This is a genomic window from Yersinia proxima, from assembly GCF_902170785.1.
Taxonomy (GTDB): Bacteria; Pseudomonadota; Gammaproteobacteria; order Enterobacterales; family Enterobacteriaceae; genus Yersinia; species Yersinia proxima.
The window spans coordinates 230,687-288,357 of record NZ_CABHYG010000016.1 but is presented as its reverse complement, the minus strand read 5'-3'; the positions used below and the strand labels follow the sequence as shown (position 1 = coordinate 288,357).

Here is a 57,671-nt window from a genome sequence, read left to right as displayed (position 1 = left end):
AATGCGATAACAACAGTTTTCGAGTGACTATTTATATGATTTGAATCAAAAAAATCAAGTCTAATGAGATTTATCAACTAACTTGGCTGAGTTAACACTCAGTACTGTTATTAAAACTGCCATCGTCAATAACACCACATGGCAATAAAATAACAATCCCTAAATAGTCATTCTCATATTTAAGACTATTACTCACAGTTAATTCAATCTTCTTCTATTAATTTAGGATGCTATGCGCATTTTATCAAGAGGAGAGGTCACCGTATGACTTGTTTTTTATTACGTCATTTACCGTTTTGCGAGCACTAGCGAATAGTTATGCTGTTAGATTACCAAAATTCAGCGCGTTCTAACCAGTCAGCCCTCAGTAAAGATAGTTTAATTTACTGTAACTAACTATGAGGGTGTTGCATATCTCATCAACAGCGGCAAGTTTACTTCCCCCATTGTCCCTATTCTGCTGGTATCCCGTCATGGCTTGTTACTTTTGAAATCGATAGGGCAGTGATGTGAGCTTGAATTCAATACATTATTGTGATGTTATATTATATCAATAAATAACCTATTCCTTTCTGACATGATGAAATTCACAGCTCGGCTTACCCCGCCTCCACACTGGACATTGTTCTCATTATCTTCTTTGCAGCGCATTGTCGGTGTTGCCTTACTTTGTATATTGCTGTGGTGCGCTATTTATTGGGCGAATGTATTACCATGATAAATCTGAAGAATACTGAGATTGGATATGGTGATTATGCCCTGACACCGCCTATTAATGGCTGTTTTATCGCCGGCTCGCTTACCGCTATTATCGGAGCAAATGGTGCGGGTAAATCTACTTTGCTTAAAACCCTGGCAGGGCTACAACCGGCCGTCGCAGGGCAGATTACCTTTACCAGCGGGAGAGTTCCGCAAATGGCCTACTTACCTCAACAAGCCGAATTAGACCGGCAGTTTCCTATTGTCGTTCAAGATGTTGTTGCCATGGGATGTTGGCCCCAAAGTGGGTTACTCGGCGGGATTAATCATCAATCCAGACAACGAATTAACCAGGCATTGAACGCGGTCGGAATGCAGGATATGGCTCGCCGACCTGTAGGTGAACTTTCCGGTGGGCAATTGCAGCGAGTGTTATTTGCACGTCTTTTAGTGCAACAAGCACAATTGATTTTATTGGATGAGCCTTTTACCGGGATTGATAGCCAAACTGTCGGATTGCTGCTTGAGGTTATTCATCAGCTACATACTGAAGGGCGAACCATCATTGCTGTCTTACATGACATGTCGATGGTGGAAGAACATTTTCCTCATGCTTTATGGCTAACACCTCAAGGCCATTGCTGGCAGTCCGCTGAGCAGGTTTTAGTACAGTGGCATCACTCGCACGGCTCATCTTGCTCTTTTTCTTCTCGGCCCAGCACATTAAGAGCAATCAATTTATGACTTTGTTTCATTTATTTGCCGATCCTTTTATGGATTTTGGCTTTATGCGACGAGCATTGGTGGCCTGTTTAGCTTTGTCGCTCAGTTCAGCACCTCTAGGGGTTTTCTTATTATTAAGACGAATGAGTTTAGTCGGTGATGCCCTGTCACACGCGGTATTGCCGGGGGCGGCTATTGGATATCTGATTTCAGGCATGTCGTTGGTTGCGATGGGGATTGGTGGTTTTATTGCCGGGCTTGCGGTTGCCATGATGTCGGGCTGGGTAAGTCGCCGAACACTGTTAAAAGAAGATGCCAGCTTTGCCGGTTTCTATCTTGGTTCTTTGGCTCTGGGGGTCACCCTCGTCTCTTTGCGCGGCTCCAGTATGGATCTGCTGCATGTGTTGTTCGGTTCTATTTTGGCGGTTGATACCAACGCCATGACCATGGTGGGTGTTATCACTACATTCTCCATGCTGGCATTAGCCGCCATTTATCGCGCATTGGTGGTGGAGTCATTTGACCCCGTTTTTCTACGGGTGAGTATGGGGCGCTGGTTGATGGTGGTTCATGCGTTATTTCTGTCGTTGGTCGTGCTTAATTTGGTGGCTGGGTTTCAGATCTTAGGCACTCTGATGTCAGTCGGATTAATGATGCTACCGGCAGCCAGTGCGCGTTTTTGGGCCAAAAATTTGCCGCAAACACTGGGGATCGCCATGGCGATCGGCATGATTGCCAGCATCGTCGGTTTACTGTGGTCCTATTACGCCTCATTACCTGCCGGGCCCGCGATTGTCTTGAGCGCCAGTTTAATTTTCTTTTTATCTATTTTATTTGGAACGCGTGGTGGTGTGCTAGCCACCGCGCGCCGTTGAGAACTATTTATTATTATTGAAAACCCCGTGTCATTAAAGGAGAGTTAAATGAAGTATTTACCTATTAGTTTGGCGGTAGCTGCCCTACTGTCAAGCCCACTGGCGATGGCCAAAACGGTTGAAGCCGTTGCCAGTTTTTCTATTTTAGGTGATATCGTCCAGCAGGTTGGCGGCGAGCACGTCAATGTGGTGACCTTGGTCGGGCCAAATGGTGATCCACATGGTTTTGAACCCACGCCGAAAAATAGTAAACAATTGTCCAAAGCTGATGTGGTGTTTGTCAGTGGATTAGGGTTGGAGGGGTGGTTAGAAAGATTGATCACCGCCTCGGGCTATAAAGGACAGGTTGTGATTGCATCAACCGGGGTTGATACCCGTAAGATGGATGAGGAAGGCAAAATGGTGACGGATCCCCATGCATGGAACAGTATGGCGAATGGGATCAAATATGCTAACAACGTAATGAATGCATTGATTGCCGCCGATCCAGAAGATGCCGACTATTTCCGCAAGCGTGGAGGAGAATACATTCAGCAACTGGAAAAACTGGATGCTTATGCCAAAGTGCAGTTTGCTGCAATCCCTGCCGGGCAACGAAAAGTGCTGACCAGCCATGATGCATTTGGCTATTTTAGCCAGGAGTATGGGGTTAACTTCTTGTCACCAGTCGGGTTTTCCACCGAGTCTGAAGCCAGTGCCAGTGGGGTTGCTGCGCTGATTAACCAAATCAAAAAAGAGAAAATAAAAACCTATTTTATTGAAAACCAAACTGATCCACGCTTAGTAAAACAAATTGCCGAAGCCAGTGGTGCACAAGCTGGCGGAGAGCTTTATCCAGAGGCGTTATCTGCTGCTGGTGGCCCGGCAGCAACCTATGCGCAAGCGTTTAAACACAATGTGGATACCCTTGTCGGTGCCATGAAGTAATAATAGGATGAAATTTACTCAGCCTCGAAGGGAACCAAGGGGCTGAGTTCTCGAACCTTTTATGACAAATAGAAAAGCCCCGTTGGGCAGCAACGGGGCTTTTTAGTGGCAGAGAACATACTCAACATCAACGCTTCTTATGGGTTCCTCCCTGGACCGCTTTAAAACGTGGATTACTTTTGCAAATAACATACACCCGACCACGGCGACGGACGATTTTGCAATCGGGATGGCGATTTTTTGCCGAACGTAATGAACTCAATACTTGCATAATTAATTCTCAGAATTAGCTGGCTTTTTTGGTTAAGAAACTGCCGAAACGTTGATGGAAACGCGCAGTACTGCCTTCTTTTGAAAACTCTTTTTGTTTACCGGTGTAATACGGATGCGACGCTGAAGAGATATCCAATGTGACGTAAGGATAGGTCTGACCATCGCGCTCAATAGTGCGCGCTGTGGCGATAGTTGAACCGACAGTGAAATAAGTGTCTGCACTGGTATCGTGAAAAACCACAGTTCGGTAGTTAGGATGGATGCCAGGTTTCATATGAACTCCATTTGTTATGTTATACTATAACAATAATTATGCTCCTTTCATTTTTCAGTTTCAAGTCCGAGTTTCAAATACGAATAAATAAAAAGCCCGCAAAGCGAAATTTGCGGGCTTTTTAGATGGGTGGTGCTACGGCCTGCGACTAGGCGACTACATGTAATCCGAGCACAGCAAAGATATTCGCCAATATACCGACGACAATCGCCGCAATCGGGCCTGCCGCCAGTTTCATAACCGGACGGCCACAAATTTCGTTGAGGATATACAAGCTGACCACCACGAAAATGCCGGTTCCGGGCCAGATCTGATTCGCCGCATTAACCCCGCCCACTAAAAGTGCAATTTCAAGAATTTGTGTCATGGCGGTGCGAATGTTATCACCGGACATTTTCAACGACGGGAAGCGGTTCATCGCCTTACCAATTCGACTCAAACTGGTGATCTCGACCCCCATTGCCCCCGCGCCCAGTATGCCAGCCACCACTGGGTTAGGTGCCAGATAGCCTAAGCCGAGGAACCAGTCACACCAGCCATTAGTGCCATACACACCGCTTATCATTGCAGTTGTGATAATCAGTGGCATGAAAGCGAGTGCTTGGACAATTGCCACTATGGCCGCAGAGGTAATTTGCCCTTTTCCGAGTAATGCTGCTGCAATCGGTTCACCTGCAATCCAGTGGTAGTGGGCCGTGATGGTAATCAATGCGGCCATTGGTAACAGATAAATCGCGTTTTTCCGAATGCGTTTAATATTGTCATCAAACAGGCTATGTTCTATTTCTTCGCCGTGGCGTTTATCGCGGGAAGCAAAGAACAGCAAGCAAATCATACCAAACAGCATTGCAATACCTTCCGGGCTGAGCGCGACTTCATTACCAGCAATGGTTACTGGGTTAATTCGCTCAATCACCACACGAGCCAGGAAGGCGATAATAATGGTAATTAGTCCGGCTTTTTTACCAAATTGATAACCGACAGCAATGGCAGGGAAGGCCACAAAGGCATAAATTATCGGGTCGCCCACCGAGGCGAGGGCATCAAGGAAGTTAACTGGCAGATAACTGAAGCCTTTAATCAATCCATCCAGCGCGATAGTGATTAAAGCGCCATAAACTGTGCCAATTAATACGGCTAACTTAGTATTATTCAGTGATACCCCAATAATATCCGCTGTGAGCAAAACGATATGAATAACGATAATGCCGGTTGCCAATGTAATCGGCATGGCGAAGCCCGTAATAAACCCAATACTGATAGCAAAAGAGATACCCGCCAGCTCTTTCCGGCTCATATTGCCGTTCATAAACTCCGGCATGATAGGCCGTAATCCATCGTGATACACCGCGATAGATTTATTGGCAAGAAAGGTGGCATACCCCCCCATTAGCGAGAAAAGAATAATCTTGACTAAATTAAACGATTCCATATCACGACCCCATCGGGGCCATTTGGCCCCTGGCTAATTTGTTTATTATTGTTGTCAGTTGCGTCAGTCTTTTAGAACAAAATGAATAACCGTAATAGATTTACAGTATTATTTGTCGACCAATAAAACGGCACATAAGGCTTTAACTGAGTTTTCAACACGGTCATTGGTAAAGCCAAATGCTTTTTTCCCCTGATCTATCAATTGGCTAATATTCGCTTCTGAGGGTTGGGTCAAAGCATTGGCTATTGTGGCGCACTTATCGCGCCCAATCAGAGCATAAGCCATCGCCAAAGCACCACCGGCACCACTTTGGCAAGCGCCAACGTAATAGTCGAAGCTACCATTTTTGACTTTCATGGCGGCATCCATATCGGTAAATATGTCAGAGGTGATTTTCCCCGCACCATATTTAATTAAACAATCTTGTATTTCGTTTTTATTCAGTTGCCCACCAATAGCAATTTTAAACATCATGGCTTCCCCTTAAGTATATATTTCAAATAATCTGAATATATTCCATTATTCGTTAGCGTCAGTAAGTTGCCGCCAGAAAGAGTGACCGTTTTGTGGCGCAATTGCTGCGAAAAACTCACAGGCTGTCGCGCCAACATCTGACATAGTTTTCCGGATACCCAGGTGAACGGCTTTCTGCTGCGAATGTTTAATTCCCGGATGATAGACCAGTAATGGAACTTGCTCGCGAGTGTGCTTGCTGTGGCCGATGGTCGGGTCGTTGCCATGATCAGCCATTACCACCAGGCAATCACCGGGTGTCATGGCTGCGGTAATCTTCCCTAACATGTTATCGACTAATTGCAGGCGCTCTGCATAGCGTGCAACATCTTGCCCGTGCCCTGCCAAGTCAGTTTCCTGGATATTGGTACAGATAAAGGCACTACCCGCGCGTTGCACTTCTTCCAGTGTGATATCCAAAATAATTTGAGAATCAACAAGTTGTTGGTAATTTCGCCCGGTTGGGTTGGCAACAATATCTGCGACTTTACCGACCAGTACGGTAGGGATATTCACTTTATCAAGCTGATGAGGCACCTGAACATCGGCATCGACACCATAACCGAGATGAATAACCTGAAAGCCGGTGTCATAAACACCCGATTTTGGACTGTTAATACCAATATAATGTTGTTGCTTAGCTTCAGCTGCACTGATGATTGCCTGGCTATTCATCAGTTGCCCCCCGTAGGCGATAACGCGGTTTACTTCCACACAACCGCGAACTATCCGACCTATCTTTTCGACCTGCTCAAAACCAATGGCATTTAAATTAGCACAAATATTAAATACTTGACCTAAATCTGCTTCAAGATTATCGCCAATTGCGACGCAGTTATTGATCCATAGAAACTTCAAATTGCTGCTATCATCAGGCGCACTGTGTTCTTCGACCTGATAACCCTGTTGGCGTAATGCATCAGCGACACGTGACTTTACGGTGGAGAACGGCATGCTTAAAGGCGCGCGGGGCAGGGTGCCCATGATTTCCTGATGGCCCATAAAGGTATCGCCACCCTCATGTTGCAACAACGCCACACCAAAACTTGCCAGTGGGTTGTCTTGCATTACGCTGTCTTGAAAATCAGGCGAACCGATATGCAACGCGTTGAGTAATCCCAACTTTTCTAAGTTGGCTAAACGCAATTTCGGGTAAGTTTGTAAGATATGGGCACAAGTATTCGCACCGAGATCCTGTGGACGAACGTCAGAAACATCAGGCATGGCACCCACGCCAAAACTGTCGATGACCAGTACAATGAATTTACTCATAATTCCTCCTGTCCGCAGGACGCTGGTATGGTATTCCCCTGACTATCATAAATGCCGAGTAGCCGAGGCTGACCTGACTGGATGCCCGCAACCATAACCACGTCACTACGGGTAACGAAGATTTGTGTACGAAAACACATGACTACCGGACTGCCGACGGCAAATGATTCGCTAAGACTCAAGGTATAGTCGATGCTGTCATTAGCTGGGCTCAGTACCTTGGTTGCATGCCATTGCTGGTCATACACCAGAGCATTACTTAAATGGCCGCGCCGATAGTATCCGCCGCCGTAGCAATGACTTTTGCCTTGATGACAATGGGAAATCTCAGTCAGATACAGCATGGCAACATGCTCGGGCTGGTTACCTTGTTGGTTTGAGGGCATAGTTCCGGTTAAAGAGTGACCCGGTTCGGCGTGTGTCACTCCCCATTTTGCCAGTTGTGGAAGGCTTTCAACCCCGGTTGCGGAAGGGCCATTGACCTGCTCAACCTGTATACCCTGTTGCTCAAGAATACTTTTTGCTTCAATTAATGTGTTGAGATTTGGGCTGGGCAATGTCTTGCCTTTTTCATTATCAAAAAGCATACAAGGGAAATGTGTGACGCCTACCAAACGGATGCCGGGTATTGTTTTTATTTCACGGATTACAGCGGGTAATTCATCCAGAGAGAATCCCGCCTCTTGGCCGGGATAAACCAAGTCACCGTGATGAAAAACCTTTAATAACAGTGCTTGTTCTTTATTCTGACGCACGGCGGCAGCGGCAATTTCGCGTGCTTTGGCGATACTGTAAACAGTAATGACCTCAGGTTGGCGTGACACAACTTCATCCACCATTCCGCTTGGAATTTGGACTAAATGTCCGACGTGGGCGACTGGCAAGTTATGTTGATAGAGTTGATGTGCTTCTTTGAAGTCTACCGCGACGATACCTTGGTAACCACACTCCAGCAGGAGCTTGCACAGCAGTGGGTTTCGACCAAACTGCTTACTCATTAGATAAAGAGTAATGCCATAACGTGTTGCTGTTTCCAGTAGCAAATGTGCATTCTGTTTGACCTGATCAACGTCAATAACGTAGCTGTCAGGTCTAATCACCCCTTGTTGCCAGAGTAAAAGAGCTGCTTCTATCAGCGCTGGATTTTGTTTTTGTAATGCTTTCAGTAGCATGTTAGATCCTAAGTTCTGCCATTTTATTTTTCATTTTTTTGAATATTTAATGAGCGCTAAAATATTTAGCACTCTGTCTGCTGGGCAAGGTGCAGGCCATATAAATTTGCTAATAAATATCCCACTTCATGATCGGGTACTTGAAAGGTAAACAGTGACAGTAGGTCGTTATTAATTTCCCTGATATTGGCAAAAACGTCTGTAGCTTCGATCTCTTTTAATATTTCCTCGTCGATAGCTGGAATAACTTGTCCCTGATTTGCTCGCATTAGCGCATTTGCCATGTGAGTAATCAGCATTTCTCCTTGAGGATGGCGGATAGATAATTGCCAGTGTTGTTCCAGGCGCGTAAGAACATTTAGCATTCCCAGATAAACCGCAGAGTCAATAACTTGTGCGTCATATAAAATTTTTAATCTCGTTTCCATTTCTTTTTATCTTCATTTTTATGAATATTTATATAGTAATAATTAATTGCCTTGCTGCAAATGCCTAATCTGCTATTTGGTATATTGATCACAATATAATCATTCGCACGGAATTGGCTACTCCAGTGTGGCGATAGCACCCTGTTTTCTACTGGGATGAGGTAGCAGATAAAGAGAAAGGCCGCATGTGCGGCCTTTTAAACATCACTTCATGGGGTGCCAGTTAGGTTTACTTCACCTTATGGTCAACAGCATGTGCATGTTCTACATCTTCATTTTTCCGGCTAAAGCGGCGGCGAACCACCACGAAGAATACCGGAACAAAGAAGATAGCCAGAACCGTTGCTGTTATCATACCGCCCATAACACCTGTACCAACCGCATTCTGTGCACCAGAACCTGCACCACTACTAATAACCAGCGGCAGAACCCCAAGGATAAAGGCCAGTGAGGTCATCAAGATTGGGCGCAAACGCATACGCACCGCTTCCAATGTTGATTCCACCAAACCTTTACCTTCTTTATCCATCAAGTCCTTAGCGAACTCAACAATCAAGATGGCGTTCTTGGCCGATAGCCCGATAGTGGTCAACAATCCTACCTGGAAGTAAACGTCGTTATTCAGGCCACGCAGAGAGGCTGCTAATAACGCACCGACCACACCCAGTGGTACAACCAACATAACGGAGAATGGAATCGACCAGCTCTCGTACAATGCTGCCAGACACAAGAACACCACAATCAGCGAAATGGCGTACAGCGCCGGAGCCTGGTTACCAGACAGGCGTTCCTGATAGGACATACCGGTCCAGTCATAGCCGATACCACTTGGTAACTTAGACGCCAACTCTTGCATCAGATCCATCGCCTCACCGGTACTTTTACCCGGTGCAGCCTGGCCCAGAATTTCCATGGAAGGCAAGCCGTTATAACGTTCGAGTCGCGGTGAACCGTATTCCCATTTAGCACTGGAGAAAGTGGCAAATGACACCATCTGACCGGAACTGTTGCGGACATACCACTTATCAATATCGCCCGGTAACATACGGAACGGCGCATCAGCCTGTACGTAAACTTTCTTCACACGACCACGGTCGATAAAGTCATTCACATAACTACCGCCCATGGCGGAGCCAAGCGTGGTATTGATATCAGAAATTGCTACACCCAGTGCTTGTGCTTTTTCCTGATCCACTTCGACTTTGAACTGCGGCGTATCTTCCAGACCGTTAGGACGCATGCCCACCAGCATATCCGGATGTTGCGCTGCCATGCCGAGCAGTTGGTTACGTGCTTCGGTTAACTTTTGGTGTCCCAGGTTACCTTGGTCAATTAACTGGAAGTCAAAGCCGGTAGCTGTACCCAGTTCCACAATCGCAGGCAAGTTAAAGGCAAACACTAAACCGTCTTTAATTTGCGAGAAAGCAGCAGAAGCTCGGCTAACAATCGCTGGAACTTTGTTTTGCTCACCAGGGCGTTCATCCCAGTTTTTCAAACTCACGAATGCCAAACCGGTATTTTGACCCTGACCACTGAAACCGAAGCCGTTAACGGTAAATACCGAGTTAACAACGTCTTTTTCTTTGTCGAGGTAATAATCAGTAACCTGATTCAGCACTTTCTGAGTTCGTTCTTGGGTTGCGCCCGCAGGCATTTGCACCATGGTCAGGAACACACCCTGGTCTTCTTCCGGCAAGAATGATGTCGGTAAGCGCAGGAACAGCACGCCCATACCAATCACGATGGCCAGATAGATAACCAGATAACGACCGGTGCTACGCAGAATGTTGCCAACACTGTCGGTATAGTGGTGGGTGCTTTTCTCGAACATGCGGTTAAACCAGCCGAAGAAACCGGTTTTCGGGCCATGCTCGCCTTTGGCGATAGGTTTCAACATGGTGGCGCACAGCGCTGGGGTCAGTATTAATGCCACCAGAACCGAAAGCACCATGGCCGAAACGATAGTGATAGAGAACTGACGATAAATCGCCCCGGTTGCGCCGCCGAAGAAGGCCATCGGGATAAATACCGCTGATAGCACCATCGCGATCCCCACCAATGCACCCTGGATTTGCTCCATGGATTTCTTGGTGGCTTCTTTCGGTGGTAGCCCTTCCTCTTGCATCACACGTTCGACGTTCTCTACTACGACGATGGCGTCATCCACCAATAGCCCTATCGCCAACACCATCCCGAACATCGTTAGGGTGTTTATCGAATAGCCAAAGGCCGAGAGAATGGCAAAAGTCCCCAGCAATACTACCGGAACGGCAATCGTTGGAATCAGCGTCGCCCGGAAGTTTTGCAAGAACAGATACATGACCAGGAACACCAGGATAATGGCTTCTACCAGCGTTTTAACCACTTCGTTGATGGAGATTTTAACGAACGGCGTGGTGTCATACGGGTAAACCACTTTCAACCCTGCCGGGAAGAACGGCTGTAATTTTGTCAATTCAGCTTTTACTGCCGCAGAGGTGTTCAGGGCGTTAGCCCCTGTCGCCAACTTAATACCGATACCTGCCGCTGGCTTACCATTATAACGAGCAATAATGTTGTAGTTTTCAGCGCCCAGTTGAACGATAGCCACATCCTTCAAGCGAACCTGAGAACCATCGGTATTGACTTTCAGCATGATCTGGCTGAATTCTTCCGCATTGGTCAGACGGGTCTGAGCAATAATGGATGAGTTCAGTTCTTGCCCTGGAACTGGCGGTGTACCACCTAATTGGCCGGCGGCAACCTGGTTGTTCTGCACTTTAATGGCGTTAATAACATCAACCGGCGTCAAGCCGTAGTTATTCAGTTTGTGCGGATCCATCCAAATACGCATCGCGTATTGGGAACCAAATAACTGAACATCACCGACACCCGCAGTACGGCTAATTGGGTCTTTAACGTTAGAACCTACATAGTCGGCGATATCTTCCTGTTTCATGGTGCCGTCTTCAGAAATAAAACCGGCAACCATCAGGAAGCTACTACTGGACTTTTCAACGCTCACACCTTGCTGCTGCACTTCTTGCGGCAGTAAAGGCATGGCTAATTGCAGTTTGTTCTGCACCTGAACCTGAGCAATATCCGGGTCAGTGCCTGAGTTAAAGGTCAACGTCAACTGCACGTTACCGGAGGAGTCACTGCTGGAAGACATATACAGCAAGTTATCGATACCGTTCATGTTCTGTTCGATAACCTGCGTAACTGTATTCTGCACAGTGGTCGCATCGGCGCCAGGGTAGTTGGCGGAGATTGAAATTGCCGGTGGCGCAATGGTCGGATACTGCGCTACGGGTAACTTCATTATCGCCAGGCTACCGGCCAACATAATTATGATGGCGATAACCCAGGCGAAAATAGGGCGATCAATAAAGAACTTAGCCATGAATTACCGGCTCCTTTTAAGACTTCTTCGCTGTGTCAGCCGGGGCTGCTTTTTGTTCTGTCTCAGTAACTTCCTGCACTTTCACCTGCACGCCCGGTCTGATTTTCTGCAAGCCGGAAACGATCAGGCGGTCGCCTGCTTTCAAGCCTTCAGTTACCAACCATTTATTACCGATAGCCTGATTAGCGACCAGTGTGCGTAACTCAACTTTGTCATCAGCACCAACAACCATGGCCGTTGCTTCACCGCGTGGGTTGCGTGTTACACCTTGTTGCGGCACTAGCAGTGCATCAGGACGAACACCTTCATCCAGACGGGCGCGGACAAACATCCCTGGTAATAACGCTTCATTCGGGTTAGGGAAGATAGCGCGGATAGTGATAGAACCGGTGGTTTCGTCTACGGTCACGCCAGAAAACTCTAAGGTGCCGGTTTCGGCATACTCAGAGCCGTTTTCCAGTAACAAGCGAACTTTCGCTTTACCGTTTTCCTGTTTCAGCGTGCCATCAGCCAGCTCTTTTTTCAGGCGCAGGAACTCGTCACTTGACTGAGTCACATCAACATACATCGGGTCAAGTTGTTGAACTGTTGTCAAAGCCGTTGCCTGACCACTGGTCACCAATGCACCTTCAGTCACTGAAGATTTACCGGTACGGCCACTGATAGGTGAGGTTACTTGAGTATAGGCCAGGTTAATACGGGCACTTTCTACTGCTGCTTTTGCCGCAACGACTGCTGCATTGGCTTGCATAGAATCAGACACCGCCTGGTCGTACTCTTGTTTACTGATGTAGTTAGTACCGAGCAATGGCTTGTAGCGATTAACTGTCAGGCGAGCGATTTCAGCTGCAGCTTGTGCTTTAGCTAAGTCACCTTTGGCGCTGTCGTAAGCAGCCTGATAAGTGGCTGGGTCAATTTGATAAAGGGATGTTCCGGCGGTGACATCACTGCCTTCAACATAGTTACGTTTAAGGATAATACCGCTAACTTGCGGACGAACTTCTGCAACACGGAATGCGGACGTGCGGCCAGGCAATTCGGTTGTGATATTCAGTGGTGCTGCTTTCAATGTCACAATGCCGACTTCAGGTGCCTGTTGAGCATGGGCTTGCGCCGCATCTTTGTCATTACATCCTATAAGTACTAAGCTGCCTGAAAGTACCAGAATTGCAGCCAGAGGCATTACCCCTCTGTTTTTGCTCATAGATAAACCTCAAGTGTCCGATTTTTAATTTAATCCAATGGATCACAAGCCTTAAAACCCATTGCTGCGTAAATTATATGTGCGTGCTATGGTACATACATTCGTGAATGTATGTAAATCGCACCCCTTCGAAAAAACAACGCTATGGCACGAAAAACCAAACAGCAAGCCGAAGAGACCCGGCTACAAATTCTAGATGCCGCAGTGCGGGAGTTTTCTGCGCACGGCGTTTCTGGTACTTCGCTTACTGATATTGCTGCCGCCGCTGGTGTGACCCGAGGCGCAATTTACTGGCACTTCAAGAATAAGGTAGACCTGTTTAACGAAGTTTGGGAGTTGTCAGAGTCTAAAGTTGATCAGCTCGAATTAGAGTATCAGGCAAAATATCCTGATAATCCACTCCGCATTTTGCGCGAAATACTCATTTATGTACTTGTTTCTACGCGTGAGGATTACCGACGTCGCGCGTTAATGGAGATTGTATTCCATAAATGTGAATTTGTCGGAGAGATGACCTCCTTCCATGACGCACGTAAAGTTCTTGATTTAGCTAGTTATGAGCGAATTGAATCGGTTTTGCAAGGGTGTATTGATGCAAATCAACTGCCCGTCAATCTTGATACCCGTCGTGCTGCGATTATTATGAGAGCCTATATTACAGGTTTGATGGAAAACTGGCTTTTTATGCCAGAAAGTTTTGATATAAAACAAGAGGCACCGGTATTAATTGATGCTTATCTCGAGATGTTGGGTCAGAGTTTTTCATTGCGGAAAGAGATAAATAGCAAGGTATCGGATTAACTGGAGAAATTTATATGAGTAATAAAACGAATTCACTGGTTGTCATTGCCAATGGTGCTGCGTATGGTCAGGAATCACTATTTAATGCGCTGCGTCTATCTATCGCATTGAAAGAGCAGCAGACAGACCTCGATTTACGTCTATTTTTGATGTCTGATGCGGTTATTGCTGGTCTTCAAGGGCAGAAGCCAGCAGAAGGCTACAATTTACGGCAGATGTTGGAAATACTCACGGCACAGAATGTACCGGTTAAACTTTGTAAAACCTGTACAGATGCACGTGGGATAACGGGATTAACGTTGGTTGACGGCGTGGAAGTCGGCACTTTGGTTGAACTGGCCCAATGGACGCTGGCTGCCGAGAAAGTTCTGACGTTTTGAGTTGCAAAGGAAATATCGCCTTTGGCTTCTCTAATGGCAATTACCGCTCTTTGGGCTGTTACATCCTGTTCAGCAGCAAGTGCGTAACTGCTCGCATTATTATGACCATTCACGCCCTGAAAGACTTTTCTTATTATGGCCAGAGGCTGAACGTGATAGGATTTCAGTCTCTCTGTTGAAATGAAGTTCAAATATGAGCAGCAGATTTCACAACCCATATTCTTTATCGTTCTCCTTGCCATTTTCTTTGCCAGCAGGCGCGTCTTTATTACGCCTGCAAACAATGATTATCATGCTTATAATTATATCGCTAATTTCACCGGCACTTTTCGCGGCTGGAATGAATATAGATGTACCGACGCGCAATGAAGTACTGAGTCAGTTGGATGCATTATCAAAACAAAAAATACTGTCCCCCGCTGAAAAGTTATCGCAGCAAGATCTGACCAAAACGCTGGAATACCTTGATACTATTGAGCGTACTAAACAGGAAGCCGCTCAACTTAAACAACAATTAGCACAAGCTCCGGCGAAGCTGCGCCAGGCGACGGAAGGGCTGGACGCGCTTAAGAACAGTTCAGCCGATACCATGACGCGAGAGTCTCTGGCTAATTATTCATTGCGCCAATTAGAATCTCGCCTAAATGAAACTCTGGATGATTTACAATCGGCCCAAGAAGACCTTTCGGCCTATAACAGCCAGCTAATCTCCCTGCAAACTCAGCCAGAGCGCGTGCAAAGTGCTATGTATAACGCGTCGATGCGTTTAATGCAGATTCGCAATCAACTCAATGGGTTGACTCCGAATCAAGAGGTTTTGCGGCCGACTCAACAGCAAGCGCTATTGACTGAGCAAGTCATGCTAAATGCGCAGCTGGATTTACAGCGTAAAAATCTGGAAGCCAATACCACCTTACAAGATTTACTGCAAAAACAGCGAGATTACACCACTGCACATATTAATCAGTTGGAGCGTTATGTTCAGCTACTGCAAGAGGTAGTGAGCGGTAAACGGTTAATTCTTTCAGAGAAAACAGCCAAAGAAGCGCAAGTACCCGATGATGCGACTGATATCCAAAATGACCCATTGGTTAGCCGTGAATTGGCGATAAATAAAGAGTTGAGCCAGCGGCTGATTAACGCCACTAAAGAAGGCAACACACTGGTACAACAGAATATCAGGGTCAAAAACTGGCTGGATCGTGCATTACAATCTGAACGTAATTTAAAGGAACAAATTACCGTTTTACGTGGCAGCTTGCTGCTTTCCCGTATTCTGTATCAGCAGCAACTCAACTTACCTGCGTCTGGGCTGATTACCAATATGGGGCCACGCATCGCTGATTTGCGCCTGGAACAATTTGAAATTAATCAGCAGCGTGACCAGCTATTCCAGGGTGATGACTACATTCAAACCCTGATGACTGACAGTAAAGAGAAAGTCAGCCCTGATGTTGAAGATGCACTGGGGCAAATAGTTGATATTCGTCGCGAATTGTTAGATCAATTGAATAAACAGCTGGGCAATCAACTGACTCTGGCAATTAACCTGCAAATTAATCAGCAGCAGTTATTGAGTGTTAATGAGTCACTGCAACATACACTAACCCAGCAAATTTTCTGGGTGAGTAGCAATAAACCGATGGATTGGTCTTGGCTAAAAGCATTGCCGGGAGCACTGAAAGCTGAGTTGAGTAATTTTAATTTTACCCTGTCCTGGGATGATGTATTAACCGGGTTGGTTAAGTCATTGATATTTATAGTTCCGATGCTGATTGTAGTCGGTATAATCCGCTCACGCTACAAAATCATTAATCAGCATCTGGATAGTCTGGCCGCTGACGTCGGGCAATTAAAACACGACAGTCAAATGCACACCCCGAAAGCTATTATGCTTACCTTGCTGAAAGTGTTACCAGGGTCTTTGCTCATACTGGGGGTGGGATATTGGTGTTTGCGCTCAGATTTTAATCTTAGTGATTTCTTCTGGAGTTTCTTCCAACGTCTGGCTCTGTTCTGGCTGGTGTTTGATCTGACGTATCGCATGTTATCACCGGGCGGCATTACCGAGCGGCACTTTATGATAGCCGCTGACCGATGTGCTCATTATCGACGCCAAATGGTGAGATTGGGCGCAGCATTGCTGCCGGTTATCTTTTGGTCAGCCTTGGGGGAGAAGAGCCCACTTCGGTTGGTAGACGATGTTATCGGGCAAGTTGTTATTGTTATTGCGTTGGCATTGTTGGCGTTGTTCGTCTATCCATTCTGCCGTGATAGCTGGCGTGAGAAAGACTCCCATGCGGTTCGGCTCGTGATAGTCACCGCCATTGCAGCAACACCGATCATATTGATTGGATTAATGGTTGCTGGGTATTTTTACACAACTCTGCAACTGGCAGGCCGCTGGATTGATAGCCTGTATTTATTATTCCTGTGGAATATCATTTACCTGACGGCTATTCGTGGATTAGGGGTTGCGGCAAGGCGTTTAGCTTATCGCCGTGCCATCGCCCGACGACAAAATCTGGTGAAAGAGGGAGCCGAAGGTGGGGAGCCAGTAGAAGAGCCTCCACTGGCGCTGGAACAAATTAACCAGCAGTCATTGCGTTTGACCACCATGGTTCTGTTTCTGATTTTTGCGACCTGTTTCTATGCTATCTGGGCTGATTTGATAACGGTTATCTCCTATCTGGACAGTATTTCGTTGTGGCATTACACCACAACCGTGGCGGGTGCGAGTGTTGCTCAGGCAGTTACATTGGGGAATATGCTCGTGGCATTAATGGCGCTGGTGGTCGCTTATATCCTGACGCGCAACCTGCCTGGATTGCTTGAGGTGGTGGTGTTGTCACGGTTACAGCTACGTCAGGGCACCTCTTATGCCATCACCACTATTTTGACCTATCTAATTACCGCGATTGGGGGGATAACCGCACTCAGCTCTCTCGGGGTATCGTGGGATAAACTGCAATGGCTGGTTGCGGCGCTGTCAGTTGGTTTGGGCTTTGGTTTACAGGAGATTTTTGCCAACTTTGTCTCCGGTTTGATTATTTTGTTCGAACGCCCTGTTCGTATCGGCGATACCGTAACCATTGGTACTTTCTCCGGCAATGTTAACAAAATCCGTATTCGTGCCACCACGATCACCGACTTTGACCGCAAAGAGGTGATTATTCCGAATAAGGCCTTTGTTACCGAGCGCCTGATCAACTGGTCGCTATCAGATACGATTACCCGGATTATTATTAAAGTTGGCGTTGCGTATGGCTCTGATTTAGCGAAAGTTAAAGAGATATTGCTAAAAGCGGCTCATGAGAATCCGCGGGTTATGACTGATCCTGAGCCTCATGTATTCTTCCTCAACTTTGGTGCCAGTACCCTTGATCATGAATTGCGTGTGTATGTGCGCGAATTACGTGACCGTAGCTATACAGTGGATGAATTAAATAGCGCGATTGATAAGTTGTGTCGTGAGAATGACATCAACATTGCGTTTAATCAGTTGGATGTGTATTTACACAAACCTGATGGCACTGAAATTCAAGAGGTAAGCAGACCTTTTGACACGAAAGAATTGCCTTCTGTGCCCTCGGAGAAGTCGGCAATTGGGGATACCAAACCTGATTTACCGGATATTAATAAGCCACTCGCTTAAAACTATCGGGCAGTGATAACGGTGAATTCCATCGATAGGCATGTGACGAACCACAACAAGGCGATACTTGATAGTATCGCCTTGGCTGAACATCAGAAATAACCGGGATCAATCAGATGTCTGATTGCGAAGTTTACGCTGATAATCAAGTTGCACGATAGCTAACGCTGCCAGTGCTGTTTCTGGCGCTATCTCATTGCATTCCAGCAAGTAGATAAGATCTACTGCCAGTTGCAGTTCTGGTGACGCTTTTTCAACTGACATAATCTGGCCAATATTTGATTTTCAGTTAATTAAGAAAGTCAATGGAGATACCTTACTGCCGGTTTCCATTTGACTTGATTTTAATCTGTCTACTCCATAAATTCCAAGATGCGAAACGTTGGCAACTGAGAAGACCCGATGAGCGGTTTAAGCAAGGAGGCCGGGAGACTCAGTACTACCAGTACATCCGCAACTTAAAAAAGGGTAGGTCTAGAACATTATAGAAAACTATTCGCTATCGAAACCCCAATAATTCAAAAAATGTGATAAATATTCAAAAACCGTTCTCTTTCTTCTCAATACTACGTTCTATTCTTATCAATGCCTGCCGACAACGCATTAAACGCCCTTCCAAGGCAGCAAGCTCTTTTTGTATTTTTTGCTGCTCAGATAACAAACTTTGCTTACCCAGTTGGCTCTCTCTATCCTGAATCATGCCCAGTATCCGCCGTTCATAATCTTGATGTTCAGCCAGCTTATGGTAAGGATCTAATTTATTATATTTAGGTTCAGGATTGGATTTTCTCAGTTTTTGTGTCGCTAACTCTCTTTGTAAGGCCGATATTTGTGCCACCAGCTTTTCGGCTAAAAAGGCGACCTGCTGGGTTCGATTTTCTGCAACGACCTGTTTTAACTGGGCCATGTTTTTATGCACATCCAGCAGATAGTCGCGGAAACGATTGCCATGATTGCCAAATAAATTCAGGTCAAAACGAGCCTGTTGAGAAGGTGTGTTGGCTTGTGGCCCAATTTGGGCCGACAACGCCTCAATTTGGCTTTCAAGCACCTGCAATAGCTTTTCTGTACTCATGGCGCGTCTCCCTGATTATTTTTGCCAGCTTGCCTTTGAATGGTGATGGTGACAAGCAAGCGGGCGGGTAAAACTATATTTTGTGCTAATAATGGCGAGAATATCTATTGATGATGATCAACGCATGCGTTAAAGATAGGGGCAGATTAATAAATGTCATTATAAAGGGAGTATATGTCTCGTTGGTTGTTGATAGCGTTAGGCTGGCTGGCAGTGATTCTGGCAACCTTAGGTGTCGTGCTTCCCCTGTTACCCACTACGCCGTTTTTGCTACTGGCCACCTGGTGTTTTGCACGATCCTCTCCCCGCTTTCATCACTGGCTGCTTTATCGTTCATGGTTTGGCAGTTATATACGAACGTGGCAGCAACATCGAGCTTTGCCTTCAGGCGCGAAGTGGAAAGCAATATTGGTTACAATAGTGACTTTTGCTATTTCGCTCTGGTTGGTAAAAATTTGGTGGGTCAGAGGCATTTTGCTCGTGATATTGACGTTATTATTGACCTTTATGTTACGGATGCCAGTTATTGACCTATCGCAACAAAAAAGGCTCTGAGTTACTCACATCAGTTGCATTTTAATGCCAGTTTGCATAGATTTGAGCGTTTTCGTGCGCGGGATAATCCCTCGTTGTGTCCTTAGGGTTAAGGATGCAGTAATTTACTCTATCGAGACTATAGTTAACCGGTAGAGCAAGTTGCTCAGCTGATGTCATTTTAGCATCGACTGGCCGCGCTTTAGTATGTACAGCAGTTTTATCAGGCACAAATTATGACCGCTACTGCAGCTAATACAGCACAACAGCTTCAATATATTAAAGACAGTATCAAAACAATCCCCGATTATCCAAAAGCGGGAATACTGTTCCGTGATGTGACCAGCTTGCTGGAAGATCCATTAGCCTACGCCGCCAGCATTGAGCTGTTGACTGAGCGCTATGTGGATAAAGGGGTGACCAAAGTCGTGGGTACTGAAGCCCGTGGTTTTCTGTTTGGTGCTCCAGTGGCTTTGTCTCTGGGGGTGGGTTTTGTGCCGGTACGTAAGCCGGGCAAGTTACCGCGTGCCACCATCAGCGAAAGTTATGAATTAGAATACGGTACTGACAAACTTGAGATCCACACCGACAGCATTCAACCAGGCGACAAGGTTCTGGTTATTGACGACTTACTGGCGACTGGCGGAACCATTGAAGCGACAGTTAAACTTATCCGCCAGTTGGGTGGTGAAGTGACCGACGCCGCGTTTGTGATTAATTTACCCGATTTGGGTGGCGAAGTTCGTTTGAATAAACAAGGAATTACTTGCTACAGTCTGGTTGATTTCAGCGGCCATTAATTGACCTGTAACATACAGCCTTGCTATCGATAGTGGGGCTGTGTAGGAATATACCTTTTATATTATCCCATCTCCCCAGTTATTAATGAATTTCTTATATAGCAATTTACTTTCTATCTATCCCATTTAGGCTATTCAACTGTGATCAATAAAACCCCTCATTCATTAAAAAGTCAGAATTTAATGATTTAAATCACTTTTTTAATATTATTATAAGTGAAATGATGTTTCTTCCTTTCTGTGCGATTCATGGTTTTAATTAAAATATCATTTAATAAGATATTTCCCGCGATAACTTTATGTTTGTACGATATTTCCTACGGGGTTTATAAGCTATATCTTGTGTATTTTATATATTATAAAAACGCATTGAAAATAACTTTTTTGCAGGCATAATGCGCCAAATCACTTCTTTTTATTTTATCTGCCCCAGCCGGGCAAATAAGGATATGCCCTGTGCTGCGTCCCTGTTATTTAAAATTAATAGCTGGCATATTATTGTCTGCGGTAGCTATTACATTTGCCAGCTATGGTGCGGAATTAGCCCCTGTGCAGCAAAGTATTCATCAGCAGGAACGGCAACGGGCACTGGAAGAGCGTCTGGCACCTTCCACACCAGATGTGCGCTTATCTGCGCCGTCAGCATCTGTTGGGCGCATCACTTTCCCTGTAGAGAAACCCTGTTTTGTCATTCAGCGCGTCGCCGTCAGTGGAACTGAGCCATTACCCCGCTGGTTGCCATTGCAACGACTCGCCGAGCAGGCGCAAAACCAGTGTCTGGGTGCCAAGGGAATTAACCTGCTGATGGGCCAATTACAAAATCGGCTGATTGACCATGGCTATGTCACTACCCGTGTCCTGGCTCCACAGCAGGATTTGAATAGTGGTACTCTGGCACTACAAGTGGTGCCCGGCAAAATACGTCATGTGGCGCTGACACCTGACAGTGATCGGCATGTCACACTATTCAGTGCTTTCCCCGCCCGCCCCGGTAACTTGTTGGATTTGCGTGATATCGAACAAGGGCTGGAAAATCTACAGCGCGTCCCTACGGTGCAAGCCAGTATGGAGTTGATCCCCGGTTCTGCACCCGGTGAGACCGATATCGCTCTGAACTGGAAACAGAGCAAAATGTGGCGGCTGGCAGCGTCGTTGGATGACTCCGGCACCCGCAGCACCGGCCGCTATCAAGGGGGCGCGACACTGTTTCTGGACAACCCTTTATCTTTAAGTGACCTGTTTTATGTTTCGGCTGGTGGTTCAATAAAGAATCGCGGCGACAAAGGCACCAATAACCTCACCGGCCATTACTCGCTGCCGTTCGGTTACTGGACTGCAGGTATTACCGCCAGCAGCTATGACTATCATCAGACGGTAGCAGGTCTAAATGGCGACTACAGCTATCGGGGTGAAAGTGAGAATGTGACACTGCAACTCAGTCGTCTGTTGCACCGCAACGCCAACCAGAAAACCACTTTTACCTACGATGTGCTGACCCGCTCGTCGAAAAACTACATCAATGATACCGAAGTGGAAGTGCAACGCCGTCGCACCTCGGCCTGGCGTATTGGGCTGGAACATCGCCACTTTATTTCGCAAGCCACACTGGATGCCGGTATCAGCTATCAGCGCGGCACCCGCTGGTTTGGTGCGATGCCCGCGCAGGAAGAGTATGTCGGGGAAGGCACCGCCCTGAGTAAAATTCTGCGCTTGAATGCGCAACTGGATATTCCTTTTGCCGCCTTGACGCAAAAATTCCACTACAACCTGCAATACCAGCGGCAAAGCACTAACACACCGCTGACACCACAGGATCAATTCAGTATCGGTGGTCGCTGGTCAGTGCGTGGTTTTGATGGCGAGCGCACGCTGAATGCTGACCGTGGCTGGACAGTGCGCAATGATCTCGGTTGGTACACCCCGCTGCCTGGGCATGAGCTGTATGTCGGTGTGGATTACGGCGAAGTTGGCGGTCGCAGTGCCGCTTATCTGCTGGGACAGCATTTGGCGGGCGCTGCCATCGGCGCTCGTGGCAATATTCTGAATACCCGCTACGACCTGTTTGTGGGCAAACCGCTCTCTAAACCTGATGGATTCAAAACCGATTCGGTGACTCTGGGCTTTAACCTGAACTGGCAATACTGATACGCCCGATTAACGTTTTACTCTCTGGGATGAGTTATGAATAACAACCTGTACCGTATCGTTTTCAACAAAGCGCGTGGCATGTTGATGGTGGTGGCTGATATCGCCGCCTCTGGTCGGGCTGCATCATCGCCATCGTCAGGTGTAGGGCATACGCAAAGTCGCCGTATCAGTGCGCTATCGTCACTGAGCTTTAGCCTGTTACTGGCCTTAGGTTGCGTCTCATTATCCGCTCAGGCCAATATTGTTGCCGATGCCAGTGCGCCGGGGAATCAGCAACCCACCATTATCAGCAGCGCTAACGGTACGCCACAGGTTAATATCCAGGCGCCCAGCAGTGGTGGCGTTTCCCGTAACGTTTACAGCCAATTTGATGTCGATAATCGTGGCGTGATCCTCAATAACGGACAGGGTGTCAATCAGACGCAACTCGGCGGTTTTATCAGCGGTAACCCGTCGCTGGCGCGCGGTGAAGCCAGTATTATTCTCAATGAAGTCAACAGCCGTGACCCCAGCAGACTCAACGGTTATATCGAGGTGGCTGGGCACAAAGCACAGGTAGTTATCGCCAACCCGGCGGGCATTACCTGCGAAGGCTGTGGTTTTATTAATGCCAACCGCGCGACCTTAACGACCGGTCAGGCGCAGCTCAATAACGGCCAGCTCACTGGCTATGATGTCGAGCGGGGTGAGATTGTTATTCAGGGTAAAGGTCTGGACAGCAGCCGTCAGGATCATACTGATCTGATCGCTCGTTCCGTTAAAGTGAATGCCGGTATTTGGGCCAATGATCTGAAAGCCACTGCCGGGCGCAATCAGATCGATGCCGCGCATCAGAATATAAATGCCAAAGCCGCCGATGGCAGCCCGCACCCGACAGTGGCGGTGGATGTTGCCAATTTGGGCGGCATGTATGCAGGTAAAATTCGCCTGATTGGGACGGAAAGCGGTGTCGGCGTGCGTAACGCGGGCGAGATAGGTGCTTCAGCGGGCGATATTACTATCACAGCTGATGGTATGCTGATCAACAGTGGTCAGATCAACAGTGCGACGCAACTGGTGGTGAAGACTTCCGCCGATATTGATAACTCAGGTGTGCTCTACGCCAGTGGTGATACCCAACTCACGACGGCGGGTAAGCTCAGTAACAGTGGCACCATTGCCGCTGCAGGGGATACTACTCTGCGCGCGGCTGAGGTAAACAGTAACCACAATTCTCTCTTGGGTGCGGGTGTCAAATCCGACAACAGCGGTGTTACCGGCGGCACTCTTAGCATTGAAGCCAACGGGCAGCTAATCGCCCAAGGGAAAAATGTCAGTGGTACGGCGCAGAATCTCAACGCGCACAGTATCGATCTGAGTGGCAGTCAAACCCAGAGCCGTGATATCACTTTGACCTCACAAGGCGGGCCAATTGATCTCAGCGGAGCCAGATTATCCGCCAGCCAGCATCTTTCTGCCTCAACCGCCTCACAACTGCGTACCGACAATGCCAATCTGGTTGCCGGGCAAGTGACATTCGACGCGCAAGCGCTCGCCAATATTGGCGGCGTGATAGCTCAAACGGGAACCACAGATTTCAATCTGAATCTGCCGGGTAATATTGATAACCGTGATGGCAAAATCCTCTCTGGAGGCAAACTCTCGTTACAAGCCGAAACGCTGAATAGCAATACTAATAGTTTGCTCGGTGCCGGAGTGCAGAGCGATGGCAAGCTGGCTCAGAGAGGTGAACTGAATGTCGCCACGCATCAGGCATTGATTGCCCAAGGGCAAAATGTGGCTGCGGGTGCCATAACATTATCTGGCAGCCGTGTTGATCTCACCGGTAGCCAAACTCAGGCTGGCAATATCACCATAACGGCCCGCGACGGCGATGTTTCTACGCAAGACGCGACAGTGCTCACTCCCGGAACCCTTGCGATCAACGCCGCAGCAAACTCGAAACAAACCCTGAATAACCATGGCGGTAAATTGCATGCGGATAATATTCAGCTCAATGTCGCCAAACTTGATAGCAGCAAAGGGGAAATTGCTGCTGCGACCGACATGTGGATACGCCTGCAAAGTGATTTCACTCATCAGGTTGGCGCACGGCTAACAGCGGGGCGCGATCTGGCCTTTAACACCAGTGGCGCACTGACTAACCAGTACAAACTGGAAGCCGGACGAGATATGCAACTGAGGGCGCTCAGTATCAGCAACACCAATGCTGACAACAGCAGCGCCCTACTGGCCGGTCGGGATTTGTCACTAAACACTGATAGCCTGTTTAATAGCGGGGCTCTGTATGCCGCCGGTGTTGGGCAATTTACGGTTAACGGAAATGCCGAAAATCGGGGCGAGATTTACACTGAACAACAATTGACGTTAGCCTCTACGGGCAATCTGGCTAACAGCGGTGTGATACAAACTCGCGGGGATATGCAGTTATCCACTGAGGGCTATCTCAACAATAGCGGCACCCTGTATAGCGCAGGTGATCAAATGGCGCTTTCTGCCACCGGTGACCTAACCAATAAGGGCAGCCTGTATGCCGCCAGGGGCAATTTACACCTGTTGACTAAAGGTAATCTGGATAACAGTGGCAGCCTCTATGGCACTGGGAACAGCGAGTTAACCGTGCATGGCAATACGGCTAACTCCGGCTCCGTTTATAGCCAAGGCGCACTACAGTGGCAGTCTGGTGGAAATGTCGCGAACAGTGGCTCCATTGCAGCGCTTGGCAACCTCCAACTGAGTGCTAACGACTTACTCAGCAGCAGTTCATCCCTGCTAGCGGCAGGTTTGAAGGCCGATGGGAGCCGAACCAACAGCGGTGATTTGACTATCACCACAGAGCACACCTTGATTGCGCAAGGGCAAAATATCGCTGCAGGTGCATTAGCGCTGTCAGGGAGCCAACTTGATTTAACCGGCAGCCAGACTCAGGCTAATGCCATCGCTCTCGCGGCCAAATCGGGCGATATCACCTTAACTGAAGCGGTGGTTAAAGCCGCAACACAGTTATCCGCCGGGACAACTACCCTGTTACGTACTGATAAAGCCAGCCTGATTGCCGGGCAGATAAGTCTCGTCGCGCAATCACTCTCTAATATCGGCGGCGTCATCGCACAAACCGGCATCACGGATTTCAACCTCAATCTGGCCGGTTATCTGGATAACCGCGCTGGCACCTTGCTTTCTAAAGGCAACGTGGCAGTTCAGGCACAGCGCCTTGATAGCAACAGCACCAGCCTGTTGGGTGCGGGGATACAGAGTGATGGTCGCCTGATTGATGCGGGCAACCTGACGGTAATCACCCGTCAGGACTTGATCGCACAAGGGCAAACCCTCGCGGCGGGAGCTATGACGTTAACCGGTAGTCGGGTTAATCTTGCCGACAGCTACACGCAAGCCCGCGAGATGAATATTATCGCCAACAGTGGTGATATCAGCACACAACGCGCCAACATCATCTCCCTTGGCTCGCTGACCATGACTGCGGGCGCAAATGCAGGTCAAACGCTCAATAACCAAGGTGGCGCGCTGGCAGCGAATAATATCTCGTTAAATCTTGGTCAGTTTGATGGCGGTGCAGGTAAAGTCAGTGCCAGTCAGGATCTGACCATTGGTTTACTGAGTGATTTCAACAATCTGGCAGGTTCTACCCTCCAGGCTGGGCGAGATTTAACCTTTACCACTCAGGGTGCCTTAACCAATGACGGGCTGTTGTTGGCGGGCCGAAAACTCAGTACCGACTCCACCAGCTTGTTCAACAGCGGCAGCATTATTGGAGCTGAAGCCACACTTAAAGCGCGAGATCGCATCACCAACTCCGGCCCTAAAGCTCTCATCGGCGCAACGGATGAAAATGGCACATTAGCCTTACTGGCACCGGTGATTGAGAACAGTGATACTGTCACCAACACAGACACTGCGCCAACCACCACCATTTTAGGTATGGGCAAGGTCATTCTGGCGGGTGGGCAAGATAATAGTGGAAATTACCTGACGGCAGCACAGATTCTCAATATTTCTGGCCTGATTGAATCTGGCAAAGATCTGCTGGTTTACGCCAGCAAGTTGACCAATAGCCGCCATATCTTAACCGCCAATAACAATTTCGTGGTGGTAGGTACGGTGAGTGGGTCGGCCTACTGGACGGCGGAAAACCCCGATATTCCGGGCGGGCGCTATTCTGAGCCACCTCATGGGGGGGCAGATAACAGCGATTATATCGGCACAAACTATACGTCAACCACCGCCAAAAACAGCATTGATCAGATAAGCCCTGAAGCACAACTGTTAGCGGGCGGAAACTTAGCACCTCATGTCGGCACACTGGAAAATTTCTGGAGCAAAGTGAGTGCGCAAGGCGAGATTGACCTCTCCGGTGTTACGCTGAGTCAGGATGGTTGGGGGAGTGCACAACGGTTGATTGAAAGAACAACCTCCACCGGTGAGTGGCGCTACCGCAACTACAAAGGCAATTTGTGGGGCCGGAGTTGGGGGCCGGAGGTCAAAGAACATGCGACCAACCAATACGCTTCCAGTCTTACGGCGAAAACCATTAGTGGCAGTGGCACGACTATCCACAATGGAGCAAACTCCGGGGCAATCACCCCACCGAGTGATCGCGACAATATCGGCAAGGAGATTGCTGTTGAGTTTAACGGTATTTCGCTGACACTTCCCAGTGGTGGCCTGTACCAACTCAGTACAGATAAAGGCCAGTATGCACCTGGCCCGGAAAGTGACCTCTCGCTTGGCAGTATCAATAACCCGTCCGCTAATTTGGATCGCACCGGCCTCGCGGCTCCTGATCGTGCAGTAAGTGGCGGCTATCTGATAGAAACCAACCCTGCGTTTGCCAATCTGAATAACTGGAAGGGATCAGACTACGTACTCCAGCAGTTAAATAATGACCCGGATGTGATATTCAAACGCCTGGGGGATAGCGCCTACGAGCAGCGTCTGGTGCGAGATCAGGTGCTGGCATTAACCGGTCAAACGGTCACCAGTGATTACCGTAGCGCGCAAGAGCAGTTCGAGCAGTTATTTGCGGCAGGACTTGAGTACAGCAAAGCATTTAATATTGCCCTCGGCACTCACCTCAGTGCTGAGCAGATGGCAGCATTAACTGGCAATATCGTGCTAATGGAAAGCCGGGAAGTCGCCGGACAAACCGTGTTGGTGCCGGTGGTCTATCTGGCGGGGGTGAAACCGGGTGATCTACAGGCTAACGGCACATTGATTGCGGCCAATAATATCGAACTTACCGATGTTCAGGGTTTAAGTAATCAGGGGGCCATCAAAGCCACTAATGACCTGCGCATCAGCATGGCAAAAGATATCACCCTAACCAGCAATGGCGGCTTGCTTGAGGCGGGCAATAACCTGCAACTCAGTACGTTGAACAGTGATATCGACCTGACCGGCGCGCGGCTAAACGCGGCTAACCTGCAACTGGATAGCGGGCGCGATTTAATCCTGCGCACCGACACTGAACAACTCAGTAGCAACAATGGCTCAGTGTTACGTAACCAAACCCTGCTGGGGCCGCTGGCGAGTATCAATGTCAGTAACAACGCGGTGATTAATACCGAGCGCGACTTTATCCTGCAAGGCGCGAGTGTGAATGTCGGTAAGGATCTTCAGGTCAATACTGGTGGCGACTGGCTGCTTAATACTGTCGAACGCAGTGACCAGATAAGTACAAGTGATGGCCGTGGCAGTTCGACCAGTGAGCATATTCGCCATCTGGGTAGCGAGGTAAATGTCGGTGGTGCATTGACCGCCAATGTCAATAATCTGACTGCCATGGGAGCCAATATCAATGCCGACACCCTTGATGTGCAGGCGCAGAATATCAACCTGAGTGCGGCCACCGACAGCCTGCATGTCACCGGCGAATCTTCCAGTAAACGCCATACCAGTTCGGTCAATCTCTATGATGAAACCCTGCTCGGCAGCCAGTTGAACGCCAAAAGCGATATCAATTTACAGGCAGCGCAAGACATCACCCTCAGTGCCAGCGCGGTGCAAACCGACGGCGCGCTGAAGCTGGCGGCGGGTGGCGATATCACCGTCGCCACTCAGACCGAACAGCACGATGAGCAGCGTATTCATACTGGCAAGAAAAAAGGTCTGGCATCGACTACCACCACACGCACCGAAGACAGTATTAGCCAGACACTGGCGGTCGGCTCGATGCTCTCGGCGGGTTCTATTGATGTTAGCGGCAAAAATATCGCGGTCACCGGCAGCAACTTGGTGGCCGATAACGATGTTAACCTGCGGGCGAAAGAGAACATCACCGTCAGTACCGCACAGCAGAGCGAGAGCGAGTCTCACCTGTTCGAGCAGAAAAAATCGGGCCTGATGACCACCGGCGGGATTGGCGTCACGATTGGGAGTAATAGCCAGAAAACCACCGACACCGGCAAATCCATCTCCAATGTAGGTAGCACTATTGGTAGTCTGGGCGGCAATGTCACTCTTGATGCGGGAAATCAGTTAAATATTCATGGCAGCGAAGTGATCGCCAATAAAGACATCAGCCTGAAAGGGTCAGATGTCGCGATAACGGCGGCGGAAAACCACCTGTCTCAACAACATACCGCCGAGAGCAAACAGAGTGGCATCACCGTCGCCTTGTCTGGCGCGGTCGGCAGCGCGGTCAACAGCGCCGTCACCACCGCACAGGATGCCAAAAAAGAGCCCGACGGCCGGTTGGCTGCCTTGCAGGGTACCAAGGCAGCGCTATTGGGGATTCAGGCGGTGCAGGCCGGACAACTGGTGGAGGCTCAAGGCGGCGATGCCGCCAGCATGGTGGGCATTAGTATTTCATTAGGGTCACAGAAATCGGCCTCGCAGCAACATCAGGAACAGACCAGTGTGAGTGGTTCGTCCCTGACGGCAGGCAATAATCTGACCATCAATGCGACCGGAAAAGGCAGCCAGGCGAACAGCGGCGATATCCTGATTGCGGGCAGCCAGCTCAAAGCGGGTGGCGATACGACATTGGATGCGGCGAGAGATTTGTTGCTGCTCGGTGCCGCTAATACGCAAAAAACCGACGGCAGCAACAGCAGCAGCGGCGGCAATATTGGTGTCAGTTTGGGTTTTGGTAGCTCTGGTGGTGGCCTGAGTATCTTTGCCAACGCTAATAAGAGCCAGGGGAAAGAACACGGCGACGGCACCTTCTGGAGTGAAACTCAGATCGACAGTGGCGGCACACTGTCGCTACACAGTGGTCGCGATACCTCACTGATAGGTGCTCAGGCGAGCGGTGAAACCGTCAAAGTGGATGTAGGTCGTGACCTGCTGCTGCAAAGCCAGCAAGACAGCGATAACTATGATTCGAAACAGACCAGTGTCAGCGGTGGTGTCAGTGTTGCGGTCATTGGTGGTGGTGGTTCTGCCAACCTGAGCATGAGTCGCGACAAGCTGCACAGCAACTTTGACTCGGTGCAGGAACAGACCGGCATCTTCGCAGGCAAAGGTGGTTTTGATATCACGGTCGGCGAGCATACCCAGCTTGATGGTGCGGTGATTGCTTCTACCGCCACTGCCGATAAAAACACACTGGATACCGGTACGCTTGGCTTCAGTGATATCCATAATCAGGCGGATTTCAAAGCTGAACATCAGGGCGGCAGCCTGAGTTCCGGCGGGCCGGTCGGCTCTGACCTGTTGAGCAATCTGGGTAGTGTCGCGCTGTCGGGCCTGGGGGGCAAAGGCCATGCAGAAGGCACCACGCAAGCAGCAGTCAGTGATGGCACCATCACTGTCCGTGATCAAGCCAACCAGCAACAGGATATCGCGGAACTGAGTCGTGACACCGACAATGCCAATGGCAGTATTGGGCCGATTTTTGATAAAGAGAAAGAACAAAACCGGCTGAAGGCCGCGCAACTGATTGGGGAGATCGGGGCGCAGGTCGGTGATATCGCCAGAACGCAAGGTAAAATAGCGGAAGAAAAAGCGCTGAAAGATCCGAAAGCGATTCAGGCAGCAAAAGAAGCGCTGGCGGCGAAAGGCAACCTGACGCCGACGGAAGAACAGCTGACTAACCAGATACGCAATACCGCCATGGCTCCTTATGGCACCGGCAGCGCGCTGCAACAGGGTATTCAAGCTGCCACGGCGGCGGTTCAGGGCCTGGCAGGCGGTAATATGGCACAAGCATTAGCGGGCGGTGCTGCTCCGTATCTGGCTGAAGTGATTAAGAAAAGTACTGGTGACAATCAGGTAGCTAATACGATGGCGCATGCCGTATTGGGTGCGGTCACGGCCTATGCCAGTGGTAACAGCGCGCTGGCGGGTGCTGCGGGTGCGGCCAGTGCGGAGTTAATGGCCCCGACGATAATCGCGGCAATGGGTTGGGACAAGAATAATCTCAGTGAAGATCAGAAGCAGACGGTCAGCGCATTGGCGACATTGGCCGCAGGACTGGCGGGTGGATTGACGGGTGACAGCACCGCTGATACGGTTGCCGGAGCGCAGGTTGGCAAGAATGCGGTGGAGAATAACTATCTGAGCAATCAACAGCGCTCAGATAGAGATAAAGAGTTTGATGCCTGTAAAGGTCACGAGTTCTGTCAATTGCAAGTGGGTGCCAAATGGGATGCTATCAGCATGGGCCAAGATGTTGCTTATGCTGCGGGAATGGTGGTTGGTGTTCCTCAAGGGCTTTACGACTCAGTCGAAAGTTTATCGAAATCCATCAGTGATCCTGTTGCGGCTTATGATGCAATCAAGCAACTGATAGCGAGCGATGACATTTTTAGCACGATGTCGGATGCGGTTAAGCAAAGCTATATTGATCGCATCAACCTGATGGAGTCGGAGTATCAGAAAGCTGGCGCAAGTGGTGCGTACAATGCCGGTGTTGAAGCCGGTAAACTTGTGTCTGATATGATTGGTGCTGTTGCAGGTGGCGTTGGGGTTGCAAAAGTGGGTACAGCACTCACAGAGAAAATTGCAGCGAAAATAGTTGGCAAAATTGAATCACCAAACCTTAAAACACCATCTGGTAATCCTAACAGTTCAAGTGCTGTTACCGATGTTGAGGCTGGTGGGTATTCTTACTATGACCAATTCAAAAATGCTAATGGGGGATGGGATTGGCCTAAGAATTTGGGATTTGAAGGTGATCCTGTCAAAACTACAATCCCAGTAGGTACTCGTTTGGATAGATATGGGGAGCCTAATGGTTCTTTCCTTGCACCGAAAGGGACACCTTACGAACAACGTGCCCTTGCGCCGGGCGCTAAAGCTGAAAAATATTATGAGTATGAGGTAATAAAACCCTTGCCTGCTATACGAGGAGAAATTGCTCCTGCTTTTGGTCAGCTAGGTGGAGGTGTCCAAATATTACCTAATATGCAAGAGCGAGTGAATGTTGACTGGCTGGTGAAAAATGGATATCTACGGGAGATAAAGTAATATGCTGCTCTCTTTTTCTGAGATACAAAAAAAAGTCAACGATCTAGGGAAAATTGTGGGGATTCCTGAGAGTGATTTGCACATTTTCTCATCATCACCAGGTGATGGTAGGCCACATATTTCCTATGATGGTGGGTTGTACAATTATATATATGCAGAGAGGGGGGTAGAATTTTTTAGAAAAACAACGAGTTCAAAAGATGAGCTGTTTTATTGGATTATGTCTGACTTTATTTATAAAGTTGCCTTTCAATATGAACTGGAAAATCGTGTTGAGAACAGAGATGGGCGGCGAATTGCATTTAATAAAGCACTTGATCTTATGGGGAGGATTAGTGATGAGTGGAGATTAAAGGCTCAGCATGAAATTGATGATATCCTCACTAAAAATCCGTATACAGATACTCTTAAATTAAAGTAATAAATCCCAGCCAACTGGCCGGGATCTTTGCTTTTATGCTTTGAAAACATCCACTTCCCGCCGTTGCAACCGGAGCACACCGGGTGCGGCGGCCACTTCCAGTTGTTCGGCATCTGTGATGCCGGATCCGGTCAGCCAATCCCCACAAATCACCAGCTCGCCGTTACCCCACCGCCAATTGGCCGCCAAATTTTGCCGCTGTTGGCTGGGTATACTCGCCCTATCTTGGGCCTAGCTCCTTCGGGGCCGTTGCAAGCAGCGTTCAACTTTGCCTCCCAGGTGGCTTTATCGGTGTCGACAGTGATCCAGAGCTGATGATACTGGAGCGTCAGCTCTGGGATCGGTTGAGGGGTAAAGGTGATGTTCATGCGACACCTCGCAACAGAGCGAGAGCGAATCTCATCTGTATGAGCAGAAAAAATCGGGCCTGATGACCACCGGCGGGATTGGCGTCACGATTGGGAGTAATAGCCAGAAAACCACCGACACCGGCAAATCCATCTCCAATGTAGGTAGCACGGTGGGCAGTGTGCTGGGCAATGTCAGTATGACTGCCGGTGAAGACCTGACGGTGAAAGGCTCCGACGTGTTATCTGGTAAAGACATCAATCTGACCGGTAAAAACGTCAATATTGTGGCGGCAGAAAATCAAAGTGCCCAGACCCATATCGTCGAACAAAAACAGAGAGGCCTGACATTAGCACTGTCGGGCACAGTCGGCAGTGCCGTTAACACGGCGGTGACCACCGCCAAGGCTGCCAGTGAAGAGAGCAATGGCCGCCTGGCGGCACTGCAAGGCGTCAAAGCGGCATTGAGTAGTGTTCAGGCGGTACAAGGTGGGCAGATGGCAGAATTGAATGCCAGTGACCAAAATGCTATTGGCATTAGCCTGTCTTATGGCAGCCAGTCATCAAAATCAGAACAAACCGTCAATCAAACCACCCATCAGGGCAGCACGTTGACTGCCGGTAATAACCTGAATATCACCGCCACAGGGAACGGCGTGAAAGGGGCTGATGGCGATATCGTGGTGCACGGCAGCCAGTTACAGGCGGGTAAAGACGCCAGCCTGACCGCCAATCGTGATGTGATTTTGCAATCCACCCAAGAGACCCAAACGCTGGATGGCAGTAATAAAAGTAGTGGCGGTTCATTGGGGATAGGAATAGGTGCCGGTCAGGGCGGCTGGGGCATTAATATCTCCGCCAGTCTGAACAAGGGCAAAGGCAGCGAAAGCGGCAACGGCCTGACTCATACTGAAACGACGGTCAATGCCGGTAACCAGCTCAACATCACCAGTGGCCGCGATGCGGTGCTGCAAGGCGCGCAGGTCAGTGGGTAAACCGTCAAGGTGGATGTGGGCCGCGACCTCCTGCTGCAAAGCCAGCAAGACAGTGACCGTTACGATTCCAAGCGACAAGACGCCAGTGTCGGCGGTAGCTTCAATTTCGGTTCGATGACCGGCAGTGCCAGCATCAATGCCAGCCGCGACAAAATGCACAGCAACTTTGACTCGGTGCAGGAGCAGACGGGTATCTTTGCCGGCAAAGGTGGCTTTGATATCACTGTCGGCGAGCATACTCAGCTTGACGCGCAGTGATTGGCTCCACTGCCACCGCCGATAAAAACGCGCTGGATACTGGCACGCTGGGCTTCAGTGATATCGGGAATAAAGCCGATTTCAAAGTTGAACATCAGAGTGTGGGTATCAGTACCGGTGGTAATATCGGCGGTCAGTTTGCCGGTAACATGGCCAACGGCTTGCTAACAGGAGCTAACAATGAAGGCCACGCCGACAGCACCACTTATGCGGCGGTGTCGGATGGCACTATCACCATCCGCGACACCGAGAAACAACAGCAAAATGTCACTGACCTGAGCCGAGATGTCGAACACGCCAACAATGCCCTCACCCCTATCTTCGATAAAGAGAAAGAGCAAAACCGTCTGCGCGAAGCACAACTGATTGGTGAGATTGGCAGTCAGGTCAGTGATGTTATTCGTACACAGGGGAAAATTATCGCCACCAAAGCGGCGAATGAAAAAATGCTGGATGTGAGTGAAAAGGATAAGGTAGACGCCAAAGCACAGTGGGAGAAAGCTAATCCGGGTCAGGTTGCAACAGTTGAAGATATCAACGGGCAGGTTTATAAAACGGCCTATGATCAGGCGTTCAATGAATCAGGTTACGGCACGGGTGGCAAATTCCAGCAGGCGGTGCAGGCGGCAACTGCGGCTATCCAAGGTTTGGCTGGCGGAGATATGTCGAAAGCGTTGGCGGGAGCTTCTGCACCTTATCTGGCTGAAGTCATTCACAATATGGCTACCGATCCGGTCACGGGTAAAGTGAATACTGAAGCTAACCTGATGGCACACGCGGTATTGGGTGCTGTGATGGCTCAGGTGAACGGAAACAGCGCACTGGGTACATTGGCGGCAGGGCTGACAGGGTGAATTCTATAAAAAACAGGTTTTTCTCATAAGCAGCAAACTCAAATATGTTAGTTATGTGTTGTTGCTATATCAGAGTGATACTGGGATAAATAGCATTCATTGGCAATAAAGCTGAGTTGTTATTACAAATAATATTTATGGAAAATAAAATGACGTGTCTTAACTGTGAAAATAAAGCATTAAAAGAATCTGGGCTATGCCTGGAGTGTGAAGAAATAGAAAGTCGGAAGATAAATGGAATTTTATATTTACCTGCATTGGGGTTAATCGTAACACTAATTCTGACACTTTATTCGTTTTATCTTCTGGCAAATATGATGTTCAGTAACTTTCAACAATATGGAGTAATCACTAACTACGGTATTTTCATACTTGCATGTGTCTTGATATACTTTGTTATGGCCGCTATCGCAGCGCAGGCATTCTTCAGAAGAAAAAAAACAACAAAAAAATTAATGGTTGCTTATTATGCGATCAATTTCATTACTACAGCCTGCATGACTGTTCTGCCAGCAGTTTTATTTAATCTCTCTTTAGAAAGCAGCGATATAAGTGCGATAAGCTCAGCTATTATTGGAATATTAGCGTGGACACCTTATTTTCTTTTATCGAAACGTATCCCTATTGTATTTCACAAATAAGTTACTTGTAAAACAATGGCACATTGGTGAAGTCGAGCGGATATGCAGTGGTATCAGATTAGAACTGGAACGTCATACCACGATAGTCTGTAGTCTGTTCTTTCTGTTTCAAAAGCCCATCGCGTATTTATTGCTAAATTACAGCATACAAGAATCGACAATCCCGCAGCTACAAAGTAAATTTTTGGGAATGACGATGGGTGTACTGGTACACTAAGATTCAACTTGTCACTATTCGAGTGAATGTTTTCGAAAATAGGCCGCCTCAATAGAGATAGATAAAAGGAGAGGGGGTTATTGGTGATAAAATTATTTCTTATAAATCAATGATGAAGTGTCAATGAGCTATCAGGTCCTTGCCCGTAAGTGGCGCCCCAAAACGTTTGCAGACGTCGTTGGTCAGGAACATGTCCTGACGGCGTTGGCTAATGGCCTTTCATTAGGGCGAATTCACCACGCCTATTTATTTTCTGGCACCCGTGGAGTTGGTAAAACCTCTATCGCTCGGTTGTTAGCCAAAGGCCTCAACTGCGAAACGGGCATTACTGCCACCCCTTGTGGTACTTGTGCTAATTGCCTGGAAATCGAGCAAGGCCGTTTTGTTGACTTGATCGAAATCGATGCGGCCTCGCGCACTAAAGTCGAAGATACCCGCGAACTGCTGGATAATGTCCAATATGCGCCGGCCCGTGGCCGTTTCAAGGTCTATTTGATCGATGAAGTCCACATGTTGTCACGGCACAGTTTCAATGCATTGTTGAAAACTCTTGAAGAACCGCCAGCCCACGTGAAATTCCTGCTGGCGACGACCGATCCGCAGAAGTTACCTGTCACCATACTTTCTCGCTGCTTGCAGTTTCATCTTAAGGTCATTGATGTTGAGGTGATTCGCGCCCAGCTCGAAAAAATACTGTTAGCCGAGCAAATCAGTAGTGATGCCAGAGCATTGCAATTACTGGCGCGCGCCGCTGATGGCAGTATGCGCGATGCACTCAGTTTGGCTGATCAGGCCATCGCGATGGGGGATGGGCATGTCACTACCGCCACCGTCAGTCAAATGTTGGGAACATTGGATGACGAGCAACCGCTGGCGATTATTGAAGCGTTAGTGAGTGCAGATGGCGTGCGAGTGATGGCCCAGCTTGAGCAAGCGGCATCACGCGGTGTTGACTGGGAAAATCTATTAGTCGAAACCTTAAGTTTGCTGCACCGCATTGCGATGGTGCAGTTATTGCCCTCCATGCTGGATAATCACTACGCGACTATTGAGCCGCGATTACGCGAGCTGGCGCGAACACTGCCGCCTACAGATATCCAGCTGTACTACCAGACATTGCTGGTGGGGCGAAAAGAGTTGGCATATGCCCCTGACCGCCGCATGGGGGTCGAAATGACTTTATTGCGCGCCTTGGCGTTTCATCCTAAAGCGATAATTGCCGAGCCACAGAAGGTGCCAGTCAGTGCTCCGACGGCAATAGCGGATAATACGCCAGCGCCGCAGCAACATTTTCAGGCTCCGTCATTTACCCAACATGCGCCACAGTATGAGGCCCCGCCACTAGGTGCCACTGCGCCGGTTAACTCCGAGCTTCCAGACGCTACCGCGCAATTGCTGCAAGCACGCACGCAGTTACTGCGCAAAGCGGGGACAACCCCAGCAAAAAAGAGTGAGCCGGCAGCGCCAGGAAAAGCGCGGCCGGTAAACTCAGCACTGGAGCGCTTAGCTTCTGTGACTGAGCGCAGCCAGCAGCGTCTGGCCGCCAAATCTACGGAAGAGAAGAAACCGGCGAAGAAAGAAGCATACCGCTGGACAGCGCAGAATCAGCCTGAAGTGCCAGTAGAGCCGGTAGCAACACCGAAAGCATTACGATCTGCGTTGGAGCATGAAAAAACACCGGAGCTTTCTGCCAAATTGGCTCAAGAGGCAATGGTGCGCGATCCTTGGGCGGCAGAGATTGATAAATTACACATTCCCAAATTGGTGCAACAACTTGCGCTGAATGCATTTAAAGAAGAAATAGAACCGGGTAATATTCGCCTTCACTTGCGTTCTGCTCAGCGCCATTTAAACTCGCCGTCGGCACAAAAGACTCTGGCAGATGCATTGAGTGAATTACACGGTAATACGGTCACACTAAGTGTTATCGAAGATGATAATCTGGCGGAGCGTACCCCGTTAGAGTGGCGGCAGGCCATTTATGAAGAAAAGCTGGCACAAGCACGCCAGTCAATTATTGCGGATAATAATATTCAGACGCTGCGTCGTTTCTTCGACGCCGAACTGGATGAAGAAAGTATCCGACCGGTTTAACCGCTGCGATAAGTGCATGGTGCACTGACGCAGCCCCTTGCTATGAGAGATGACTATGTTTGGTAAAGGCGGTATTGGCAATTTAATGAAACAAGCCCAGCAGATGCAGGAAAAAATGCAGCAGATGCAGGAAGAAGTCGCCAAATTGGAAGTTACCGGTGAATCTGGCGCGGGCTTGGTAAAAGTGACTATCAATGGGGCGCATAACTGCCGCCGGGTTGAAATCGACCCAAGCCTGTTGGTTGAAGAAGATAAAGAAATGCTGGAAGATTTAATTGCTGCCGCATTGAACGATGCTGCTCGTCGCATCGATGAAACGCAGAAAGAAAAAATGGCTTCGGTATCAAGTGGTATGCAGTTACCACCAGGCTTTAAGATGCCGTTCTGATGCAAACCAGTCCACTCCTTGAATCATTGATGGAGGCGTTGCGCTGTTTGCCGGGTGTTGGCCCGAAATCGGCGCAACGTATGGCATTCCAATTGTTACAGCGGGATCGTAGCGGTGGAATGCGCCTGGCACAGTCATTGACGCGCGCAATGTCTGAAATTGGTCACTGTGCTGACTGTCGGACATTTACCGAGCAAGAGCATTGCACTATTTGCTCTAATCCACGGCGGCAGCAAAATGGTCAAATCTGTGTGGTCGAAAGCCCGGCAGATATCCATGCCATTGAGCAAACGGGCCAGTTTGGCGGGCGCTATTTTGTGTTGATGGGGCATTTATCCCCCATGGACGGCATTGGCCCCAGTGATATTGGTTTGGATTTGCTTGAGAAACGGCTGGAAACTGAAACTATCAGTGAAGTCATTCTGGCGACCAACCCGACAGTTGAAGGGGATGCAACCGCCAACTATATTGGTCAAATGTGCGGCCAGTATGGTGTGTTAGCCAGCCGTATTGCACACGGTGTGCCAGTCGGCGGTGAGTTGGAAATGGTTGACGGCACAACCCTATCCCATTCATTAGCGGGGCGAAACCCCATTAAGTACTAGTTTCAGTAACTACCTATCTAATTTAATCTGGTGGGCGATGGTTTTGTTATTGATTATCATATGAATAATTTCATCCATGATGTTCAATCAATCGCCCCTGATTCTCTGTTTTTTCTGTGTTAAGGCTTGAAAGCTCCCGCAATTGACCCCATTTGATACTCACTGTTCGATTTTATCTATACCCGTCATCTTTCAAATTGCAGGTGTGTTGGCTGCACTCGTTCACCCGAATCACTGACTGGAGTCAGCTCATCGGGCTCACGGGCTTGCCGCCGGCCTGTATTTTTGAAATCTATAGGGTAAACCTGTCGGTAATTTGGATTGAGGTAATTAATGAGTATGAAAGGTCAAGAAACCCGTGGATTTCAGTCAGAAGTTAAACAACTTCTTCATTTGATGATTCACTCGCTTTATTCCAATAAAGAAATTTTCTTGCGCGAGCTTATCTCTAACGCCTCTGACGCGGCAGATAAACTCCGTTTCCGCGCACTGTCTCACCCAGAATTGTTTGAAGGTGATGGCGAGCTGCGTGTGCGTTTATCTTTTGATAAAGAAAAGCGTACTTTGACCCTAAGTGATAACGGCATTGGTATGAGCCGTGAAGAAGTCATTGATAATCTCGGTACTATCGCAAAATCAGGGACTAAAGCATTCCTCGAATCTATCGGCTCAGACCAGGCTAAAGATAGTCAATTGATTGGTCAGTTTGGTGTGGGCTTCTATTCTGCTTTCATCGTGGCAGATAAAGTCACCGTCCGCACTCGTGCCGCTGGCGCACCCGCAGATGCAGGTGTGTTCTGGGAATCAGCAGGTGAGGGTGACTACACTATCGCGGATATCTCTAAAGAAGACCGCGGTACAGAAATTACCCTGCATCTGCGCGAAGGTGAAGATGAATACCTTGATAACTGGCGCTTGCGTTCTGTTATCAGCAAATATTCAGACCATATTGCACTGCCCGTCGAAATCGAAAGCAAAAATGAAGAAGATGGCACTGTCACTTGGGAGAAAATCAACAAAGCCCAGGCGTTGTGGACTCGCGGCAAAGCTGAAATAACTGACGACGAATACAAAGCATTCTACAAACATATTGCTCATGACTTCACTGATCCACTGATTTGGAGTCATAACCGCGTAGAGGGTAAGCAAGAGTACACCAGTCTGTTGTACATCCCGGCGCAAGCGCCTTGGGATATGTGGAATCGCGACCATAAGCACGGCCTGAAACTGTATGTACAGCGCGTGTTTATCATGGATGACGCTGAGCAGTTCATGCCGAATTATCTGCGTTTTGTTCGTGGCCTCATTGATTCCAATGACCTGCCGCTGAACGTTTCACGTGAGATTTTGCAAGACAGCCGTGTAACGCAGAACCTGCGCAGTGCGCTGACCAAACGTGTACTGCAAATGTTGGAAAAACTGGCTAAAGACGACGCTGAGAAGTATCAGCAGTTCTGGCAACAGTTCGGTATGGCGCTTAAAGAGGGGCCAGCGGAAGACGGTAGCAACAAAGATACCATTGCCAAATTGCTGCGTTTTGCGTCGACACATACTGACAGCTCCGCGCAAACCGTGTCATTAGAAGATTATGTCAGCCGCATGGCCGAAGGGCAGGAGAAGATTTATTACATCACTGCGGATAGCTATGCTGCGGCCAAGAACAGTCCACACCTGGAACTGTTCCGTAAAAAAGGCATTGAAGTCTTGCTGTTATCTGATCGTATCGACGAATGGATGATGAGTTACCTGACTGAATTCGATGGCAAAGTTTTCCAATCAGTCAGCAAAGCAGACGATTCATTGAATAAACTGGCCGATGAAGAGCGCCCAGAACAGCAAGAAGCGGATAAGGCGCTGGAACCTTTTGTTGAGCGTGTGAAAACATTGCTGGGCGAACGTGTAAAAGATGTTCGCCTGACTCACCGTCTGACGGATACTCCGGCCATTGTCACCACGGATGCGGATGAAATGAGCACGCAAATGGCGAAATTGTTCGCCGCTGCGGGTCAGCAGGCACCGGAAGTGAAGTACATCTTTGAACTGAACCCGGAACATAGCCTGGTTAAACGAGCTGCTGATGTGGCTGATGATTCTCAGTTTGCTGAATGGGTTGAGTTACTGCTGGATCAAGCACTATTGGCTGAGCGAGGAACCCTAGAGGATCCTAACCAGTTCATTCGCCGCATGAACCAGCTATTAACTGCTTAATTTAGTATTAGAATGCCTCGGGCACATAACATGCTCGAGGCATTTTTTATTATATTTCATTTAGTTAAACTTATACCTTCTCGCATTTTTACGGATAAAACATTACTGCCCCGGTTCGCGCACCTTGAGCCAACCCCCCTGAAAATGGTATGGTTGCTTGTTTTCCGCAATTTTGCTTTTATCTAAGTATAAAATATACCCCAAATAATTCGAGTTGCAGGACGGTGGCAAGCGAATGACAAATTGGTTGTAAACCATTTTGAACAGCGCTTACGCTGGCTCGTAGAGTGAGTCTCTAAGAAACTCATCATCTCTTGGTGTTTACGTAAGTAAGTGACTAGGGCGATTGAGCGCAGCCAACGCGCATGCGGCTTGAAGTATGGCGGTATACATAGAAAAACTACATAGCAAGGGGATTTACGCAATGCGTATCATTCTGCTGGGCGCTCCGGGCGCTGGTAAGGGTACTCAGGCTCAATTCATCATGGAGAAATACGGTATTCCGCAAATCTCTACTGGTGATATGTTGCGCGCCGCTGTAAAAGCAGGTTCTGAGTTAGGTCTGAAAGCGAAAGAAATTATGGATGCCGGCAAGCTGGTTACTGACGAGCTGGTAATCGCATTGGTTAAAGAGCGCATCACACAGGACGATTGCCGTGACGGTTTCCTGCTAGATGGGTTCCCGCGTACCATTCCTCAAGCTGATGCCATGAAAGAAGCCGGTATTAAGGTTGATTATGTGCTGGAGTTTGATGTTCCAGACGAGCTGATTGTTGATCGTATCGTTGGGCGTCGGGTTCATGCTGCTTCCGGTCGGGTTTACCACATTAAATTCAACCCACCTAAAGTTGAAGATAAAGATGATGTGACCGGCGAAGAACTGACGATCCGCAAAGATGATCAGGAGGCGACAGTTCGCAAACGTCTGGTTGAATATCATCAGCAAACTGCACCATTGGTTTCTTATTATCGCAAGGAAGCTGATGCCGGTAACACACAATATTTTAAACTGGACGGAACCCGTAAAGTAGCTGAAGTCAGTGCAGAACTGGCGGCTATTCTCGGTTAATTCTGGATGGTAAGATAGTCGAGGCGGCCTAAGGTCGCCTTTATTATTTTACGGGCACGATTGAAATCATATTTGTCGGTTTGAATAGACGGCGTAATACACAATAAGGACTCCGGCATGAAGCAAAGTAAGTTTGGCGTACTGATGGTTAATCTGGGAACACCTGATGCCCCGACACCACAAGCCGTAAAACGCTATCTGGCTGAGTTTCTGAGTGACCGCCGGGTAGTTGATACTTCGCCGTGGTTGTGGTGGCCTCTGCTACGGGGGGTAATTCTACCTATTCGTTCCCCGCGAGTGGCCAAACTATATCAATCTGTCTGGATGGATGAAGGTTCTCCTTTATTGGTCTACAGCCGTCGGCAACAAAAAGCCTTGGCAGAACGTATGCCAGAAATCCCAGTAGAGTTAGGGATGAGTTATGGCTCGCCAAATCTGCCTGGTGCTATTGATAAATTACTTGCGCAAGGTGTGACCAAGTTGGTGGTATTACCGCTTTATCCGCAATATTCCTGCTCGACCAGTGCAGCCGTCTGGGACGCAGTTGCCCGCATTTTAAAAGGCTATCGCCGTTTGCCGTCGATTTCTTTTATCCGTGATTATGCAGAGCATCCCGCCTATATTTCAGCGCTAAAACAAAGTGTTGAAAACTCTTTTGCGCAACATGGCAAACCAGACAGATTAGTCCTGTCTTTTCATGGTATTCCTAAACGCTATGCGCAATTAGGGGATGACTACCCGCAACGTTGTGAAGATACCAGTCACGCTTTACGTGCTGAACTGACCTTACCGGCAGAGCAAATCATGATGACATATCAATCACGTTTTGGTCGTGAGCCGTGGTTAACCCCATATACCGACGAAACTTTAAAAAGTTTGCCCTCTCAAGGGGTTAAACATATTCAGTTGATATGCCCTGGTTTTTCTGCTGACTGCCTGGAAACATTGGAAGAAATCAAGGAACAAAACCGAGAGATTTTCTTACATGCTGGTGGCGAGAAGTTTGAATATATTCCTGCGCTGAACGATGACAAGTCACATATAGACCTTTTAGAACAGCTGGTAAAACAAGAGATTGGTTCACTATCCCATCATTTATGTATTGATTAGTGCCTAAATGATACGTTATTACATATTTTACCAGGTTCTTTTGCTTGTAATGCCTATTTAGATGTACGAGAATCACATTTTTATAAAAACAAATATATAAGTGGTTTTGTAACTAATTGTTGTAGAACAAATTTTTAATTGAGCTACATAATGAAATCTGAAAACAGTGCATTGGTAGCTGTGAGCCAAGGGCGGTAGCGTGTCTTGATTAAGGCCGACTATTTGTAAGTATCTGCCTTAAATGGATTTTATGTTATGAGAATGGACATTAATTAATATACTCAAAACGCATGAAAAAATAATTTAATTCAATAGCTGGAAATTTAAATGTCAGTATTACGAAGAAATATTTTTTCTTTACTTTTGTTGCAAGGAAGTAATTACATTATTCCTCTTTTAACATTACCCTATCTGACTCGTGTGTTGGGGGTAGAGGGATTTGGAGTCTATAGTCTTACACTTTCATTAGCTCAATACTTTGTTATTTTAATTGATTTTGGATTTAATTTATCAGCATCAAAAAAAATAGCTGAACATCAAGATGATCCAGAATATATATCTAAGGTCTTCTTTGAAACTCTCATCTCAAAATCTATATTATGCTTAATTTCAATTGTAATAGTGGTTTTTCTTCTTGCTGCAAATTCCCATGCAGTGATTCAGCATGAGTTAATTTATACTGTACTCATGTTAATAGGGACGACACTGATGCCAGTGTGGTTTTTCCAAGGAATAGAAAAACTCTCTGTAGTGACTAATTTAATGATAGTTGCAAAGTTATCAATGTTGCCATTATTCTTTATATTTGTACATAGCGATGCAGATGTTAAATATGCCGTAATGATTCAATCGTCAATGAATTTACTGGCCGGTATTATAGCAATAGTATATATATATCGAAAAAAATTAGTCAGGGCAGTTAATTTATCCAATTTAAGAGTGGTATATACGTTAAAAGATTCATTTCCAATATTTTGTGCCACGCTTTCTATCAGCCTTTATACCATGAGTACCACAATTATTATTGGCATATTCAGCAATGTCTATGAAGTCAGTATATTCACAGCAGCAGACAGAGTAAAAGGTGCTATCCTTGGCGTTTTTCTAGTATTAGGTAATGCATTTTATCCAAGAATAAACTCCTTACTTGTTAACAATAAAGAGCAGGCTTATGCTTTAATAAGGAAGATCTTTTATTGGCAAGGAGCATTATGTATAATCATCACTATATTTGTTATTATCTTTTCTAAAATAATCACCAAAATTATGTTTGGACATGAATATTCAGAAGTATCAACCTTACTGATTTTATTCTCTCCCGTCTATTTATTAGTCATACAGTCAACTGTACTGGGTAATTATATTTTGTTACCCCATGGGTATAAAAAGTCTTATACTATCTTACCAATGTTTTCGGCCGTAATTCATATTCCTCTCTGTGCATATCTTGCATCTAAATATGGCGCGTGGGGGGGAGTGTTATCAATTATTGCCATTGAAACTTTATCATTCATATGCTTAATTCTTATTCTTAGGAGAAAGAAATTACTTTTTGAAATTCTTTCGAGAAATAAAAATGGATAATAAAAAACTACTCACTTTGATCATACCGGTATTTAATGCAGAACAATATCTTGATGCATGTCTAAGTTCTGTATTTGTCCAATGGGATAGTACATTAGAAGTTATTATTATTAATGATGGTTCAACAGATCATTCTGCCGATATCATACAGAGATACTGTGAAAAATATGATTTTGTTTATATAGCACAAGAAAATGCAGGCATATCGGTTGTCAGAAATATGGGAGTTTCGGTTTCAACAGGAGAATATATTACTTTCTTAGATGCCGATGATATTTGGTATGATGGTATTTATAGCTCGATTAAGACAATTATCCTAGAGAACTCACCAGATGGTATGGTTTTCAATTACTCCGAATTTTTTGATCATAAAGAACATGTATTTAAGTTAATAAAAGAAAATAAATTTACTATTGATCATCTTGAGAATGTGAAATTAAAAATAGCTGAAAGCGAGATGTTTTATGTCTGGCGATGTGTCTTCAAAAAAAATATTTTTAATGGTATGACTTTTGATGTAGGTCGACGATTTGAAGATCAATTATTATTGCCTATATTGATTGATAAATGTAAATCTATATTTGAGTGCAAAGATTTAATTGTCAAATATAGACAGATCTCGAGTAGTATCACTAAAAATCTGAATATATCAGACTTGGATGATAGTGAGTTTGGATTGGTAAGGTTTAGGGATGAATACTCAAAATACAAAAGCAAATATTGGGCTGTCGTCTTAGCTAGTGTCTTTATTTCACATATTTCAAAGTGTGCCAGAATTTATCATTTCAATAAAGTAAGGGCATTAGACAGTTTTAATAAATCTTATGCTATTGTTTCATTAAAACCGATAATCTATTCGGGGAAAATAAAACCTATTTTATATTATATATTCAAATATAAATTGTTTTATAGATTGGTCTCATCTGTTGAGAAAGAGGTGATAAAATGATAACTGTCACGGTATTTACACCTACTTTCAATAGATCTCATGTATTAAAACGTTGCTATCTTTCAATTTTAGAACAGCATAGAGATGATATCGAATGGCTAATCATTGATGATGGTTCGACAGATGATACAGCCAATGTAATTAAAGAGTTTCAAAATGAAAATAAAATAAAGATAAAATATATATATCAAGATAATAGTGGAAAACAAGCAGCCTGGAATAAAGCGGTTGAAAATGCCGATGGTGATTATTTTATCGGGTTGGATTCTGATGATGCGCTTGTTGCTGATTCTATAAATAAATTACTTCTGCTGAGTAATGTGCTTGAAGATAAAGAAATTATTGGGATTAGAGCGATCTCAGTGAGTTCAGAAACATTGAAGCCTAATAATTGTTTTTTATCTACAGTAGATAAAAAGAGCTCATGGTTTGATGAGTTTCGTTCAGGTATTCGTGGGGAGAGAATTGATTTCTTCAAAACTGAATTACTAAAAAAGTATCTCTATCCAGTAGTGTCAGGTATCAATTTCATTCCTGAAATTTGGTTTTATAGTACTGTAGCTAAAGAGTATTGTTTCTACTATAGCTCAATACCTGTTCGCGTTTTTTTCGATGATGAAGTAACTAATCGGTTAAGTAAGTCATCTATAAAAAAACATGCTATAGGTCATTATATTTCGCGTAAAGCTCTATTAGAAAATACGCCATTAAAAATATGGTTATTTCGTCCGCTAGATTTTGTAAAATCTGTTTTACGGATTAACCAAGCCATAGTTATGATGGACAATAAGTATATTGATCATGATAAATCGTCTCTGTTAGTGAGAGTTGTTACTTTGCCTGGTGCAATAGTTCACAAAATTAAAAGATAATAAGAGATTTTATGAAAAAAATCGCTTTCTTTGGTGGCGATATAAGCCATGCCGGTGGAACTGAGCGAGTCAGTTTAGCGCTCTCCAACTATCTTGTAAAAAATGGTTATCAAGTTATTATAATTAGTTTAAGTGGTAATGCTCCGCCTAAGTTTCATGTAGATGAAAGTATAAAGATAGTTTCACTTTTTAATGAAAAAAAGCGTTTTTCATTAGCCTATTTTTCTGTCGTTTTTAGATTGCGCCGTGTCTTAATCGATGAGTCAATCGATGTTCTGATTGATGTTGATACTATGTTAGCATTATTCAGTACTACTGCATTATTAGGCACCAAGATAAAGCATATATCGTGGGAGCATTTTAACTATAAAAGTAATCTGAATATAAAATCACGTAAACTTGCCAGAAAAATAGCGGCCAAATATTCCGATGCAGTTGTCACTCTCACAGAGAAAGATCGCAACTATTGGTTAGAAAAAAATAAATATCCTAAAAAAATAATAGCAATACCCAATCCATTACCTTTTGAGTCAAAAAGTAAATTAACAAAAAAACACTCCAAAAAAATTTTAGCTCTGGGGCGTCTTACTTATCAGAAAGGCTTTGATCTTTTACTTGATATTTGGGCTAAGATTGAGAATATGAATAATGATTGGAGACTTATCATTGCTGGTGATGGAGAAGATAAGCAACTGTTATTAGATAAGATAAAAATGTTAAATTTAAAAAATGTCGAGTTGCTCCCATCAACTCCTCATGTAAATGAATTATATGACCAATCTAGCATTTATGTCATGACCTCTCGATTCGAAGGTTTTCCCATGGTGTTGCTTGAAGCAAAAGCAAGTGGATTACCAATCGTTGCATATGATTGTGATACAGGTCCTTCTGAGTTGATCATTAACCATGATGATGGTTTTCTTATCCCATTTAATGATAGTGATACGTTTACTTGTAAATTGGCTTTACTTATGAATGATGATGACTTAAGAGAGTCTATGTCTATCAAGTCACTAAAAAATGCCGAAAAGTATAAAATAGAAGTGGCAATAGGTGATAAATGGAAACGTTTGATAGAGAGTATTTAAAGTTTAGGTGGTATTTTTTAATCATTAATATATTTAGCAGATAAGATTGAATATATTAATGTGAAAGTTTTAAATTAAACACTTTATAAAACACAAGAGGTTTCAGTGAATTTATTATATGTTATTACCGGGCTTGGCATGGGAGGGGCTGAGAAACAAACTGTCTTGATTGCTAATAAGATGTATGAGGCTGGTCATAGCGTAATGATTATTTCGCTAACTGGTGAGACATTAGTTAGGCCTAATAATGGCGTTAAATTGAACGAACTAAAATTAGATAAAACACCTTTTAGTTTATTTAAGGGGTTATTCAAGGTTAAAAAAATAATAAAAAAATTTAAACCTGATATTGTACATAGCCACATGTTTCATGCGAATTTATTCGCCAGAGTTCTGCGGATTTTCACAAAAATACCAACTTTAATATGTACAGCACATAATACTAATGAAGGAAGCTCATTGAGGATGCTGGCATATAAATACACTGACAAACTTGCTTCTTTATCGACCAATGTTAGTCAAGATGCAGTTGACTCTTTCATCCGTAAAGGTGCCTCCAGTGCTGGCAGAATGATTGTTGTTTCAAATGGTATCGATACTTCTCAGTTTGATTTCTCAGTAGATGATAGGAATGTGAAGCGGTCAGAGCTAGGTATATTTGATGATACTCCAATGCTCCTTAGTGTAGGTAGGCTAACAGAAGCGAAAGATTACCCAAACTTACTGACAGCCTTTTCCTTGCTTATTAAAGACAATAGCTTTCAGCATTCGCCTCGGTTGTTTATTGTCGGAACGGGTCATCTTGACGGTTACCTTAAAAATATGTCTAAAGAGTTCGGTATTGACAAATATGTAACATTTCTTGGACAAAGAGATGATATACGACAATTAATGTGTGCTGCAGATATATTTGTTCTCTCTTCTGAATGGGAAGGTTTCCCGCTTGTTATTACCGAAGCTATGGCATGCAAGAAAGTAATCGTCGCGACTAATGCTGGAGGTATCACTGAAGCATTGGGAGATTGTGGTTCAATTGTCCCGATCAAGGACCCAAATAGCTTATCTCAATCAATAAATAAAATGATAAATTTATCTGATAACGAAAAAGAAATATTAGGTAATAAGGTGAGAGAGCGAATTATACAAACAAACTCTATCGAGAGGATAATTGAACGTTGGTTATCTATATATATTAAATTTACAAAGTAATTGTCGAGTTAGATTTGTTAAAACGACAAGGTATTTTTATAACTCCTACCATTAGGAAATGAATTTAGGGCTAATATGTCAATTTATATATTACTACTAACAATACTCTTTTTTACATCAGCAGGGTTGACATACTTATTAAGACTCTATGCATTAAAGAATAATATTATTGATACCCCTAATTCTCGCAGTTCACATGTAACCCCAACGCCAAGGGGCGGCGGAGTTGCAATCGTTACAAGTTTCCTTATTGGTATAATCCTTTTCTATTTTCTGGGTTATCTCCCCCTATTATTTACTGTAGGATTAACTGTATCTGGCGGGGTAATAGCATTGGTAGGTTTTTGGGATGACCATGGGCATATTGCTGCTCGTTGGCGTCTCGTAGCTCATTTTTCTGCTGCGGTATTCTTACTATTTTGCCTGGGCGGTTTTCCTGCATTGAATGTATCAGGTTTTATTATTGACTTGGGAGTTTTGGGCGGTCTATTTGGTTTGTTATTTTTAGTGTGGATGCTAAATCTCTATAACTTTATGGATGGTATTGATGGTTTGGCAAGTGTTGAGGCGGTAACTACTTGTATAGGGATGATTGCCATTTATTATATAAGTGGAGATCGCATTGAACTGAATAGTTATCTGGTTCTTTGGTTGCTTGCGAGTACAGTTCTGGGCTTTTTAATTTGGAATTTCCCACCGGCTAAAATATTTATGGGTGATGCTGGAAGTGGTTTTCTAGGGTTAATTATTGGTTCTTTAGCGATAAGTTCGGGTTGGATAGAGACAAAATTTTTCTTTTGTTGGCTAATTCTTCTAGGTCTATTTATTGTTGATGCAACATGGACCTTGGTACGTCGAGTTATTGGTGGTTTTAAGGTTTATGAAGCTCACAGAAGTCATGGTTATCAAATTGTGTCTAGAAGATTTAAACGTCATTTGCCTGTGACTTTATCCGCTATTGCTATAAATATTATTTGGCTATTTCCTATCGCATTACTCGTAGGACTTGATGTTGTTAATCCAATAGCAGCACTAATTATTTCTTACATTCCTCTTTTATATATTGATTATAAAATTAATGCTGGTGTTAATAACAATTGATCGGTTTTAATTTATGATTGAATAATTGAGCAGAATGAACACTACTTAAAAGCGTGTGTTCCTTATTAGGGTTGGTATCATATGTTCCTCGTATTTTTATTATCTTTACCAAGACCTGCTAAACGAATCATTATGATATTGTTAGATACGATTCTTATTGCTTTAGCATATTGGGGTGCTTTCTGGGTACGATTGGACGTAGATAGTCCCTTTACCAGCATTGAACAGTGGGTTGCTCTGGCAGTAATTATACCACCGACACTTCTTGTGTATATACGACTGGGTTTATATCGGACAGTATTACGTTACGTCAGTGCTAAGATTGTTAGTGTTGTGATTGTTGGTGTTGTTCTTTCCTCTGGTTTACTTGTGCTTGGATCCTATTTCTTAGGGATATATTTGCCAAGAACAGTGTCTGTTATGTTCTTTATTTTCTCATTAGTGCTTATCTGTGGTTCTCGATTATTGTTTAGAATGCTATTAAATTATGGTGTTAGAGGACAGATACCGGTAGTTATATATGGCGCGGGGGCTTCAGGAAGACAATTAGTTCCTGCTCTAATGCAAGCCAGTGAATACTTTCCTATTGCTTTTGTCGATGATAATCCCAAATTGCATAAAGCGGTTATTCATGGTGTTACTGTTTATCCTTCAGAAAAACTTGAGTATTTAATTGGACGCTATGGTATTAAAAAAATATTATTGGCTATGCCAAGTGTTAGCTTGAGCCAGCGTAGAGCAGTTGTAAATAAACTTGAAAATCTCGCTTGTGAAGTTTTATCAATTCCTGGGATGTCTGATTTGGTTGAGGGTCGGGCACAAATAAGCAGTCTAAAGAAAGTTTCTATCGAAGAACTGCTGGGACGAGATCCAGTTGTGCCAGATGAGAAATTATTGGCTAAAAATATTACGGGAAAAGTAGTAATGGTGACAGGGGCTGGGGGATCAATAGGCTCTGAACTATGTCGCCAGATTATTGTAGAGAAGCCAAGTTTATTAATCCTTTTTGATATCTCTGAATTTTCTCTTTATTCCATAGAAAATGAAATAGCGTCGATATGTAAACATAATAAAATTGAGACGGAATTTGTCGCACTGCTTGGGTCTGTACAAAGTGAAGAACGCCTGGTCCAGATAATGTCTAGCTTCCATGTAAATACTGTTTATCATGCCGCAGCCTATAAGCATGTACCTCTTGTTGAGAGTAACGTTATAGAGGGAGTAAGAAACAATATATTCGGTACGCTGTATTGTGCTAAAGCGGCAATAAAATCTGGGGTCGAAAAATTTGTTTTAATTTCTACAGATAAGGCTGTGCGGCCAACCAACACCATGGGTGCTACCAAAAGAATGGCAGAACTTGTGCTGCAGGCATTGTCGACAGAACAAGATAAAACAAAATTTTGTATGGTTCGCTTTGGTAATGTTCTCGGATCTTCCGGTTCTGTCGTTCCTCTCTTTAAGAAACAAATTGCTGAGGGGGGACCAATAACGCTCACACACAAAGATATTATTCGCTATTTTATGACTATTCCTGAAGCCGCTCAGCTGGTTATTCAAGCTGGTGCTATGGGACACGGTGGGGACGTTTTTGTATTAGATATGGGCGATCCTGTTAAAATTATTGATTTGGCCAAACGGATGATTAATCTTTCTGGTCTTTCTATTAAGAGTGAAGAGAATCCAGATGGTGATATCGCTATAGAGATCTCTGGGTTACGCCCTGGCGAAAAATTATATGAAGAATTGCTTATTGGTGATTCTGTACAACATACCTATCATCCTCGAATTATGACTGCAACTGAAGTTATGCTTGAATGGAACGACTTGAATATTCTGCTAAACAGAATTGAAACTGCCTGTAATGACTTTAATTACGAACGTATCCGTTCTTTATTATTAGAAGCACCTACAGGATTTCAACCAACAGATGGCATCTGTGATGTTGTTTGGCAAAAGACTCATGACGAAAATGCAAAAAACGTTATTGTTCACTGACGCTTAATATAATATCTAAGCATACTTGCATTTATTGTTTATGGAATTGATATGAAAAATATTGCATTTGTAATTACTAAATCAATCATTGGTGGTGCTCAAGGTTGGGTTTTGGAGCAAGTAAAGCTACTCAAAGATGATTGTAAGATTATTTTAATAACTTCGGAACCAGGCTGGTTAACTGAAACGATTGTGTGTGACAAAATCGTTATTATTCCAGAGATAAGAAAAATGGCTAGTATTAAGGCCATCTACGTCTTGTACAAAACACTTAAAGAAAATAAGATTGATATTGTTGTTTCCAGCTCTGCCAATGCGGGTCTTTATAGTAGGCTGGCTCGTTTATTCCTACGTTTCCGTGGTGTGTATGTTTCTCACGGATGGTCATGTATTTACAATGGTAATGTACTCAAATTCATATTTTGCTATATTGAAAAGCTACTATCATACATTACAGATGTGGTATGGTGTGTTTCTCAGAGTGATGCAGATAAAGCTATTAAAATTATTGGAATTAAACCTGAGAAAATAATGACTCAGCTTAATGCTATAACGCCACTAGCTGAGCGGCCTGACCGTCCATGCCAAAATAAAATCATTTATGTATGCAGATTAGCCTATCCTAAACGTCCTGATTTAATCTTAAAAGTCGCCGCAGCCAATCCTAAATTTGACCTCGATATCGTTGGCGATGGGGAGTATTATCAAGATCTTAAGAAAGAGTATGCGGGTTATGACAATATTCATTTTTACGGTGAAATTAAAGGGTTTGATAGATTTAATGAGTATGATGTATTTGTGTTAACATCAGAAAGTGAAGGTTTGCCTATGGCTGCAATTGAGGCTACCAGTGCCAGTCTACCAGTTATTTTGAGTGATGTTGGTGGTTGCAGTGAGGTTGTGGATAGCAATGGTATTCTAATTGGTAATACAACGGAAGAATTAGATTCTGCTCTTAATACTGTATTTTCAAACTATGATTCATTCTATAAAGCTGCTCAAAAGCAAAAGAATAAATTTGATATAAATAACGTAAAAGATAAATGCAGGAAAATTATTCTTGGATGATAAGGATACTTGGTCTCTTTAATTTAACAGGTGAGTTATGACTATTTTAGTAACGGGTGGTGCAGGTTATATTGGATCGCACACGGTACTGACACTCTTAGAAAATGGCGAAAGTGTTGTTGTACTAGATAATTTATCTAATTCTTCTGCTGAGTCATTGTTACGTGTATCTAAGATCACTGGTCGCGCACCCGTATTTTATCAAGGTGATATATTAAATAGGAATTGCATTAAAAAGATATTTTCTGAGCATAAAATTGATTCTGTTATTCATTTTGCTGGGTTGAAATCAGTAGGGGAATCAGTAGCTAAGCCTCTTGAGTATTACCAAAATAATGTAACTGGTTCTATTATTTTGCTTGAAGAAATGGTTATCTCTGGCGTAAAAAAATTAATTTTTAGCTCTTCCGCTACAGTATATGGTGATCCTGAATTTGTTCCCTTGACTGAAGATGCTCGTATTGGCGGTACTACAAATCCTTATGGTTCATCAAAGGTCATGGTTGAACAGATATTGAAGGATTTCTCTTTCGCTCATCCTGATTTCTCTATAAGAGCGCTCCGATATTTTAATCCCGTTGGAGCCCATATGTCTGGGTTAATCGGTGAGGATCCAAATGGGAAGCCTAACAACTTGCTGCCTTTTATTACTCAGGTTGCAATTGGTAAACTTCCCAAATTAGCTGTGTACGGTAATGATTACCCAACAGTTGATGGGTCAGGTGTTCGGGATTATATCCATGTTATGGATCTTGCTGAAGGGCATCTTTGCGCACTTAATAACCTGACTCAGGGGTTTAAGGCTTATAATCTTGGTTCGGGTGTTGGGTATTCAGTGCTACAGATGGTTACAGAGTTTGAGCATATATCAGGTAAAAAAATTCCTTATGAAATAGTGTCTCGTCGCCCTGGGGATATTGCGGAGTGTTGGGCCAGCCCAGAGCTTGCTTTTAAGGAGTTAGGGTGGAAGGCCAAAAGAAATTTAACGGACATGCTAAAAGATGCATGGAATTGGCAGCAATCCAATCCAAATGGTTATGTTCACTGAATACTTAGTTAGCTGTGCTAAAATCCCCTATCTTCCATCTTTATTTTTGTAACAAACCACAATGAAATTTCCTGGCAAACGCAAATCTAAGCACTATTTTCCGGTTAATGCTCGTGACCCTTTATTACAACCCGCGCAGACGGAAAATGAAGTGAGTACGTCTTATATTGTTGGTATTGATCAGACACTGGTTGATATTGAAGCGAAGGTCGATGAGGACTTTATTACGCGTTATGGCCTTAGCCAGGGGCATTCTTTGGTTATCGAGGACGATGTTGCTGAACGCCTTTATCAGGAACTGACGACAAATGAGTTGATAACGCATGAGTTTGCGGGCGGTACTATTGGTAATACGCTGCACAACTATTCCGTCTTAGCCGATGATCGATCGATTCTCTTGGGCACCATGTGTAGCAATATCAAAATTGGTAGTTACGCCTATCGTTATCTTTGTAATACCTCTAGCCGTACAGATTTGAACTATTTACAGGCAGTTGATGGCGCGATTGGCCGTTGTTTTACTCTCATTACGGATAATGGTGAGCGGACATTCGCTATCAGTCCCGGTCTGATGAATCAGCTACGTCCTGAAAGCATTCCTGAAGATATTATCGCAGGTGCCTCCGCATTGGTGCTTACCGCTTATCTGGTACGTTGCAAACCAGGCGAGCCAATGCCCGAGGCGACGATGCAGGCTATCAGTTATGCGAAGAAATATAATGTCCCGGTCGTGATGACACTTGGAACCAAATATGTCATTGCAGATAATCCGCAGTGGTGGCGTGACTTTCTTAAAGAGCATGTTTCTATTGTTGCGATGAATGAAGATGAAGCCTATGAACTGACGGGTCTGATTGACCCACTGATGGCCTCAGATATGGCGTTGAATTGGGTTGATTTAGTGCTTTGTACCGCTGGCCCTAATGGGCTTTATATGGCGGGTTATACAGAAGAGGCTAATAAGCGTCAAACTCAGCATCCATTATTACCTGGTGCGATTGCTGAGTTTAACTTGTATGAATTCAGCCGAGCGATGCGTAAAGAGCATTGCGATAATCCTCTACGTATTTATTCGCATATTGCCCCTTATATGGGCGGCCCTGAGAAAATAATGAATACTAATGGGGCAGGGGATGCTGCTTTATCTGCGGTGTTGCATGATATTGCTGCCAATGGTTTTCATCGTAACAATGTTCCTAACTCTAGCAAACATGTACGTAGCTACCTTAGTTACTCTTCATTGGCGCAAGTGTGCAAATATGCCAATCGGGTTAGTTATCAAGTGCTAAATCAGCATTCCCCCCGTTTAACGCGTGGTTTGCCTGAGCGGGAAGACAGCTTAGAAGAGTCGTACTGGGAAAGATAATTGTCGTCAAATAGTGAATAGGGCCAGCATATGCTGGCCCTATTGGTTTATAACTTGCTAACACTGAGATGTTTTTAAATTGGGCAAAGCGGGCGTTTGTCTTCTTCGGTCAGCGTTTCTATCTTCAGCATATTCAGCATACTGTTGGCGATTTCGCGCTCGCCCATCACAACCTGGTTCGCGCCGCGATCCGAGATATAAACCACTTCGTCGTCATAATGTGCACGAGCAATTATCTCAAGGTCTGGCCGTTTAATTCTGGCAGAGGCGACAATTTCCCCAGCTTCGTAGCCATTCGGTATGGTCAGTAATAACCAGCGGGCACAATCCAGGCGAGCCAGTGACATAATATCTGCGCTTGCAGCATTACCTAATACCGCATTAATACCTTGCTCCCGGAGCGCTTCAACTCTTGGTCGAGAATTCTCAATGACTACTAATGGAATACCTTCAGCATGCAGTTTTGCACCTAATAAACTCCCTACCCGACCATAACCAACTAACAGTGCATGATTGCACAAATCGACCGGGATCTGCTTTTCCTCTTCTACTGCTTCTTCCAAAATAAGATCTTCCATGGTCTCGTTTTTGGCTAAATAGCGATCTAACAGTGTGAAGAGTAATGGGTTAAGCATGATGGATAGAATCGCCCCAGCCAGTACCAGATTACGTCCATGCTCTGACATTAAACCGAGAGAAATCCCAAGTCCGGCGAGAATAAAGGCAAATTCACCGATTTGCGCCAGGCTGACAGAAATGGTAAGTGCTGTGCGTTTTGAATGGCCAAACATTCGCACTAATATAAACGCTGCGGCAGATTTACCGAAGATAATGATAGCTAATGAAGCCAGTACAGCTAATGGTTCACGTAGCAAAATCATTGGGTCAAACAACATCCCAACTGAAACGAAGAACAGGACGGCGAATGCATCACGTAGCGGTAGGGTGTCTTGTGCTGCACGGTGGCTGAGCTCTGATTCATTCAATACCATTCCGGCGAAGAATGCACCTAGCGCAAAGGATACATCGAACAGCCCTACAGCGCCGTAAGCAATCCCAAGTGCTAATACCAGCACAGCTAATGTAAATAGCTCACGGGAGCCGGTGCTGGCGGTTTTAGCCAGTATCCAGGGGACCAAACGACGACCGACAACAATCATCAGCGTAATGAAGGCAATGACTTTACCGATGGTTATTGCTAATTCAGTGAATAACTGGCTGAGACTGGTGGTTTCGTTACCCATCACGCCAGCAAAGGCGGGCAATAGCACCAATGTGAGTACCATCGCCAAATCTTCGACAATCAGCCAGCCAATAGCAATTTGCCCCCGCTGGCTATCTATGAGTTGCCGCTCTTCCAGTGCTCGCAGTAATACCACTGTACTGGCAGTTGACAGACAAAGACCGAAGACAAAGCCCGTCATCAAATCCCAGCCTAATAGATGAGACAATCCCATCCCGAGCAAGGTGGCAACGGCAATTTGTGCTACGGCACCGGGTATGGCGATTGATTTTACTGCAAGAAGGTCTTTAAGCGAGAAGTGAAGTCCGACACCAAACATCAACAAAATAACACCAATTTCAGCCAGTTCTGGTGCTAATGAGGTATCAGCAACGAAACCTGGCGTGAAAGGCCCGGCCAGCACCCCTGCAGCGAGATACCCCACCAGTGGTGAGATGCGCAGGCGGTGAGCCAAGGTGCCCAAGAGGAAGGCGAGAACAAGGCCTCCGACGATCGTGGTAATTAAGGGTGTTGAGTGGTGCATCCAGACTCCTTCTAGTTATTCCCGTCATCTTTCAAGTCGCAGGTGTGTTGGCTGCGCTCAATCACCCGAATCGCTTACCTGAGTAAGTTCATCGGGATTCATTCGCTTGTCGCCTTCCTGCATTTTGAAATCTTTTGGGTATATGCAAGGGCGGCAAGCATTTCACAGCAATAACATCAGTTTATTGCATTTATGCGATCAATGCGCGATAAAAATTCATTTTTTATCGATAAAAGTCAGCTTTGGCATGGAAATTGTTTGAAATGGTTGTTTATGATGGATTTGCTGTTTCTATCTCTATTACGCAGGGAAATCTCCCGGCTGAAACAAATATCTCAGTCGGGATTATAAGGTTATTGCTATTACTTATCTTCTATATTGGGCAAGAAGACCGTAATTACCCCCAGTAAGGGTAA

General features: G+C 45.6%; 41 protein-coding genes, 2 pseudogenes and 1 other annotated feature (1 of these 44 cut by a window edge). Of the genes and pseudogenes, 29 read left to right on the top strand and 14 right to left on the bottom strand.

The genetic code is table 11. The features are described 5' to 3' along the window. Nucleotides 1-714: 714 nt before the first annotated feature. Genes FTB31_RS15095 through FTB31_RS15085 form a run of 3 tightly spaced genes read left to right on the top strand, consistent with a single transcriptional unit; the run spans nt 715 to nt 3,224 of the window. On the top strand, nt 715-1,443 hold the full coding sequence (locus FTB31_RS15095; protein WP_227731521.1) for a metal ABC transporter ATP-binding protein: 729 nt from the start codon (nt 715-717) through the stop codon (nt 1,441-1,443). After that, entirely contained in the window at nt 1,440-2,297 is an 858-nt protein-coding gene (locus tag FTB31_RS15090) for a metal ABC transporter permease (RefSeq protein ID WP_227731520.1), read from the top strand. The genes FTB31_RS15095 and FTB31_RS15090 overlap by 4 nt, the downstream gene beginning before the upstream one ends. A gap of 48 nt (nt 2,298-2,345) precedes the next feature. Beyond that, on the top strand, nt 2,346-3,224 hold the full coding sequence (locus tag FTB31_RS15085) for a metal ABC transporter substrate-binding protein (RefSeq protein WP_227731519.1): 879 nt from the start codon (nt 2,346-2,348) through the stop codon (nt 3,222-3,224). Nucleotides 3,225-3,351: 127 nt separating this feature from the next. On the opposite strand, the gene ykgO is transcribed toward FTB31_RS15085, so the two are convergent. From ykgO to acrA, 9 genes are all read right to left on the bottom strand, one after another. Further along, a complete protein-coding gene (ykgO, locus tag FTB31_RS15080) occupies nt 3,352-3,495 on the bottom strand; it encodes a type B 50S ribosomal protein L36 (protein ID WP_002208618.1) in 144 nt (47 codons plus the stop codon). Between the two features lie 15 nt (nt 3,496-3,510). Further along, on the bottom strand, nt 3,511-3,771 hold the full coding sequence (locus FTB31_RS15075; protein WP_050077358.1) for a type B 50S ribosomal protein L31: 261 nt from the start codon (nt 3,769-3,771) through the stop codon (nt 3,511-3,513). Nucleotides 3,772-3,919: 148 nt separating this feature from the next. Beyond that, the gene (locus FTB31_RS15070; RefSeq protein WP_011816884.1) at nt 3,920-5,203 is read right to left on the bottom strand and encodes a YhfT family protein; all 1,284 of its coding nucleotides are present in this window, start codon (nt 5,201-5,203) and stop codon (nt 3,920-3,922) included. Nucleotides 5,204-5,311: 108 nt separating this feature from the next. Beyond that, a complete protein-coding gene (locus tag FTB31_RS15065) occupies nt 5,312-5,677 on the bottom strand; it encodes a DUF2620 domain-containing protein (RefSeq protein WP_050077411.1) in 366 nt (121 codons plus the stop codon). 48 nt (nt 5,678-5,725) lie between these two features. Next, entirely contained in the window at nt 5,726-6,991 is a 1,266-nt protein-coding gene (locus FTB31_RS15060) for a phosphopentomutase (protein WP_077174527.1), read from the bottom strand. Next, nucleotides 6,988-8,163: a YhfX family PLP-dependent enzyme gene (locus FTB31_RS15055; protein ID WP_077174526.1), complete on the bottom strand. Its 1,176-nt coding sequence runs from the start codon at nt 8,161-8,163 to the stop codon at nt 6,988-6,990. Before FTB31_RS15055 ends, FTB31_RS15060 begins: the two co-directional genes overlap by 4 nt. Before the next feature lie 65 nt (nt 8,164-8,228). Further along, entirely contained in the window at nt 8,229-8,591 is a 363-nt protein-coding gene (locus tag FTB31_RS15050; RefSeq protein WP_050077361.1) for a PRD domain-containing protein, read from the bottom strand. A 229-nt stretch (nt 8,592-8,820) separates the two neighbouring features. Then, nucleotides 8,821-11,973 (bottom strand): efflux RND transporter permease AcrB, encoded by a 3,153-nt coding sequence (gene acrB, locus FTB31_RS15045; RefSeq protein ID WP_050077362.1) that lies wholly within the window; start codon nt 11,971-11,973, stop codon nt 8,821-8,823. Between the two features lie 16 nt (nt 11,974-11,989). Beyond that, a complete protein-coding gene (gene acrA, locus FTB31_RS15040; RefSeq protein WP_050077363.1) occupies nt 11,990-13,177 on the bottom strand; it encodes an efflux RND transporter adaptor subunit AcrA in 1,188 nt (395 codons plus the stop codon). A gap of 144 nt (nt 13,178-13,321) precedes the next feature. Here acrA and acrR point away from each other — a divergent pair, with 144 nt between their 5' ends. The 3 genes from acrR (at nt 13,322) to mscK (ending at nt 18,013) form a co-directional block, all read left to right on the top strand. Further along, the gene (acrR, locus tag FTB31_RS15035; RefSeq protein ID WP_050077364.1) at nt 13,322-13,978 is read left to right on the top strand and encodes a multidrug efflux transporter transcriptional repressor AcrR; all 657 of its coding nucleotides are present in this window, start codon (nt 13,322-13,324) and stop codon (nt 13,976-13,978) included. Nucleotides 13,979-13,992: 14 nt separating this feature from the next. Continuing rightward, on the top strand, nt 13,993-14,358 hold the full coding sequence (locus FTB31_RS15030; protein ID WP_050077365.1) for a DsrE/DsrF/TusD sulfur relay family protein: 366 nt from the start codon (nt 13,993-13,995) through the stop codon (nt 14,356-14,358). A gap of 193 nt (nt 14,359-14,551) precedes the next feature. Continuing rightward, on the top strand, nt 14,552-18,013 hold the full coding sequence (gene mscK, locus FTB31_RS15025) for a mechanosensitive channel MscK (protein ID WP_227729167.1): 3,462 nt from the start codon (nt 14,552-14,554) through the stop codon (nt 18,011-18,013). Nucleotides 18,014-18,121: 108 nt separating this feature from the next. On the opposite strand, the gene rsmS is transcribed toward mscK, so the two are convergent. Together rsmS and priC are read right to left on the bottom strand one after the other, a co-directional pair. After that, nucleotides 18,122-18,277, bottom strand: a complete 156-nt coding sequence (rsmS, locus tag FTB31_RS15020) for a pleiotropic regulatory protein RsmS (RefSeq protein WP_005158164.1) — start codon at nt 18,275-18,277, stop codon at nt 18,122-18,124. 274 nt (nt 18,278-18,551) lie between these two features. Continuing rightward, nucleotides 18,552-19,088: a primosomal replication protein PriC gene (gene priC, locus FTB31_RS15015; protein ID WP_077174525.1), complete on the bottom strand. Its 537-nt coding sequence runs from the start codon at nt 19,086-19,088 to the stop codon at nt 18,552-18,554. Between the two features lie 174 nt (nt 19,089-19,262). Between priC and FTB31_RS15010 the strand changes: the two genes are divergently transcribed. The 5 genes from FTB31_RS15010 to FTB31_RS14990 all read left to right on the top strand — a co-directional run bounded on the left by FTB31_RS15010 (nt 19,263) and on the right by FTB31_RS14990 (nt 32,420). Beyond that, nucleotides 19,263-19,643 carry a DUF454 family protein gene (locus tag FTB31_RS15010; RefSeq protein WP_050077368.1) on the top strand — a complete coding sequence of 127 codons (381 nt, stop codon included), beginning with the start codon at nt 19,263-19,265 and terminating at the stop codon, nt 19,641-19,643. 215 nt (nt 19,644-19,858) lie between these two features. Further along, nucleotides 19,859-20,422 (top strand): adenine phosphoribosyltransferase, encoded by a 564-nt coding sequence (gene apt / locus FTB31_RS15005; protein WP_050077369.1) that lies wholly within the window; start codon nt 19,859-19,861, stop codon nt 20,420-20,422. A gap of 459 nt (nt 20,423-20,881) precedes the next feature. Continuing rightward, a complete protein-coding gene (locus FTB31_RS15000; RefSeq protein WP_400189512.1) occupies nt 20,882-22,567 on the top strand; it encodes a ShlB/FhaC/HecB family hemolysin secretion/activation protein in 1,686 nt (561 codons plus the stop codon). A gap of 36 nt (nt 22,568-22,603) precedes the next feature. After that, nucleotides 22,604-31,999 carry a two-partner secretion domain-containing protein gene (locus FTB31_RS14995; RefSeq protein WP_227731518.1) on the top strand — a complete coding sequence of 3,132 codons (9,396 nt, stop codon included), beginning with the start codon at nt 22,604-22,606 and terminating at the stop codon, nt 31,997-31,999. 1 nt (nt 32,000) lies between these two features. After that, on the top strand, nt 32,001-32,420 hold the full coding sequence (locus FTB31_RS14990; RefSeq protein WP_050123202.1) for an Imm63 family immunity protein: 420 nt from the start codon (nt 32,001-32,003) through the stop codon (nt 32,418-32,420). 33 nt (nt 32,421-32,453) lie between these two features. Here the strand turns inward: FTB31_RS14990 and FTB31_RS21595 are convergent. Beyond that, nucleotides 32,454-32,788: pseudogene (locus FTB31_RS21595) on the bottom strand (hypothetical protein). A gap of 5 nt (nt 32,789-32,793) precedes the next feature. Here FTB31_RS21595 and FTB31_RS14980 point away from each other — a divergent pair. From FTB31_RS14980 to FTB31_RS14895, 18 genes and pseudogenes are all read left to right on the top strand, one after another. Continuing rightward, nucleotides 32,794-34,871 (top strand): annotated as a pseudogene (locus FTB31_RS14980) (hemagglutinin repeat-containing protein); the annotation flags it as partial. A gap of 152 nt (nt 34,872-35,023) precedes the next feature. Further along, nucleotides 35,024-35,515 carry a DUF2569 domain-containing protein gene (locus FTB31_RS14975; protein ID WP_227731517.1) on the top strand — a complete coding sequence of 164 codons (492 nt, stop codon included), beginning with the start codon at nt 35,024-35,026 and terminating at the stop codon, nt 35,513-35,515. Between the two features lie 340 nt (nt 35,516-35,855). Continuing rightward, nucleotides 35,856-37,826, top strand: a complete 1,971-nt coding sequence (gene dnaX / locus FTB31_RS14970) for a DNA polymerase III subunit gamma/tau (RefSeq protein WP_227731516.1) — start codon at nt 35,856-35,858, stop codon at nt 37,824-37,826. After that, nucleotides 37,157-37,220, top strand: a sequence feature (DnaX frameshifting element). (Overlaps the previous gene by 64 nt.) 55 nt (nt 37,827-37,881) lie before the next feature. Then, nucleotides 37,882-38,214 carry a YbaB/EbfC family nucleoid-associated protein gene (locus FTB31_RS14965; RefSeq protein ID WP_019081276.1) on the top strand — a complete coding sequence of 111 codons (333 nt, stop codon included), beginning with the start codon at nt 37,882-37,884 and terminating at the stop codon, nt 38,212-38,214. Then, a complete protein-coding gene (gene recR, locus FTB31_RS14960; protein ID WP_050077374.1) occupies nt 38,214-38,819 on the top strand; it encodes a recombination mediator RecR in 606 nt (201 codons plus the stop codon). Before FTB31_RS14965 ends, recR begins: the two co-directional genes overlap by 1 nt. Nucleotides 38,820-39,158: 339 nt before the next feature. Continuing rightward, nucleotides 39,159-41,027: a molecular chaperone HtpG gene (gene htpG, locus FTB31_RS14955; RefSeq protein ID WP_050077412.1), complete on the top strand. Its 1,869-nt coding sequence runs from the start codon at nt 39,159-39,161 to the stop codon at nt 41,025-41,027. A gap of 424 nt (nt 41,028-41,451) precedes the next feature. Further along, nucleotides 41,452-42,096 (top strand): adenylate kinase, encoded by a 645-nt coding sequence (gene adk, locus FTB31_RS14950; RefSeq protein ID WP_050077375.1) that lies wholly within the window; start codon nt 41,452-41,454, stop codon nt 42,094-42,096. Nucleotides 42,097-42,213: 117 nt separating this feature from the next. Continuing rightward, entirely contained in the window at nt 42,214-43,206 is a 993-nt protein-coding gene (gene hemH, locus FTB31_RS14945) for a ferrochelatase (protein WP_077174519.1), read from the top strand. Nucleotides 43,207-43,533: 327 nt separating this feature from the next. Further along, entirely contained in the window at nt 43,534-44,790 is a 1,257-nt protein-coding gene (locus tag FTB31_RS14940; protein WP_227723120.1) for a flippase, read from the top strand. Beyond that, complete coding sequence (locus tag FTB31_RS14935; protein ID WP_050077378.1) at nt 44,783-45,739, top strand: glycosyltransferase; 957 nt, start codon at nt 44,783-44,785, stop codon at nt 45,737-45,739. Before FTB31_RS14940 ends, FTB31_RS14935 begins: the two co-directional genes overlap by 8 nt. Beyond that, on the top strand, nt 45,736-46,611 hold the full coding sequence (locus FTB31_RS14930; RefSeq protein WP_227731515.1) for a glycosyltransferase family 2 protein: 876 nt from the start codon (nt 45,736-45,738) through the stop codon (nt 46,609-46,611). The genes FTB31_RS14935 and FTB31_RS14930 overlap by 4 nt, the downstream gene beginning before the upstream one ends. Nucleotides 46,612-46,622: 11 nt before the next feature. After that, complete coding sequence (locus FTB31_RS14925; protein ID WP_227721749.1) at nt 46,623-47,699, top strand: glycosyltransferase family 4 protein; 1,077 nt, start codon at nt 46,623-46,625, stop codon at nt 47,697-47,699. Nucleotides 47,700-47,804: 105 nt separating this feature from the next. Beyond that, nucleotides 47,805-48,908, top strand: coding sequence for a glycosyltransferase (locus tag FTB31_RS14920; protein ID WP_050077381.1), 1,104 nt, complete (start codon nt 47,805-47,807; stop codon nt 48,906-48,908). Nucleotides 48,909-48,983: 75 nt separating this feature from the next. Next, nucleotides 48,984-50,009 carry an MraY family glycosyltransferase gene (locus tag FTB31_RS14915; protein WP_050077382.1) on the top strand — a complete coding sequence of 342 codons (1,026 nt, stop codon included), beginning with the start codon at nt 48,984-48,986 and terminating at the stop codon, nt 50,007-50,009. An 81-nt stretch (nt 50,010-50,090) separates the two neighbouring features. Further along, the gene (locus FTB31_RS14910) at nt 50,091-52,007 is read left to right on the top strand and encodes a polysaccharide biosynthesis protein (RefSeq protein ID WP_072081842.1); all 1,917 of its coding nucleotides are present in this window, start codon (nt 50,091-50,093) and stop codon (nt 52,005-52,007) included. Nucleotides 52,008-52,058: 51 nt separating this feature from the next. Further along, nucleotides 52,059-53,075, top strand: coding sequence for a glycosyltransferase (locus FTB31_RS14905; RefSeq protein WP_077174512.1), 1,017 nt, complete (start codon nt 52,059-52,061; stop codon nt 53,073-53,075). 37 nt (nt 53,076-53,112) lie between these two features. Beyond that, on the top strand, nt 53,113-54,123 hold the full coding sequence (galE, locus tag FTB31_RS14900) for a UDP-glucose 4-epimerase GalE (RefSeq protein WP_077174511.1): 1,011 nt from the start codon (nt 53,113-53,115) through the stop codon (nt 54,121-54,123). Between the two features lie 61 nt (nt 54,124-54,184). Continuing rightward, nucleotides 54,185-55,489, top strand: coding sequence for an inosine/guanosine kinase (locus FTB31_RS14895; protein ID WP_227731514.1), 1,305 nt, complete (start codon nt 54,185-54,187; stop codon nt 55,487-55,489). Between the two features lie 74 nt (nt 55,490-55,563). On the opposite strand, the gene ybaL is transcribed toward FTB31_RS14895, so the two are convergent. Further along, the gene (ybaL, locus tag FTB31_RS14890) at nt 55,564-57,255 is read right to left on the bottom strand and encodes a YbaL family putative K(+) efflux transporter (RefSeq protein ID WP_050077386.1); all 1,692 of its coding nucleotides are present in this window, start codon (nt 57,253-57,255) and stop codon (nt 55,564-55,566) included. A 362-nt stretch (nt 57,256-57,617) separates the two neighbouring features. Next, a protein-coding gene (locus FTB31_RS14885; RefSeq protein WP_077174509.1) for an MFS transporter crosses the window boundary here: on the bottom strand, nt 57,618-57,671 show its 3' portion. Its footprint extends 1,161 nt past the window's final position; only the last 54 of its 1,215 coding nucleotides appear in the window; its start codon lies beyond the right edge, outside the window; the stop codon is at nt 57,618-57,620.

Excerpts from the sequence above, each read along its gene's own strand:
- FTB31_RS15095 (WP_227731521.1), top strand. The coding sequence starts at position 715 with ATGATAAATCTGAAGAATACTGAGATTGGATATGGTGATTATGCCCTG.
- FTB31_RS15090 (WP_227731520.1), top strand. The coding sequence starts at position 1,440 with ATGACTTTGTTTCATTTATTTGCCGATCCTTTTATGGATTTTGGCTTT.
- FTB31_RS15085 (WP_227731519.1), top strand. The coding sequence starts at position 2,346 with ATGAAGTATTTACCTATTAGTTTGGCGGTAGCTGCCCTACTGTCAAGC.
- ykgO (WP_002208618.1), bottom strand. The coding sequence starts at position 3,495 with ATGCAAGTATTGAGTTCATTACGTTCGGCAAAAAATCGCCATCCCGAT.
- FTB31_RS15075 (WP_050077358.1), bottom strand. The coding sequence starts at position 3,771 with ATGAAACCTGGCATCCATCCTAACTACCGAACTGTGGTTTTTCACGAT.
- FTB31_RS15070 (WP_011816884.1), bottom strand. The coding sequence starts at position 5,203 with ATGGAATCGTTTAATTTAGTCAAGATTATTCTTTTCTCGCTAATGGGG.
- FTB31_RS15065 (WP_050077411.1), bottom strand. The coding sequence starts at position 5,677 with ATGTTTAAAATTGCTATTGGTGGGCAACTGAATAAAAACGAAATACAA.
- FTB31_RS15060 (WP_077174527.1), bottom strand. The coding sequence starts at position 6,991 with ATGAGTAAATTCATTGTACTGGTCATCGACAGTTTTGGCGTGGGTGCC.
- FTB31_RS15055 (WP_077174526.1), bottom strand. The coding sequence starts at position 8,163 with ATGCTACTGAAAGCATTACAAAAACAAAATCCAGCGCTGATAGAAGCA.
- FTB31_RS15050 (WP_050077361.1), bottom strand. The coding sequence starts at position 8,591 with ATGGAAACGAGATTAAAAATTTTATATGACGCACAAGTTATTGACTCT.
- acrB (WP_050077362.1), bottom strand. The coding sequence starts at position 11,973 with ATGGCTAAGTTCTTTATTGATCGCCCTATTTTCGCCTGGGTTATCGCC.
- acrA (WP_050077363.1), bottom strand. The coding sequence starts at position 13,177 with ATGAGCAAAAACAGAGGGGTAATGCCTCTGGCTGCAATTCTGGTACTT.
- acrR (WP_050077364.1), top strand. The coding sequence starts at position 13,322 with ATGGCACGAAAAACCAAACAGCAAGCCGAAGAGACCCGGCTACAAATT.
- FTB31_RS15030 (WP_050077365.1), top strand. The coding sequence starts at position 13,993 with ATGAGTAATAAAACGAATTCACTGGTTGTCATTGCCAATGGTGCTGCG.
- mscK (WP_227729167.1), top strand. The coding sequence starts at position 14,552 with ATGAGCAGCAGATTTCACAACCCATATTCTTTATCGTTCTCCTTGCCA.
- rsmS (WP_005158164.1), bottom strand. The coding sequence starts at position 18,277 with ATGTCAGTTGAAAAAGCGTCACCAGAACTGCAACTGGCAGTAGATCTT.
- priC (WP_077174525.1), bottom strand. The coding sequence starts at position 19,088 with ATGAGTACAGAAAAGCTATTGCAGGTGCTTGAAAGCCAAATTGAGGCG.
- FTB31_RS15010 (WP_050077368.1), top strand. The coding sequence starts at position 19,263 with ATGTCTCGTTGGTTGTTGATAGCGTTAGGCTGGCTGGCAGTGATTCTG.
- apt (WP_050077369.1), top strand. The coding sequence starts at position 19,859 with ATGACCGCTACTGCAGCTAATACAGCACAACAGCTTCAATATATTAAA.
- FTB31_RS14995 (WP_227731518.1), top strand. The coding sequence starts at position 22,604 with ATGAATAACAACCTGTACCGTATCGTTTTCAACAAAGCGCGTGGCATG.
- FTB31_RS14990 (WP_050123202.1), top strand. The coding sequence starts at position 32,001 with ATGCTGCTCTCTTTTTCTGAGATACAAAAAAAAGTCAACGATCTAGGG.
- FTB31_RS14975 (WP_227731517.1), top strand. The coding sequence starts at position 35,024 with ATGACGTGTCTTAACTGTGAAAATAAAGCATTAAAAGAATCTGGGCTA.
- dnaX (WP_227731516.1), top strand. The coding sequence starts at position 35,856 with ATGAGCTATCAGGTCCTTGCCCGTAAGTGGCGCCCCAAAACGTTTGCA.
- FTB31_RS14965 (WP_019081276.1), top strand. The coding sequence starts at position 37,882 with ATGTTTGGTAAAGGCGGTATTGGCAATTTAATGAAACAAGCCCAGCAG.
- recR (WP_050077374.1), top strand. The coding sequence starts at position 38,214 with ATGCAAACCAGTCCACTCCTTGAATCATTGATGGAGGCGTTGCGCTGT.
- htpG (WP_050077412.1), top strand. The coding sequence starts at position 39,159 with ATGAAAGGTCAAGAAACCCGTGGATTTCAGTCAGAAGTTAAACAACTT.
- adk (WP_050077375.1), top strand. The coding sequence starts at position 41,452 with ATGCGTATCATTCTGCTGGGCGCTCCGGGCGCTGGTAAGGGTACTCAG.
- hemH (WP_077174519.1), top strand. The coding sequence starts at position 42,214 with ATGAAGCAAAGTAAGTTTGGCGTACTGATGGTTAATCTGGGAACACCT.
- FTB31_RS14940 (WP_227723120.1), top strand. The coding sequence starts at position 43,534 with ATGTCAGTATTACGAAGAAATATTTTTTCTTTACTTTTGTTGCAAGGA.
- FTB31_RS14935 (WP_050077378.1), top strand. The coding sequence starts at position 44,783 with ATGGATAATAAAAAACTACTCACTTTGATCATACCGGTATTTAATGCA.
- FTB31_RS14930 (WP_227731515.1), top strand. The coding sequence starts at position 45,736 with ATGATAACTGTCACGGTATTTACACCTACTTTCAATAGATCTCATGTA.
- FTB31_RS14925 (WP_227721749.1), top strand. The coding sequence starts at position 46,623 with ATGAAAAAAATCGCTTTCTTTGGTGGCGATATAAGCCATGCCGGTGGA.
- FTB31_RS14915 (WP_050077382.1), top strand. The coding sequence starts at position 48,984 with ATGTCAATTTATATATTACTACTAACAATACTCTTTTTTACATCAGCA.
- FTB31_RS14910 (WP_072081842.1), top strand. The coding sequence starts at position 50,091 with ATGTTCCTCGTATTTTTATTATCTTTACCAAGACCTGCTAAACGAATC.
- FTB31_RS14905 (WP_077174512.1), top strand. The coding sequence starts at position 52,059 with ATGAAAAATATTGCATTTGTAATTACTAAATCAATCATTGGTGGTGCT.
- galE (WP_077174511.1), top strand. The coding sequence starts at position 53,113 with ATGACTATTTTAGTAACGGGTGGTGCAGGTTATATTGGATCGCACACG.
- FTB31_RS14895 (WP_227731514.1), top strand. The coding sequence starts at position 54,185 with ATGAAATTTCCTGGCAAACGCAAATCTAAGCACTATTTTCCGGTTAAT.
- ybaL (WP_050077386.1), bottom strand. The coding sequence starts at position 57,255 with ATGCACCACTCAACACCCTTAATTACCACGATCGTCGGAGGCCTTGTT.